49 protein-coding genes and 1 pseudogene (1 of these 50 only partly in view) are annotated in these 56,922 nt (G+C 62.7%); 20 read left to right on the top strand and 30 right to left on the bottom strand.

The features are described 5' to 3' along the window. Positions 1–2,109, top strand: partial view of an NADP-dependent malic enzyme gene (locus tag NKJ40_RS13195; RefSeq protein ID WP_352466394.1) — the 3' portion only. The gene continues 216 nt to the left of window position 1, outside the view; only the last 2,109 of its 2,325 coding nucleotides appear in the window; the start codon falls outside the window, past its left edge; the stop codon is at positions 2,107–2,109. A gap of 12 nt (positions 2,110–2,121) precedes the next feature. On the opposite strand, the gene NKJ40_RS13190 is transcribed toward NKJ40_RS13195, so the two are convergent. After that, positions 2,122–2,742, bottom strand: a complete 621-nt coding sequence (locus NKJ40_RS13190) for a DUF1287 domain-containing protein (RefSeq protein WP_352466393.1) — start codon at positions 2,740–2,742, stop codon at positions 2,122–2,124. Between NKJ40_RS13190 and NKJ40_RS13185 the strand changes: the two genes are divergently transcribed. Both NKJ40_RS13185 and NKJ40_RS13180 read left to right on the top strand, forming a co-directional pair. Beyond that, positions 2,741–2,923 (top strand): hypothetical protein, encoded by a 183-nt coding sequence (locus NKJ40_RS13185; RefSeq protein ID WP_352466392.1) that lies wholly within the window; start codon positions 2,741–2,743, stop codon positions 2,921–2,923. The genes NKJ40_RS13190 and NKJ40_RS13185 overlap by 2 nt on opposite strands. Positions 2,924–3,008: 85 nt before the next feature. Continuing rightward, positions 3,009–4,214 (top strand): DUF2865 domain-containing protein, encoded by a 1,206-nt coding sequence (locus NKJ40_RS13180; protein ID WP_352466391.1) that lies wholly within the window; start codon positions 3,009–3,011, stop codon positions 4,212–4,214. Here the strand turns inward: NKJ40_RS13180 and gltX are convergent. From gltX to NKJ40_RS13155, 5 genes are all read right to left on the bottom strand, one after another. Then, the gene (gltX, locus tag NKJ40_RS13175; RefSeq protein ID WP_352466390.1) at positions 4,132–5,505 is read right to left on the bottom strand and encodes a glutamate--tRNA ligase; all 1,374 of its coding nucleotides are present in this window, start codon (positions 5,503–5,505) and stop codon (positions 4,132–4,134) included. The genes NKJ40_RS13180 and gltX overlap by 83 nt on opposite strands. 133 nt (positions 5,506–5,638) lie before the next feature. Beyond that, the gene (locus NKJ40_RS13170) at positions 5,639–7,444 is read right to left on the bottom strand and encodes an ABC transporter ATP-binding protein (RefSeq protein WP_352466389.1); all 1,806 of its coding nucleotides are present in this window, start codon (positions 7,442–7,444) and stop codon (positions 5,639–5,641) included. Positions 7,445–7,835: 391 nt separating this feature from the next. Beyond that, positions 7,836–8,249 (bottom strand): GNAT family N-acetyltransferase, encoded by a 414-nt coding sequence (locus NKJ40_RS13165; RefSeq protein ID WP_352466388.1) that lies wholly within the window; start codon positions 8,247–8,249, stop codon positions 7,836–7,838. A gap of 26 nt (positions 8,250–8,275) precedes the next feature. After that, a complete protein-coding gene (locus NKJ40_RS13160; protein ID WP_352466387.1) occupies positions 8,276–9,991 on the bottom strand; it encodes an NAD+ synthase in 1,716 nt (571 codons plus the stop codon). A gap of 65 nt (positions 9,992–10,056) precedes the next feature. After that, positions 10,057–10,770, bottom strand: a complete 714-nt coding sequence (locus tag NKJ40_RS13155; protein ID WP_352466386.1) for a DNA-3-methyladenine glycosylase I — start codon at positions 10,768–10,770, stop codon at positions 10,057–10,059. A gap of 83 nt (positions 10,771–10,853) precedes the next feature. Between NKJ40_RS13155 and NKJ40_RS13150 the strand changes: the two genes are divergently transcribed. After that, positions 10,854–11,417, top strand: a complete 564-nt coding sequence (locus NKJ40_RS13150) for a DUF1003 domain-containing protein (protein ID WP_352466385.1) — start codon at positions 10,854–10,856, stop codon at positions 11,415–11,417. Continuing rightward, the gene (locus NKJ40_RS13145) at positions 11,414–12,001 is read left to right on the top strand and encodes a DedA family protein (protein ID WP_352466384.1); all 588 of its coding nucleotides are present in this window, start codon (positions 11,414–11,416) and stop codon (positions 11,999–12,001) included. Before NKJ40_RS13150 ends, NKJ40_RS13145 begins: the two co-directional genes overlap by 4 nt. A 3-nt stretch (positions 12,002–12,004) precedes the next feature. On the opposite strand, the gene NKJ40_RS13140 is transcribed toward NKJ40_RS13145, so the two are convergent. The 6 genes from NKJ40_RS13140 to NKJ40_RS13115 form a co-directional block, all read right to left on the bottom strand. After that, positions 12,005–12,592: a hemerythrin domain-containing protein gene (locus NKJ40_RS13140; RefSeq protein ID WP_352466383.1), complete on the bottom strand. Its 588-nt coding sequence runs from the start codon at positions 12,590–12,592 to the stop codon at positions 12,005–12,007. Positions 12,593–12,632: 40 nt separating this feature from the next. After that, entirely contained in the window at positions 12,633–12,992 is a 360-nt protein-coding gene (locus tag NKJ40_RS13135) for a diacylglycerol kinase (protein WP_352466382.1), read from the bottom strand. 77 nt (positions 12,993–13,069) lie between these two features. Continuing rightward, entirely contained in the window at positions 13,070–13,489 is a 420-nt protein-coding gene (locus tag NKJ40_RS13130; RefSeq protein ID WP_352466381.1) for a GFA family protein, read from the bottom strand. 125 nt (positions 13,490–13,614) lie between these two features. Continuing rightward, a complete protein-coding gene (locus tag NKJ40_RS13125; RefSeq protein ID WP_352466380.1) occupies positions 13,615–14,988 on the bottom strand; it encodes a class II 3-deoxy-7-phosphoheptulonate synthase in 1,374 nt (457 codons plus the stop codon). A gap of 179 nt (positions 14,989–15,167) precedes the next feature. Then, entirely contained in the window at positions 15,168–18,665 is a 3,498-nt protein-coding gene (mfd, locus tag NKJ40_RS13120) for a transcription-repair coupling factor (RefSeq protein ID WP_352466379.1), read from the bottom strand. A gap of 13 nt (positions 18,666–18,678) precedes the next feature. Further along, on the bottom strand, positions 18,679–18,966 hold the full coding sequence (locus tag NKJ40_RS13115) for an FAD assembly factor SdhE (RefSeq protein ID WP_352466378.1): 288 nt from the start codon (positions 18,964–18,966) through the stop codon (positions 18,679–18,681). 91 nt (positions 18,967–19,057) lie between these two features. On the opposite strand from NKJ40_RS13115, the gene recG reads away from it, so the two are divergent. Further along, positions 19,058–21,166 carry an ATP-dependent DNA helicase RecG gene (gene recG / locus NKJ40_RS13110; RefSeq protein ID WP_352466377.1) on the top strand — a complete coding sequence of 703 codons (2,109 nt, stop codon included), beginning with the start codon at positions 19,058–19,060 and terminating at the stop codon, positions 21,164–21,166. Here recG and NKJ40_RS13105 read toward each other — a convergent pair. Together NKJ40_RS13105 and glmS are read right to left on the bottom strand one after the other, a co-directional pair. After that, positions 21,118–21,870, bottom strand: a complete 753-nt coding sequence (locus tag NKJ40_RS13105; protein WP_292657831.1) for a DUF502 domain-containing protein — start codon at positions 21,868–21,870, stop codon at positions 21,118–21,120. The genes recG and NKJ40_RS13105 overlap by 49 nt on opposite strands. An 80-nt stretch (positions 21,871–21,950) precedes the next feature. Further along, positions 21,951–23,774: a glutamine--fructose-6-phosphate transaminase (isomerizing) gene (glmS, locus tag NKJ40_RS13100; RefSeq protein ID WP_352466376.1), complete on the bottom strand. Its 1,824-nt coding sequence runs from the start codon at positions 23,772–23,774 to the stop codon at positions 21,951–21,953. 228 nt (positions 23,775–24,002) lie between these two features. Between glmS and NKJ40_RS13095 the strand changes: the two genes are divergently transcribed. After that, positions 24,003–24,356, top strand: coding sequence for an ADP-ribosylation/crystallin J1 (locus NKJ40_RS13095; RefSeq protein WP_352466375.1), 354 nt, complete (start codon positions 24,003–24,005; stop codon positions 24,354–24,356). A gap of 1 nt (position 24,357) precedes the next feature. Here NKJ40_RS13095 and glmU read toward each other — a convergent pair whose 3' ends face one another. Both glmU and NKJ40_RS13085 read right to left on the bottom strand, forming a co-directional pair. Next, positions 24,358–25,719 carry a bifunctional UDP-N-acetylglucosamine diphosphorylase/glucosamine-1-phosphate N-acetyltransferase GlmU gene (gene glmU, locus NKJ40_RS13090; RefSeq protein WP_352466374.1) on the bottom strand — a complete coding sequence of 454 codons (1,362 nt, stop codon included), beginning with the start codon at positions 25,717–25,719 and terminating at the stop codon, positions 24,358–24,360. Positions 25,720–25,849: 130 nt separating this feature from the next. After that, positions 25,850–26,797, bottom strand: a complete 948-nt coding sequence (locus NKJ40_RS13085) for an AraC family transcriptional regulator (RefSeq protein ID WP_352466373.1) — start codon at positions 26,795–26,797, stop codon at positions 25,850–25,852. A gap of 129 nt (positions 26,798–26,926) precedes the next feature. Between NKJ40_RS13085 and NKJ40_RS13080 the strand changes: the two genes are divergently transcribed. Continuing rightward, the gene (locus NKJ40_RS13080; protein WP_352466372.1) at positions 26,927–27,820 is read left to right on the top strand and encodes an SDR family oxidoreductase; all 894 of its coding nucleotides are present in this window, start codon (positions 26,927–26,929) and stop codon (positions 27,818–27,820) included. Positions 27,821–27,886: 66 nt separating this feature from the next. On the opposite strand, the gene NKJ40_RS13075 is transcribed toward NKJ40_RS13080, so the two are convergent. Then, a complete protein-coding gene (locus NKJ40_RS13075; RefSeq protein ID WP_352466371.1) occupies positions 27,887–28,633 on the bottom strand; it encodes a cytochrome c biogenesis CcdA family protein in 747 nt (248 codons plus the stop codon). Between the two features lie 210 nt (positions 28,634–28,843). On the opposite strand from NKJ40_RS13075, the gene NKJ40_RS13070 reads away from it, so the two are divergent. Continuing rightward, positions 28,844–29,221: a COG4315 family predicted lipoprotein gene (locus tag NKJ40_RS13070; protein WP_352466370.1), complete on the top strand. Its 378-nt coding sequence runs from the start codon at positions 28,844–28,846 to the stop codon at positions 29,219–29,221. 143 nt (positions 29,222–29,364) lie between these two features. Here NKJ40_RS13070 and NKJ40_RS13065 read toward each other — a convergent pair whose 3' ends face one another. Further along, complete coding sequence (locus tag NKJ40_RS13065; protein WP_292657815.1) at positions 29,365–29,592, bottom strand: hypothetical protein; 228 nt, start codon at positions 29,590–29,592, stop codon at positions 29,365–29,367. 76 nt (positions 29,593–29,668) lie between these two features. On the opposite strand from NKJ40_RS13065, the gene topA reads away from it, so the two are divergent. From topA to rpmG, 8 genes and pseudogenes are all read left to right on the top strand, one after another. Beyond that, on the top strand, positions 29,669–32,284 hold the full coding sequence (gene topA / locus NKJ40_RS13060; RefSeq protein ID WP_352466369.1) for a type I DNA topoisomerase: 2,616 nt from the start codon (positions 29,669–29,671) through the stop codon (positions 32,282–32,284). Positions 32,285–32,290: 6 nt separating this feature from the next. Next, positions 32,291–34,597: a ribonuclease R gene (rnr, locus tag NKJ40_RS13055; RefSeq protein WP_502903706.1), complete on the top strand. Its 2,307-nt coding sequence runs from the start codon at positions 32,291–32,293 to the stop codon at positions 34,595–34,597. Next, positions 34,597–35,049: a DUF983 domain-containing protein gene (locus NKJ40_RS13050; RefSeq protein ID WP_352466368.1), complete on the top strand. Its 453-nt coding sequence runs from the start codon at positions 34,597–34,599 to the stop codon at positions 35,047–35,049. Before rnr ends, NKJ40_RS13050 begins: the two co-directional genes overlap by 1 nt. A gap of 73 nt (positions 35,050–35,122) precedes the next feature. Then, positions 35,123–35,855, top strand: a pseudogene (locus tag NKJ40_RS13045) (NUDIX hydrolase). Between the two features lie 16 nt (positions 35,856–35,871). Continuing rightward, positions 35,872–37,047 carry an MFS transporter gene (locus NKJ40_RS13040; RefSeq protein WP_352466367.1) on the top strand — a complete coding sequence of 392 codons (1,176 nt, stop codon included), beginning with the start codon at positions 35,872–35,874 and terminating at the stop codon, positions 37,045–37,047. A 110-nt stretch (positions 37,048–37,157) separates the two neighbouring features. Further along, positions 37,158–37,619: a YqfO family protein gene (locus NKJ40_RS13035; RefSeq protein WP_352466366.1), complete on the top strand. Its 462-nt coding sequence runs from the start codon at positions 37,158–37,160 to the stop codon at positions 37,617–37,619. A gap of 51 nt (positions 37,620–37,670) precedes the next feature. Beyond that, the gene (locus NKJ40_RS13030; protein ID WP_352466365.1) at positions 37,671–38,039 is read left to right on the top strand and encodes a YybH family protein; all 369 of its coding nucleotides are present in this window, start codon (positions 37,671–37,673) and stop codon (positions 38,037–38,039) included. Between the two features lie 330 nt (positions 38,040–38,369). Continuing rightward, a complete protein-coding gene (gene rpmG / locus NKJ40_RS13025) occupies positions 38,370–38,537 on the top strand; it encodes a 50S ribosomal protein L33 (protein ID WP_006201775.1) in 168 nt (55 codons plus the stop codon). A 68-nt stretch (positions 38,538–38,605) separates the two neighbouring features. Here rpmG and NKJ40_RS13020 read toward each other — a convergent pair whose 3' ends face one another. The 8 genes from NKJ40_RS13020 to NKJ40_RS12985 form a co-directional block, all read right to left on the bottom strand. After that, a complete protein-coding gene (locus tag NKJ40_RS13020; protein ID WP_352466364.1) occupies positions 38,606–39,673 on the bottom strand; it encodes an ABC transporter ATP-binding protein in 1,068 nt (355 codons plus the stop codon). Between the two features lie 4 nt (positions 39,674–39,677). After that, the gene (locus NKJ40_RS13015; protein WP_352466363.1) at positions 39,678–40,526 is read right to left on the bottom strand and encodes a carbohydrate ABC transporter permease; all 849 of its coding nucleotides are present in this window, start codon (positions 40,524–40,526) and stop codon (positions 39,678–39,680) included. Further along, positions 40,526–41,449: a carbohydrate ABC transporter permease gene (locus NKJ40_RS13010; RefSeq protein WP_352466362.1), complete on the bottom strand. Its 924-nt coding sequence runs from the start codon at positions 41,447–41,449 to the stop codon at positions 40,526–40,528. The genes NKJ40_RS13015 and NKJ40_RS13010 overlap by 1 nt, the downstream gene beginning before the upstream one ends. A gap of 172 nt (positions 41,450–41,621) precedes the next feature. After that, positions 41,622–42,899, bottom strand: coding sequence for an ABC transporter substrate-binding protein (locus NKJ40_RS13005; RefSeq protein ID WP_352466361.1), 1,278 nt, complete (start codon positions 42,897–42,899; stop codon positions 41,622–41,624). A 29-nt stretch (positions 42,900–42,928) separates the two neighbouring features. After that, positions 42,929–44,116 carry a PLP-dependent transferase gene (locus NKJ40_RS13000; protein ID WP_352466360.1) on the bottom strand — a complete coding sequence of 396 codons (1,188 nt, stop codon included), beginning with the start codon at positions 44,114–44,116 and terminating at the stop codon, positions 42,929–42,931. Next, positions 44,113–44,847 (bottom strand): FadR/GntR family transcriptional regulator, encoded by a 735-nt coding sequence (locus NKJ40_RS12995; protein WP_352466359.1) that lies wholly within the window; start codon positions 44,845–44,847, stop codon positions 44,113–44,115. Before NKJ40_RS12995 ends, NKJ40_RS13000 begins: the two co-directional genes overlap by 4 nt. A 465-nt stretch (positions 44,848–45,312) precedes the next feature. Then, entirely contained in the window at positions 45,313–46,686 is a 1,374-nt protein-coding gene (locus NKJ40_RS12990) for a PleD family two-component system response regulator (protein WP_352466358.1), read from the bottom strand. Between the two features lie 33 nt (positions 46,687–46,719). Beyond that, positions 46,720–47,091, bottom strand: coding sequence for a response regulator (locus NKJ40_RS12985; RefSeq protein ID WP_006334976.1), 372 nt, complete (start codon positions 47,089–47,091; stop codon positions 46,720–46,722). Positions 47,092–47,307: 216 nt separating this feature from the next. Between NKJ40_RS12985 and NKJ40_RS12980 the strand changes: the two genes are divergently transcribed. Beyond that, positions 47,308–47,607 carry a DUF3572 domain-containing protein gene (locus NKJ40_RS12980; protein ID WP_352466357.1) on the top strand — a complete coding sequence of 100 codons (300 nt, stop codon included), beginning with the start codon at positions 47,308–47,310 and terminating at the stop codon, positions 47,605–47,607. 66 nt (positions 47,608–47,673) lie between these two features. On the opposite strand, the gene NKJ40_RS12975 is transcribed toward NKJ40_RS12980, so the two are convergent. Then, complete coding sequence (locus tag NKJ40_RS12975; RefSeq protein ID WP_352466356.1) at positions 47,674–49,158, bottom strand: hypothetical protein; 1,485 nt, start codon at positions 49,156–49,158, stop codon at positions 47,674–47,676. A 97-nt stretch (positions 49,159–49,255) separates the two neighbouring features. Then, positions 49,256–49,831: a GNAT family N-acetyltransferase gene (locus tag NKJ40_RS12970; protein WP_352466355.1), complete on the bottom strand. Its 576-nt coding sequence runs from the start codon at positions 49,829–49,831 to the stop codon at positions 49,256–49,258. Between the two features lie 68 nt (positions 49,832–49,899). On the opposite strand from NKJ40_RS12970, the gene NKJ40_RS12965 reads away from it, so the two are divergent. Next, positions 49,900–51,228: a DNA polymerase IV gene (locus NKJ40_RS12965; protein ID WP_352466354.1), complete on the top strand. Its 1,329-nt coding sequence runs from the start codon at positions 49,900–49,902 to the stop codon at positions 51,226–51,228. Between the two features lie 3 nt (positions 51,229–51,231). On the opposite strand, the gene NKJ40_RS12960 is transcribed toward NKJ40_RS12965, so the two are convergent. Then, positions 51,232–51,738: a hypothetical protein gene (locus NKJ40_RS12960; protein WP_352466353.1), complete on the bottom strand. Its 507-nt coding sequence runs from the start codon at positions 51,736–51,738 to the stop codon at positions 51,232–51,234. Between the two features lie 173 nt (positions 51,739–51,911). On the opposite strand from NKJ40_RS12960, the gene NKJ40_RS12955 reads away from it, so the two are divergent. Beyond that, the gene (locus tag NKJ40_RS12955) at positions 51,912–52,793 is read left to right on the top strand and encodes a DMT family transporter (protein WP_352466352.1); all 882 of its coding nucleotides are present in this window, start codon (positions 51,912–51,914) and stop codon (positions 52,791–52,793) included. A 14-nt stretch (positions 52,794–52,807) separates the two neighbouring features. On the opposite strand, the gene dnaE is transcribed toward NKJ40_RS12955, so the two are convergent. Continuing rightward, a complete protein-coding gene (gene dnaE, locus NKJ40_RS12950; RefSeq protein WP_352466351.1) occupies positions 52,808–56,332 on the bottom strand; it encodes a DNA polymerase III subunit alpha in 3,525 nt (1,174 codons plus the stop codon). Positions 56,333–56,922: the final 590 nt, after the last annotated feature.

Genomic DNA, 56,922 nt, shown 5'->3' with positions numbered 1-56,922 from the left:
AATCTTGTTGGCGTCGTCACCAACGGTTCGGCGGTGCTGGGCCTTGGCAATATCGGACCGCTCGCCTCCAAGCCGGTGATGGAAGGCAAGGCGGTGCTGTTCAAGAAGTTCGCCGGCATCGACGTCTTCGACATCGAGATCGATGCACCGGGCATCGAGCGCATGGTCGAGACGATCTCGGCGCTGGAACCAACCTTCGGCGGCATCAACCTGGAAGACATCAAGGCGCCCGAATGCTTCGAAGTCGAGGAGCAGTTGAAAGCGCGCATGGGCATACCGGTCTTCCATGACGACCAGCATGGCACCGCCATCATCGTCGCCGCCGCCGTGCTCAACGGGCTGGAATTCGCCGGCAAGTCCATATCCGACATCAAGATCGTCACGTCGGGCGCAGGTGCTGCGGCGCTTGCGTGCCTCAACCTTCTGGTCTCGCTCGGCGCGCGGGTCGAAAACATCTGGGTCACCGACCGGTTCGGCGTCGCCCATAAGGGTCGCGTCGAGGAGATGGACCGCTGGAAAGACCCCTATGTGAAGGAGACCGATGCGCGCACGCTGGCCGACGTTCTGCCCGGCGCCGACGTGTTTCTCGGCCTGTCTGCCGCCGGCGTGCTGAAGCCGGAATTGCTTCACCACATGGCGCCCAAGCCGCTGATCCTGGCGCTGGCCAACCCCAATCCCGAGATCATGCCGGAAGCGGCACGGGCAGCACGGCCCGACGCGATGATCTGCACGGGCCGCTCCGATTTCCCCAATCAAGTCAATAACGTACTCTGTTTTCCTTACATCTTCCGTGGCGCGCTGGATTGCGGCGCAAGCGCCATCAACGAAGAGATGAAGATGGCGGCGGTGCGAGCGATTGCAGCGCTTGCCCGCGAAGAGCCGTCCGACGTCGCCGCCCGTGCCTATTCCGGCGAGACGCCGATCTTCGGCCCGGAGTTCCTGATCCCCTCGCCTTTCGATCCGCGGCTGATCCTGCGCATTGCCCCTGCCGTCGCCAAGGCAGCCTGCGAGAGCGGCGTCGCGACCCGGCCGATCACCGATTTCGCCGCCTATATCGACAAGCTGAACCGCTTCGTCTTCCGCTCCGGCCTAGTCATGAAGCCGGTGTTCTCGATGGCTAAGACGTCGAGCGCCAAGCGCGTCATCTATGCCGACGGCGAGGACGAGCGCGTGCTTCGCGCCGCGCAAGTCGTGCTCGAGGAAGGCATTGCCGAACCGATCCTGATCGGCCGCCCGCATGTCATCGAGGTGCGGCTGAAGCGCTACGGGCTGCGCATCAAGCCGGGCGTCGATTTCGGCTTGATCAACCCGGAAGACGATCCGCGTTACCGCCACTATGTCGACCTTTTGATCGAGCTTGCCGGCCGGCGTGGGGTGACGACGGAAGCGGCGCGCACCATGGTGCGCACCGACAATACGGTGATCGCGGCCCTTGCCCTGAAGCGCGGCGACGCCGACGCCATGGTCTGCGGCCTCGAAGGCCGTTTCGAGCGCCATTTGCGCAACGTGACGCTGATCATCGGACCGCGCGCCGGTATTAGGGATCGCGACCTGTCGACGCTTTCCATGCTGATCTCGCAGCGCGGCATCATTTTCCTCACCGACACCCATGTCTCCGTCGACCCGACCGCCGAAGAAATTGCGGAAATGACCGTTTTGGCGGCCGAGGAAATTCAGCGTTTCGGCATCGAGCCCAAGGCAGCGCTGCTGTCGCATTCTGATTTCGGCTCCCGCGATTCGCCAAGCGCCATGAAGATGCGGCAGGCGGCGGCGATCCTGGCGCGCATCGCGCCCGACCTGCAATGCGACGGCGAGATGCATGCCGACTCGGCGCTATCGGAGCAGCTGCGCCAGCGCGTCTATCCGCATTCGCGGCTGAAAGGCGAAGCCAATCTGCTGGTGTTCCCCAATCTCGATTCGGCGAACATCACGCTGACCGCGCTACGCACGATGATGGACGCGCTGCATGTCGGCCCGATCCTGCTCGGCACCGACAGCCCGGCGCACATATTGACGCCGTCGGTGACGTCGCGCGGTGTCGTCAATATGACGGCACTGGCCGTGGTCGAAGCCGCGCATAAGGCGCAAGCCATCGTCGATCTGGGGTAGCCGCGGGCTTTCTCAGACTGGCTTGAACCGGAAATGCCCTGTCTGCCTGAAGGCAAACAAAGTGTCCTCTTCCCTTGCTCCGCTGCCGATATTGTGAATGACCAACGTTCTTGTCGGCACCACAGTGGAGCGATTGGACGACACGATGGCAATATGCGACAGATTGCCGGGCAGCATCTGGGCGACGAGATCCCCAGGCCGATAGTCGGCGGGGTCTTGGCTGACGGGCAAGGCAGCACCGCGCCGCTCGAAATAGACCGCAAGATTGGGCACACGGCGGTGGTCGATGTTGCGGTCCGGCGCATTCAGGCCCCAAGCCTTCGGATAGGCGGCAAAATTGGCCTGCATATCCTCATGCACCAATTCTTGCAGATCGAGATCGAAGGCGCGGCGATAGGCGCGGATCACGACATCCGTGCACACACCTCGCTCGGGCTCAACGTCCCCGCCCGGATAGGCCAGCCGTGTATAGGTCGGATCGTAGAGCGTGGTGACGCCGATCTGCTCACGGGCGGCTTCGACCAATTTGGTGCCCCAATCCGGCGTGATGGGCTTTTCCTGCGCCATGGCAACCGGCATCGCCAGGCACAAAAGACCAAATTGCAGTGCGGCTCGACGGGTAATCGCGGTCATGCCAAGCCTCCGGGCATTGCTGGATCCAGGCATTCTTCTGGGCGAATACGCCTTTTTCGTGCAACGCCAGGATGTCGCGGTCCTGACAATGTCCGAGTATGCCGTGCGGCGTGATCGACATGACGCGCTGGTCGTGGTCGAAGCCGCGCACAAGGCGCAAGCCATCGCCGATTTGGGCTGAAGCCGGAATCAGCGGTATGCTAAACAAACGCTTAACCGCAAGCGCGGTAGCTTTCAGAACGGCAGACAGGCGGAGTTCCGGAGGGATGACGGGCGCACGTTGGAAGCTGACGCGGGCGGCCGCGCTGGTCGGTGCCCTGCTACTGTGCGACATTGCCGTCACTCAGGCGCAGGCCGCTTCCCGCCTCTGCCGCCAGCTTGAAGCCGATCTTGCCGCCGCTGCTCGCGGTGGCGGCGGCAAGCCGGCCTTGCTCAGGAAATATGACTACGCGATCGCCCGGCAGCGCCAGCAGATTTCAAAGGCCGTCAGCCAATCCAGCAGCGCCGGCTGCGGCTTTTCGCTATCTCGCCGCAACGCCAACGTATGCGCAGCACTCGACGCCACCATCGATCGCATGGCTGCCAATCTCGACGCCTTGCAGGCCAAGCGCGCTGAGCTTGACAGCGGTGGTTCGCGACGCGATCGCGCGCGCATATTGGCCTCGCTCGACGCCAATGGCTGCCGCGATGATGCGGCGCCGCCGACGCTCGCACCGGTTCGCGAAGCCAGCGGTGAAAACGGCAGCGGAAACCTGCTCGACCAGCTTTTGGGCAGTGAACCCGGTGCGCCCGACCAGCCTGACGAGCCCGACCAGGCTGAAGAACTAAGTCAGCCGCGCAACATCCGCAGCATGCTCAACAACGCCGACGAGTTGGGCCAGCCCCGAGGCGAATTCCGCACCATGTGCGTGCGGACCTGCGACGGTTATTTCTTCCCAATGTCGAATGCGGCCTCGCTGGGCGATTTCGAGCGCGATCGGAAGAATTGCGAATCGAGCTGCCCCGGCACCGAGATGCAGGTTTTCTACACGCGCGGCATGAACGGCGATTCGGCGTCGATGACGTCTTCGGTGACCGGCAGGCCTTATATCGAACTGCCGACGGCCTACCTCTACAAGCAGTCCGACATGCCGCGGCCGCCGGCCTGCGGCTGCAACGCCGCGCAGAATTTCGAAATCATCGCCGGCAACCCGCCCAGCCCGGAACGATCCGAAGCGAATCTGGAGACCACCCCGTTCATTCCGCTGCCGGTTGCCAGGCCTGATCCGGGCGCCGACCCGGAGACCCTGGCCAATGCGCAAGGCGGCCTCGACCGTGAGGCGATCAGACGCCTTGCCGTCAAACCCGTGCCCTCGCCGACGTCCCTGCCGCCGCCGGAACAGCGCAAGGTCAGGGTCGTCGGGCCAACGTTCCTTCCCGACCCAGCAGCGGCAACAGCTCTGCAAGCTCCGGACCCGAAGGCTGTCCCGTAAGCGCCAGCCTCAGCGGCATGAACAGTGCCTTGCCCTTACGGCCGCTCGCCGCTCGGATTTTGCCGGTCCAGTCTTTCCAGACGGTGCCGTTCCAAGGCTCCTCCGGCAGCAGTTCGAACGCTTGGCGAAGAAAGTCGCGGTCATCGTCGGAAAACTCCGCCGGCTCCTCTGGACCGTCGCGAAGTGTGCGCCACCAGATTGCTGCATCGGCCAGCCTGTCGAGATTGCCGCGCACCGCCAGCCAGAAAGGCTCGGCCTGTTCGCCAGAGATGCCGAGCACGATCAGCCGGTCGCGCGCCTCGGAAAAGGGCATGTGGTGCAGCAGCGTGCGGTTGAGCACGAAGAGCTCGTCCGGGTCGAATTTGGCGGCGGATTTCGATGTTGCCGCCGGATCGAAGCGCTCGGCAAGTTCAGCCATCGTCGGCACCGCCACGATGTTTTCCGAGGTACCGACGAGCACCGCCAGCGAAGCGACCGCCATTGGCTCTATGCCGCTCTCACGCAAGCTCTGTATGGACAGCGCGCCGGTACGCTTCGAAAGTCCCTCGCCTGATGCCGTTGTCAGGAGATTGTGGTGGCCGAACGCTGGCGGCTCCGCGCCAAGTGCTCGGAACAGGGCTATCTGGACGCCGGTATTGGTGACGTGGTCGTCGCCACGAATGACATGGCTGACGCCCATCTCGATGTCGTCGACAACCGAAGGCAATGTATAGAGGTAGGTGCCATCCTCGCGCCGCAGAACCGGATCTGAAAGCGAGGCGAGGTCGACGGTCTCCTCGCCGCGCACCAGGTCGTTCCAGTGGATTTCGGTGCGCTCCGGCTGCAGCGGATCGCTGCTGAAGTTGGGCAGCAGAAAGCGCCAGTGCGGCCGCCGACCATCGGCCTCATATTCCGCGACCTGCTCGGGTGCCAGCGTCAGCGCCTCGCGGCCATAGACTGGCGGCAGGCCACGCGTGCGGCGCACCTTGCGCCTCAGGTCGAGCTCTTCAGGCGTCTCATAGCACGCATAGACGAGGCGGGCCTCCTTCAGCCTCTCCAGTGCGGCATCGTAGATTTCGACCCGCCGCGACTGATACTCCGTGGCATCGGGGAAGATGCCCAACCAATGCAGGTCGTAAAGGATGGCGTCGGAAAATTCCTGCGTCGAACGGGCGACGTCGGTGTCGTCGAAGCGCTGGATAAAGCGGCCTTTGTTCTTGATGGCGAACAGCCAATTGAACAAAGCGGTGCGCGCATTGCCGATATGGATGCGGCCGGTCGGTGACGGGGCGAAACGGACGGTAACTGTCATGAGCGGGGCGTACCGGATGGTTTTGCTGTTGACAAGACGCGCCCCCGCGCTCGGCGGCAGACATAGAACATGACAAAGGCGAAGAAAAGACTGCAGCGCCGCACGCCTATCAAGACGCGCGGCACCGCAACCGTCAGATCACCATGCCTTTGGTCAGTTCAAGCGCCTGGCGTTCGAACAGCCGGCGGTAGATGCCGCCTTGCAGCCGGATTAGCTGGTCATGCGAGCCCTCTTCCACGATGCGGCCGCGATCGAACACCAAAAGCCTGTCCAGCGCTCGCACCGTCGACAGCCGGTGGGCAATGACCAGCGTCGTGCGGCCGACCATCAAGCGCTCCATCGCCTGCTGGATCAGCACCTCCGATTCCGAATCGAGGCTCGACGTTGCCTCGTCGAGGATGAGAATGCGCGCATCGGCAAGGAAGGCGCGTGCGATTGCGACCCGCTGACGCTCACCACCCGACAGCTTTACGCCACGCTCGCCGACCAGCGTGCCATAGCCTTTCGGCAAATTGGCGATGAAGTCGTGCGCGCTGGCCAACCGCGCCGCGTGCTCGATCTCGGCCTGCTTGGCGCTCGGCCGGGCATAGGCGATGTTTTCGGCCAGCGACCGGTGGAAAAGGATCGGCTCCTGCTGGACGATCGCGATCTGTGCGCGCAGCGACGCCTGCGCCACATCGGCAATTTCCTGGCCGTCGATCAGGATATTTCCCGCAGTCACGTCATAGAGGCGCTGGATCAGCTTGACGAACGTCGTCTTGCCGGAGCCCGAATGGCCAACCAGCCCGACCCGCTCGCCCGGCGCGATATCCACCGAAAAGTCGCGATAGAGCGGCAAACGGTGGCTACCGTAGTGGAACGTGACATTGTCGAAGGTGATACGGCCATCGGTGATCCGGATCGGTTTGGCGCCGGGCCGATCCTCGATGCCGAGTGGTTCGGACTGGAAGTCGACTAGTTCCTCCATGTCGTTGATCGAGCGCTGCAGATTGCGAATATGCGTGCCGATGTCGCGCAGATAGCCTTGCAGCACGAAGAATGAGGTCAGCACGAAGGCGACGTCGCCGGCACTTGCCTGCCCCCACGACCACAAAAGCAGGGAGAACCCGATGACCGCTGCCCGCAAAAGCAGCAGCATCGTGCCTTGCGTGGTGCCGTTGACAGTGCCGCGCACCCAGGTGCGCCGCGTGCGGCCGCGCCATTTGGCGACGACCTCGGCAAGCCGTGTCTCCTCGCGTTCCTCGGCGCCAAAACCCTTGACCACGGCGTTGCAGCTCACCGCATCGGCCAGCGAGCCGCCAAGCCGTGTATCCCACGCATTGGCAAGCCTTGCCGCAGGCGCGACATAGCCAAGCGACAGCATCGTCGTGACCGCGATGAACAGAACCGAACCGGTGGCGACGATCGCGCCCATCAGCGGCCAGAACCAGCCAAGCAGCAGCGTCGAGCCGACGAGCATGACGACCGACGGCAGCAGTGCGATCAGGATCGTGTCGTTGAGCAGGTCGAGCGCCCACATGCCGCGCGTTATCTTGCGCACCGTCGATCCGGCGAAGCTGTTGGCATGCCAATCGGTGGAGAAGCGCTGGACGCGGTGGAAGGCGTCGGCGGCGATATGCGCCATCATCTTCAGGGTCAGTTCGACGATGGCCATGAAGGCGAGATTGCGCAGCACGACACCGGTGAGCGCCAGGGCCACCAGCATCGAAAAGGCCGCCATCGCCGCGTTCCACGCAACATCGTCGGCCGCAGCACTGCTGGCGACGGCATCCACCAGCCGACCGGAATAGAGCGGCGTCAGCACGTCGGCCAAGGTCGACAGCAGGAACGCGCCCATAATGCCGGCAAGCCGCCACGGCTGACGCCGCCAATGGCTGAGCGTGAAGCCAAGAACGCTGCGAAAGGCGCCCGCGCGCAAATCTATTCGAAAACGAGCCATGATGTCATTCGGGCGCAAACGAGCCCGATCCCGGAAAAGGTCGAAAATTGAAAAAACCGCGTCGGGCGAATTAACCCCCAAGGAATGCGGAGGTTCGGCACATTTGGCGGCTCGCCCGAATACGGGCGGCGACCGGCATCGACGAACGCCTGTTCTCAGCTCGGCTTCGCCGCAAAGGTAAGAACCTTCTGGCTTGCCGATTGAGACCTAGGCTTCGCGGCCTCGCATAACGATGTCAAATCCTGGCATTTCGGTCCTCCCCAAGGGGATCGCGGAAAGGCGTTTATAGAGACGCCTCAACGCCGCGCCAAGTCAGTAGATAGCCCAAAGCGCATCTGGTCTAAGCAGTGAGACGATTTTGCAACAATCGCGGGTTGTGCGCTGCCTCTGTTTAGGTTGCCGTGATACGGTCGAGGCGCATATAGCGGCCGTCGGTGGAAGGTCTGAAGCCGAGCTTCTCGTAAACCGCATGGGCGTCGTTGGTCGACAGGCTCCAATGCGTGACAGTCTTGCAATCCGGATGATCGATAAGCGCCTGGACAAGCCGGATTCCGATGCCTTGCCCGCGATACCCGGGCCAGACAATGATGTCGGCGAGATAGGCAAATACCGTACGGTCGGTGATCGCCCGGCCGAAGCCGACCTGATTGCCGCCGACATAGGCGCCGACGCACAAAGAGTTGGCAAAGGCGCGGCGGTGCAGTTCATCGCTGCGGCCGCTGCCCCAATAGCTCTCCTTCAAAATGTCGGACGTCGCCCGGAAGTCGATCTGCGACAGGTCGAAGCTGATCTCAAAGTTGGCCATGGCTAAACCGTTATGCAGCCAATCGCCTACCCGCCATCCCTGAACCGGTTGGTAATGGGATAGCGGCGGTCTCGGCCAAAATTCTTCCTGGTGATCTTCACGCCGGGCGCCGCCTGCCGGCGCTTGTATTCGGCGACGTAAAGCAGGTGCTCGACGCGCGTCACCGTCGCCCGGTCATGGCCACGCGCAAGGATCTCGTCGACGCCCATCTCGTTTTCGACCAGACACTCCAATATGTCGTCGAGCACTGGATAGGGCGGCAGCGAATCCTGGTCGGTCTGGTTCTCACGGAGCTCCGCCGAGGGCGCCTTGTCGATGATGTTGTTCGGGATCACCTCGCCGGACGGGCCGAGCGCGCCCGGCGGCACGTGCGCGTTGCGCCAGCGCGACAACGCATAGACCTGCATCTTGTAGAGGTCCTTTATCGGGTTGAAGCCGCCATTCATGTCGCCATAGAGCGTGGCGTAGCCTACCGACATCTCGCTCTTGTTGCCGGTAGTGACCACCATCGAGCCGAACTTGTTGGAAATCGCCATCAGGATGGTGCCACGGGCCCGGCTCTGCAGGTTTTCCTCGGTGATGCCTTCCTTGGTGCCCTCGAAAAGCTGCGTCAGTGTGTGCAGGAAGCCCTCGACCGGCTCGAAGATCGGCACGATATCGTAGCGGCAGCCGAGCGCGCGGGCGCAGTCCTCGGCGTCCTTGAGCGAGTCCTTCGAAGTGTAGCGGTAAGGCATCATCACGGCGCGCAGCCGTTCCTCGCCGAGCGCATCGACAGCAAGTGCCGCGCAGATCGCCGAATCGATGCCGCCGGAAAGGCCGAGCACGACATTCTTGAAGCCGTTCTTGTTGACGTAGTCGCGCAGGCCCAACATGCAGGCGCGATAGTCGGCCTCCTCCTTCTCCGGGATTTTCGACATCGGTCCGTCAGTGCAGACCCAACCATCGGAATTATTTCCATTTTGCGCCCCTGCGGCGGCGCGGCTTCTCTTCCAGGTGGTGACGTTGACCGCCTCCTCGAACTGGCTCATCTGGAAGGCCAGCGTCTTGTCAGAACCTATGGCAAACGACGCGCCGTCGAAGACCAGCTCGTCCTGGCCGCCAAGCTGGTTGGCATAGATGATCGGCAGGCCGCATTCGATGACCTGGCGGATGACGATCTGGTGGCGGACATCGACCTTGCCGCGATAATAGGGCGAGCCGTTCGGCACCAGCAGGATTTCCGCGCCGCTTTCGGCCAGCGCCTCGCAGACGGCAACCTCGCCCCAGATGTCTTCGCAGATCGGCACTCCCACACGCACGCCGCGGAAATTGACCGGCCCCTGGATCTCGGGGCCGGCCTGGAAGACGCGCTTCTCGTCGAACTCACCGTAATTCGGCAGATCGAGCTTGTAGCGTTCGGCAAGGATTTTGCCGCCATCAGCAAAGATGATCGAATTGTGCGTGCCGGTCTTGCGCTTCAGCGGCGTGCCGATGATGAAACCCGGGCCGCCGTCGGCCGTATCGCGGGCGAAATCCTCCGCCGCCCGTTCGCAGGCTTTCAGGAAGGCGGGCTTCAGAACCAGATCCTCGGGCGGATAGCCGGCAAGGAAAAGCTCGGTGAACAGCACGAGGTCGGCGCCTTGGCGGGCGGCATCCGCCCTCGCCTCGCGTGCCTTGGCAAGATTGCCGGCGACGTCGCCGACCGTCGGATTGAGCTGGGCGACGGCGATGCGCAATATGTCTGGAGCGGTTTTATCTGTCATGCCCGTGGGTTTAGCGCGGCAAAATTCGTCGGGCAATGGCGTTCGTTTGGACCAAACAATCGGTCCTATTCGCCCATATATTCGCGCAAGGCTTCCGGTGGATGGTTCTCGCCGATCGACATTGCCAGAATGCGCGAAATGTGTCGGCGCGGCAGCCCGGTTTCCGCCGCCCAGGCGTTGATCTGCACCTGGATCCTGCCCAGGTCCTTCTTCGATGTCGGGCTCTCCGCAATGTCGAGCCCAGCGTCGCGTAGCGCTGCCGCCATGTCGGCCGAGACGACGAAGGCGTCCCACTCCAGCCAGCGCAGAAAATACTGGCCGGTATTGCCGCCGAGCCGGCTGCCGTGCTTGCCGAGATAGGCCATCAACCCGACCTGGTCATCCGCCGGCCAATTGGCCAGGAACTTGCCGAAGCTGCCATGCTCCTTCGACACGCGCTCGACGAAGGCTGCGTTGTCGCGTACGGACTTGATCTTCTGCGGATTGCGGACGATGCGCTTGTCAGCGGTGAGATCGTGCCAGAAATCGTCAGGCTGGAACAGCAGCCGCTTCGGCTCGAAGCCAAGAAACGCTTCCTCGAAACCCGGCCATTTCTGCTCGATAACACGCCAGACGAAGCCGGCGGCAAAGACCCGCTCGGCCATGGTCGACAGGATCCGGTCGTCCGCAATCTTTGCCACCGCGCCATTGTCGGGCATAGGGCCCAGCAGCGACCTAAGCGCTGCCTCACCGCCTTTGCGTTTCGCTGCACGGGCGCGAATTTTCCGAAAATCCACCATTGTTTCCTGACCCATCGCATCAATCTACCACTTCCCGTTTGAACCGGCAGCTTCTACCTCTATCGCTGACGACGGAGGCGACGATGAATAAAACGATCGAGGACATGGCAAACCGCTGGCTGAAGCGAAAGCCGGACGGCCTCAGCGCGCTCGAAAGCCGGGTGCTGCAATCAACGCTCGAGCGCACCACGATCTCCAAGGACACCAACAAGGCCGTCGCCTTTCACCAGACGTTTGGCGATCGCCTGGCCGATACCATCGCCCGGATCGGCGGCTCGTGGTCCTTCATCCTGACATTCATTGGCTTCCTGATCCTGTGGACGGCAGGCAATGTCTGGCTCTTGTCGCGCGCCGCCTTCGATCCCTATCCCTTCATCTTCCTCAATCTCGTGCTTTCCATGGTTGCTGCGCTGCAGGCGCCAGTGATCATGATGGCGCAGAACCGCCAGACCGAGCGCGATCGTATCGACGCCGCCCACGACTATGAGGTTAATCTCAAGGCCGAGATCGAGATCATGGCATTGCACGAAAAGCTCGACGAACTGCGCCACAGCCAAATCATCGGCATGCGCGACGAAATCGCTCGGCTGGCCGAGCAGGTGAAGCGCATCGACGACATTCTGTCGAAGCAGCGGACGTCTTCATGACGGAAGCCATCCATCGCCTCATTGAGCAATATGGTTTGGTCGCGGTTTTTCTGGGCTGCGTCGCCGAGGGCGAAAGCGCCGCCATCCTTGGCGGTTTCTTTGCGCATCAGCATGTTTTCGTCCCGTGGCAGGCCTTCCTCGCGGCGGCGCTCGGCGCCTTCGGTGGCGACACGTTCTTTTTCATCCTGGGACGGAGCTTCGCCGACCATAAATTCGTAATCAGGCTCCGAGCCCGGCCGGGCTTCAGTCACGCCTATCGCCTCGTCACCTCTCATCCTAACATCTTCGTGTTGTCGAACCGCTACATCTATGGCCTGCGCCTGGTCGGTGGTATCGCGGCCGGGCTGTCGGGCATCGCCGCGGCGCGTTTCGTCATCCTCAACGCCATCTCATCGGTAGTCTGGGCGGCGCTGTTCTGCACTGTCGGTTATGTGTTCGGGCTGGGAGCGGAGCGCATCGTTGGCCAGGCGCTGGCCCGCCACGAGCGGTTGCTGATCGCTCCGGCAATCGGCCTCGTTGTGGCCATCCTCGGCTGGTTGGCGTCGCACTTCCTCGCCAAGAGGGAGCTTCGCAAGGGAAGCTGATCGTCAATCAATGCCGAGCGCGCGGTCGCCCTTCTCGAGGATCAGCGGAATGATCAGGTCTTCCTCGTCGGCAAGATGCCGGGTCAACATGGCGATCAGCCGGCTGTTCTCGTCGGCATAGGCATCGGCGGCGAAACGCTGTTTGTCTTCGCTCTCCTGAAGCGTGCGGATGAAGTCATTTGCCGCCTTGGCATTGCGCTCCAGTCCCTCATGGATTGTGTGGTGGTCGGCATCGAGAATCTCGAAGCCGCGCTTCAGACGGGTCTCGGCCCTTGCGAAGACCGGGAAATAATGATGGTCCTCGACATTGTGGTGGCCGTCGAGATTGCCGAGGAAATGGTTGAGGCGCGGCGCGAACCAGCGCGCGAACTCCGGCGCGTTCAGCCTACCTTCTCGATAATCGCCAATACCATTGGTGAGCATGCCGCCAAGCTCGCGGAACATGTCGTGCCGCTGCAGCCACATATTGGCCGTGCCGTGGATGTTGGCGTGCGCCTGCCAGTCCTCGCGCGGATATTTCTCGATCAGCCAGCGCAGATCGTCCGGCAGGCCCTCCCGTTCAAGCAGCAGAAATCCGGCGGTATCGGCCATGTCGGTTTCCTCAATCAACCGGCATGTAGTGTCTGAGACGTCAGATCGGTACCCCGAGGATCCGCTCGATGACGGCGATGCCCCAGACGCCGGCGACGATCACCACCGAAATAAGCACCGCCAGCGAGCCGCAATCCTTAGCGAGCTGGATATCGACGTTGAACTCCCGGCTGAACGCATCGCACGCCGCCTCGATGCCGGTGTTCAGCACTTCGACCATGATCAGGAGCAGCACCGCGCCGATCAGCAGCGCATAGCCGCGCCACGATATCGAAACAAACCAGCCGAGCGGCAAGGCAAGCACGAGCAGCATCAGTTCCTGCTGGAAGGCCTTTTCGCTGGCGGCCAGTTTGCGAAATGCCCGCACCGAATTGTAAAAAGCGTCGATCAGCCGCTGCATGCCAAAACCCTTCGGAATCACCGGCAGGGGATTAGCGCAATGGCTGGACCAAGGGAATAAGGCGACCTCTTCAAAAATCAGTCGCCTGCCACCTTGATCGACGGCGTCGACTTCTCGAACTGCGGCAGCCCGTCGTCGATGGCGTAATAGTCGCCCTTGTCGCCGACGAAGATATGGCATTCTCCTTGAAGCCCGGTTGGCGCGTCGAACAGGCCTGCCATGACCGAAACATAGCCATCGTCGCTCGGCCTCCAGAACAGCAGAGAGCCGCATGTCTTGCAGAAGCCGCGCCTGGCGAACGAAGAAGCCTCGTACCAGGTGATGCTCTCCGTGCCAGTGATTGTGATGTCTCGGGCGGCAACGTTGGTCGCCGCATAAAAATGCCCGCTCTGCTTCCGGCACTGCGAGCAATGACAGTAGATGACACCGCGTAGCGGTCCTAGTGTCTGGAACCGCACTGCCCCGCACAAGCATGATCCGGTGTGAGTGTCAGCCATGTCGGCCTCCCGATGCTATTGCCATCGCTTCGCAGGATTCCAGTTTTGCTCGCATTAGGCACGAGCAAATGCGACACCGGCCGGACGCGTTTCGCTGACCAGCTCGATGATCGAATACGTTCTAATCAGCCGTTGACGGCCTGCTTGTGCTGAACCGGATGGCTCTTCTTGAGCAGATCGGACACCAGGAACGCCAACTCGATCGCCTGGTCGGCGTTGAGGCGCGGATCGCAATGGGTGTGGTAGCGATCCTGCAATTCTTCGGCGGTGATGGCGCGGGCACCCCCGGTGCATTCGGTGACGTTCTTGCCGGTCATCTCGATGTGGATGCCGCCGGGATGCGTGCCTTCGGCGCGATGCACCTCGAAGAAGGTCTGCACCTCCTTCAGGATGCGATCGAACGGCCGTGTCTTGTATCCAGCGGCTTCGATGGTGTTGCCATGCATAGGGTCCGACGACCACACAACGCTGCGGCCTTCCTTCTGCACCGCGCGCACCAGCTTCGGCAGGTGGTCAGCAACCTTGTCGGAGCCGAAACGCGCGATCAGCGTCAGCCGGCCGGGCTCGTTCTCCGGATTGAGCAGGTCGATGAGTTGCAGCAGGCCGTCCGGCGTCAGCGACGGCCCGCATTTCAGACCGAGCGGGTTCTTGATGCCGCGGCAATATTCGACATGCGCATGATCGGCTTGGCGCGTGCGATCGCCGATCCAGATCATGTGGCCGGAGGTGGCGTACCAGTCGCCCGAAGTCGAATCGACGCGGGTCAGCGCCTCTTCATAACCGAGCAGCAGCGCCTCATGGCTGGTGTAGAAATCGGTCTCGCGCAGCGCGTAATTGGTCTCCGAGGTGATGCCGACGGCCTTCATGAAGTCCATCGTCTCGGTAATGCGGTTGGCGAGCGATTCGTATTTCTCCCCCTGCGGGCTGTCGGAGACGAAGCCGAGCATCCATTGATGCACGTTCTCCAGGCTGGCGTAGCCACCTTGGGCGAAGGCACGCAAAAGGTTGAGCGTCGCCGCCGACTGGCGGTACGCCATCTCCTGCCTTGCAGGATCGGGAATGCGCGACTTGGCATCGAATTCGATGCCGTTGATGATGTCGCCGCGATAGCTGGGCAGCGTCACACCGCCCTTGGTCTCATTGTCGGACGAGCGCGGCTTGGCGAACTGGCCGGCGACACGACCGACCTTCACCACCGGCTGGGCGCCGGCGAAGGTCAGCACCACTGACATCTGCAAGAAGACGCGGAAGAAGTCGCGGATGTTATCCGCGCCATGCTCGGCGAAGCTCTCGGCGCAATCGCCGCCCTGCAGAAGAAATGCGTCACCGGCAGCGACGGCTGCAAGCTGCTTCTTCAGCTTGCGTGCCTCACCTGCAAAAACCAACGGCGGAAAGGTAGCGAGCTGGGTTTCCGTGTTCCTCAACGCGACAAGGTCCGGATAGGCAGGAACCTGCTGGATCGGCTTAGCTCTCCACGAATTCGGCGACCATTTCGTCATCGAAGCACCCAACGCTCTTTCAGGCGGACGCCATCGCCCGCCAATCCGCCCCATATGGGGTCGCGGCTCCATACACGAAGCCGATTTCCTATTCTAGACCGGAATCTCAGCGCTGGCGAATGACGGCCGGCGGCGAAAGTGCCGGCGCGGTTGTTGTCCAAAGCACCAGCGACACCCGGCTACGCCGCCTTCTCCACCAGCCGCGCCAGCTGCGTCATGACAACCGCTGAGCCTGCCAGCCGCTTTTCGGGCGTCGCCCAGTCACGGCTGAAGACGACGCTCTGGTCGGGTCGGATTTTGGCCAGCGAGCCCTGTTCGCCGATGAGCTTGACCAGCCCGACCGGATTGGGGAATTCCCGCTTGCGGAAATGGACGACGACGCCTTTCGGCCCGGCGTCGAGCTTCTCCACGTTGGCCTTGCGGCAAAGCGCCTTGATGAAGACGATCTTCAACAGATGTTTTACCTCTTCCGGCAGCGGCCCGAACCGGTCGATCAGCTCAGCGCCGAAAGCATCGATCTCTTCCGTATTTTCGAGATCGCCAAGACGGCGATAGAGCGCCAGCCGGAGCTGCAGATCCGGGACGTAGCTTTCCGGGATCATCACCGCTGTGCCGACGGCGATCTGCGGCGACCAGCCGCCGTCCTGCACCTCGCCGGAATCCTTCACCTCGGCCACCGCCTCCTCCAGCATCTGCTGGTAGAGTTCGAAGCCGACCTCCTTGATGTGGCCCGACTGCTCTTCGCCAAGCAGATTGCCGGCACCGCGGATATCGAGGTCGTGGCTGGCCAGTTGGAAACCGGCACCGAGCGTATCGAGCGACTGCAACACTTTCAGTCGACGCTCGGCCGTATCGGTGAGCTTGCGGTTGGCGGGCAGCGTGAACAGCGCGTAGGCGCGCACCTTCGAACGGCCGACACGGCCGCGCAGCTGATAGAGCTGCGACAGTCCGAACATATCGGCGCGGTGCACGATCAGCGTATTGGCGGTCGGTATATCGAGGCCGGATTCGACGATTGTGGTCGACAAAAGGACATCGTACTGGCCGTCATAGAAGGCGTTCATGATGTCGTCGAGTTCGCCGGGCGGCATCTGGCCGTGGGCCACGGCCACTTTCAGCTCAGGCACGGATTCGCGCAGGAAATCATGGATTTCCGCAAGATCGCTGATGCGCGGTACGACATAGAAGGAATGGCCGCCACGGTAGCGCTCGCGCAGCAGCGTCTCGCGGATGACCAGCGGATCGAAGGGGGAGATGAAGGTACGCACGGCCATGCGATCGACCGGCGGCGTGGCGATCAGCGACAGCTCACGCACGCCGGTCAAGGCAAGCTGCAGCGTTCGCGGGATCGGCGTCGCCGACAGCGTCAGAACGTGGACGTCGGTCTTGAGATCCTTCAGCCGCTCCTTGTGCTTGACGCCGAAATGCTGCTCCTCGTCGATGATCAGCAGGCCGAGATTCTTGAACGAGATCGAGGAGCCGAGCAGTGCGTGTGTGCCGATGACGATGTCGACCTGGCCTTCAGCGACCCCCTTCTTGGTCTCGGCCAGTTCCCTGGCGCCGACCAGCCGCGAGGCCTGGGCGACGCGGATCGGCAGGCCGGAGAAGCGCTGCGAGAAGGTCTTGAAATGCTGGCGCGACAACAATGTCGTCGGCACCACCACCGCGACCTGAAAGCCTTCCATCGCCGCGATGAAGGCGGCGCGAAGCGCGACTTCGGTCTTGCCGAAGCCGACATCGCCGCAGATCAGCCGGTCCATCGGCTTTCCAGCGCCCAGATCATCCATGACCGAATCGATCGCCGTTTGCTGGTCGTCGGTTTCCTCATAGGGGAAACGCGCCGCAAACTCGCCATAAAGGCCGTCCGCCGGCACCAGCGCCGGCGCGGCCCGCATCTGCCGCTCCGCGGCGATACGGATCAGCTGTCCGGCCATGTCGAGCAGGCGCTTCTTCAGCCGCGCCTTGCGCGATTGCCAGGCGCCGCCGCCAAGCTTGTCGAGCGTCGCCTCGGCCGAATCCGAGCCATAGCGCGACAGCAGCTCGATGTTTTCCACCGGCAAGAACAGCCGATCGTCGCCGGCATAGTGGATTTCGAGGCAATCGTGCGGCGCACCGACCGCCTCGATGGTGCGGAGCCCGATGAAGCGGCCAATGCCATGATCGGCATGGACGACGATATCGCCTGAGGCCAATGCCGAAGCCTCGGCGATGAAGTCGGACGCGCGCTTCTTGCGCTTCGAGCGCCGGATCAGCCGGTCGCCGAGAATGTCCTGCTCGGCGACGACGACCAGTTTCTCCGTCTCGAAGCCGGATTCGAGCGGCAGCACGGCCAGTCCCGCCTGCCCTGGCTCAAGCTTTCCGGTTTCGGCAAGCGTCGCCACCGGCTTCAGATTGCCAAGGTGATGCTCGGCCAGGATCTGGCCGAGCCGGTCGAGCGAACCTTCAGTCCAGCCGGCGACGATGACACGGCGGCCTGCAGCGCGCTCGTCGGAAATGTGTTTTACGACGACGTCGAAGACGTTGGCGTTAGGGTCGGCGCGCTCCTCGACGAAGCTGCGACCATGGCGCGAGCCGGCATGGAACACCTTTTTCGCACCGGCATCGGGCGCGTCGAAGGAGGTGAAGTCGATCGCTTCGCGCGGGCCAAGCGAGGCAATCAGGTTCTCGGGCGACAGATAAAGCAAATCCGGCGGCACCGGCTTGTAGGGCACGGCATCCTTCAAGGCGCCGTCGGCCTGTTTTTTGCGCGCCTCGTAATGATCGAGGATCAGAGTGTGGCGCTCGGCCAGTGCCTCATGCGCCAGATGATCAAACACCACGGGCGCATCCGGCAGGTAATCGAACACGGTTTCCAGCCGCTCGTAGAAGAACGGCAGCCAGTGCTCCATGCCGGCAAACCGCCTGCCCTCGCTGACCGCCGCATAGAGCCCATCGTCGCGCGAGGGCGCGCCAAAGGCTTCGATGTAGGCGCGGCGGAAGCGGCTGATCGTCTCTGGCGTCAGCGCCACCTCGCTCATCGCCTGTAGCGCCATCGACTTGCGCTGGCCGGTGGTGCGCTGTGTTGCGGTATCGAAGACGCGGATCGATTCCAGCGTATCGCCGAAGAAATCGAGGCGCAGCGCCTCCGCCCATCCGGGCGCGTAGAGATCGAGAATACCGCCGCGCACCGCAAATTCGCCGATGCCGCGCACCGTCGGCACCCGCTCGAAGCCGGAAGTCTCAAGCCGCGACACCAGCGTGTTCATGTCGATCTGGTTACCGGGCTTGGCGTGAAAGGTCTGCGCCTCGACGAGTTCCGCCGGCGGAATGCGCTGAAGCAAGGCATTCGCGGTGGTGAGAATAACGGCGCGGTGCGGCTTCTTCGTCAGCGCGATCATCGCGGCCAGTGAATCGAGCCGCCTTGCGGCGGCGTCAGCGCCGGGCGAGACGCGGTCGTAAGGCAGGCAGTCCCAGGCCGGCAGTTCCAGCACCGGCAGGCCCGGCGCGGCAAAGGCAAGCGCCTCGACAATCGCCGGCAGACGCTGGCCGTCGCGCGCCACGAACAGCACCGGCTTGTCAGGGGCGATCTCGTGCGTAGCCTGCACCAGCGCAAAGGCTTCGTAGCCGTCAGCGACGCCATCGACAATGAACTGGCCGGCGCGGCCTTTCGGCAGACCGATCGTAGGGATAAGGCTCATGGCTACACGTTATTCAGAAGGTCATCGCCCGGCGGGAAGCCAGGATTTTTTGCAGGACGGCACAGTCGACATCCGCCGGAACCGGGCGTTCGCCAGTGACGAGAGGCAGGAATTCGGTGTCGGGAATGTCGAGGAGCCTCTCATATTGGTCGATTTCGTCGCCGGTCAAGGCGCCGATCTCGGCGTCGGCGAAGCTGCCGAGTATAAGGTCCATCTCGCGCATGCCGCGGTGCCACGAACGAAACAGAAGCTTGCGGCGGCGGGCATCGAGGCCCTCGCTTGATCGTTTCGTTCCGGTCATCTTGCAACATCCTTGCCCAGGCGGCGCATATAGCGTGGATAGAAGGCGGTGTCAGCCTTGCGCTACAGTCGCCGCAACATAAGCTGATATCATGCGTCCCTCCCTCCTCGATCCGCTGTTTGTCCCGATCACCTCGCTTGTCGGCGTCGGGCCAAAAGTTGGCGCCCTGATCGAAAAAGTCGTAGCAGCCGACCTCGGCGACCGGGACGCGCGCGCCGGGGACCTCTTGTTCGTGCTGCCGCATACTGTCATCGACCGCCGCAACCGGCCGGGCATCGCCGGTTCGGCCGAGGGCGCTATCGTTACGCTCGACGTACGCATCGACCGCCACCAGCCGCCGCCACGCGGCAACAGGTCGGTCCCGTACCGGGTCTACGCCCATGACGACACCGGCGAGATCGCGCTGACCTTCTTCCATGCCCATGCTGCCTATCTCGAAAAAGCGATGCCCGTCGGCGAGCATGTCGTCGTTTCGGGCCGCATGGAATGGTTCAACGGCCGCCCGACCATGGTTCATCCCGACCATATCGCACTTGCCGGCGACGCGGAAAACCTGCCGTTGGTTGAGCCGGTCTATCCGCTGACCGCCGGGCTCTCGGGCAAGGTGCTGCGCCGGGCCATTGGCCAGGCGCTGGCCCGCCTGCCGGTGCTGCCCGAATGGCAGGACGGCGAGTTCCGGCGCCGCCACACCTTTCCTGCTTTCGGCGATGCGCTCAACCGCATCCACAATCCTGCCGACCCGATCGACGTCTCTGTCGACGGCGCAGCGTGGCGGCGCCTCGCCTATGACGAGTTCCTGGCTGGCCAGGTATCGCTGGCGCTGGTGCGCGCCAAGGTCCGCCGATTATCGGGCCGGCCACTCGTCGGCGACGGCCGCATAGTCGAACAACTGCGCTTGGCACTCCCCTATTCGCTGACCATGTCGCAGGAAATGGCGCTTGCCGAAATCAGCGCCGATCTCGGCGACCCCGAACGCATGCTGCGCCTTTTGCAGGGCGATGTCGGCTCCGGCAAGACGGTGGTCGCGCTGCTTGCCATGGCGCGTGCCGTCGAGGCCGGCGGCCAGGCGGCATTGATGGCACCGACCGAAATCCTTGCGCGCCAGCATCTCGCAACGATGGCGCCGTTGGCGGAACGGGCCGGCCTGCGTGTCGCCGTCCTCACAGGTCGCGAAAAGGGCCGCGAGCGCGCCGACACGCTGACCGGGCTGGCCAATGGTGACATCGATATCGTCGTCGGCACCCATGCGTTGTTCCAGGAAACGGTGACGTTCCGTGACCTCGTGTTCGCCGTCGTCGACGAGCAGCACCGTTTCGGCGTCCACCAGCGCCTTGCCATCACCGCCAAGGGCGATGCGCCCGACATGCTGGTAATGACGGCAACACCGATACCGCGGACGCTGGTGCTGACTGCATTCGGCGACATGGACGTGTCGAAGCTGACGGAAAAGCCGGCCGGCCGCCAGCCGATCCGCACCGTCACCTTGCCGCTTGAACGGCTCGACGAACTGATCGGACGCATGCTCGACGCCGTCGCCGATGGCCAGAAAATCTACTGGATCTGTCCGCTGGTCGAAGAATCCGAGGAGACCAAGCTGATGTCGGCCGAGGACCGTTTTTCCTCGCTGAAGCCGCTGTTCGGCGACCGCATCGGCCTGGTGCACGGCCGCATGAAAGGCACCGACAAAGACGAGGCGATGCGCGCCTTCAAGCAGGGCGACACCCGTATCCTGATCGCCACCACGGTGATCGAGGTCGGCGTCGATGTGCCTGATGCGACAATCATGGTCATCGAGCATGCCGAGCGTTTTGGCCTTGCCCAGTTGCACCAATTGCGCGGCCGGGTCGGGCGTGGAGACAAGCCTTCATCCTGCGTGCTGCTCTACAAGGACCCGCTTGGCGAGACGGCAAAACGCCGTTTGTCGGTGATGCGCGAGACCGAGGACGGCTTCCGCATCGCCGAAGAGGATCTGAAGCTGCGCGGCGAAGGCGAGTTGCTCGGCACCCGCCAGTCCGGCACGCCGGGCTTCCAGGTGGCGCGCATCGAGGCGCATGCCGACCTGCTCGAGGCCGCTCGCGACGATGCGCGGCTGATCCTGTCGCGCGATCCCGAACTGCAGTCCGAACGCGGCGCCGCGCTGCGCCTGCTGCTCTATCTGTTCGGCCGTGATGAGGCCGTGCGGCTCCTGCGTGCCGGCTGAGGCATCGTGTCGAGCGGAGGATTGGCAAGCGCGGCGTGGATCTGCTCGCCGTTCACCGTCACCATTTTGACAGCTGGCGCCACCAGGCCGGCCGACACGATCAGCTTGGCTCCGTCCTCGATCGTCATGTCGAGCAGCACAATGTCGGATTTCGGCACATACATCAGAAAGCCCGTCGTCGGGTTGGGCGTACATGGCATGAATACGGCAATCAGCGGATCGCCTTCCCGGTCGAGCTTCTGGTTGATCTCGGTTTCCTTCTCGCTGGCGACGAAAACCAGCGACCAGACCCCCTTGCGCGGATATTCGACCAACCCGACCTGGCGGAACATGTCGCCCTTGTTCGACAGCACGGTCTCGAAAATCTGCTTCAGCGAACGGTAGATGCCGCGCACCAGCGGCATGCGGCCAAGCAGGCGCTCGCCGAAATTGACGATGGCGCGGCCAACGATATTGGCGGTCATAAACCCGATGAAGGTGATGAGGATCAGGGCAACGATCAGCCCAAAACCCGGCACTGGAAACGGCAGGTAAGTGTCCGGATTGTAGCGTACCGGAATGTAGGGTTTCACCCAGGAATCGACCCAGCCGATCAGCGACCAGGCAATGTAGGCAGTAATCGCCAGCGGCGCGCAAACGACGAAGCCGGTCAGGAAATAGTTTCTCAGCCGGGTCATGCCTGAGGTCTTGAGAGCATCCGACATGGTTCACCGCAGCGTGTGTTTGCAGCGCGACACTACTGAACCCGAAGGCGCTTTGGAATTGCGAAGTTTTTAAACGAGACCTATTCCACCGTTACCGATTTCGCCAGGTTGCGAGGCTGGTCGACATCCGTGCCCATGAACACGGCGGTGAAGTAGGCGAGCATCTGGATCGGCAGCGCGTAGATGATCGGCGAGATGATTTCCGGCACGTCCGGCAAAACGATCGTCTCCATCGTCTTCACCGTGGCGTGTGCGGCGCCCTTGCTGTCGGTGATCAGGATGATCTTGCCGCCGCGTGCCGCGACCTCCTGCATGTTCGACACGGTCTTTTCGAAGATGCGGTCATGCGGCGCGATGACGATGACGGGCATGTTCTCGTCGATCAGCGCGATCGGGCCGTGCTTCAACTCGCCGGCGGCATAGCCTTCGGCGTGGATATAGGAAATTTCCTTGAGCTTCAGTGCGCCTTCCATGGCCAGCGGAAAATTGGTGTCACGGCCGAGATAAAGCACGTTCTTGTAGTGCGAGAGGTCGCGCGCGATCTTTTCGATCTGGCCGTCGAGCTTCAGCACCTGGTTGGCATAACGCGGCGCTTCCGACAGCTCGCGTATCAACGTTTTCTCCTGCTCATGCGAAATCGTTCCGCGCGCCACGCCCGCCCGCACCGCCAGCGAGGCCAGCACGGAAAGCTGACAGGTGAACGCCTTGGTCGAAGCGACGCCGATCTCCGGGCCGGCCAATGTCGGCAGGATGACGTCGGATTCGCGCGCCATGGTCGATTCGCGCACATTGACGACCGCGCCGATCTTCATGCCGGCCTTGCGGCAGTAGCGCAGCGACGCCAGCGTGTCGGCGGTCTCACCCGATTGCGAGATGAAGAAAGCGGCATCGGTCTTCGACAGCGGCATCTCGCGGTAACGGAACTCCGAGGCGACATCGATGTCGACCGGCAGCCGCGCATAGCGCTCGAACCAATATTTGCTGATCAGCCCGGCGAGATAGGCGGTGCCGCAAGCCGAAATCGCCAGCCGGTCGATCTTGGCGAAATCGAACGGCAGGTCGAGCGGCTTCGAGACGCCGCCGACGAAATCAACATAATGCGCCAGCGTGTGCGAGATCACTTCCGGCTGCTCATGGATTTCCTTTTCCATGAAATGGCGGCGGTTGCCTTTGTCGACCATGAAGCTCGTGCTGAGCGACTGTTGGCGTTTGCGGTCGACCTTGTTGCCGCCCATATCGAAGATATCGACCTCGTTGCGGCGCACCACCGCCCAGTCGCCGTCTTCCAGATAGGTGATCGAATTGGTGAAAGGGGCAAGCGCAATGGCGTCGGAGCCAAGGAACATCTGGCCGTCGCCATGACCGACGGCGAGCGGCGGGCCGTTGCGGGCGCCGACGATCAGATCCTCGTCGCCCTTGAACATGATGGCGAGCGCAAAGGCGCCTTCCAGCCGCTTCAGCGCCTGGTGCGCCGCCTCAACCGGCTTCAGCCCCTTGGCCAGTTCGCGCGCCACCAGATGTGCGACGACTTCGGTATCGGTCTGCGAGGCGAAGCTGTAGCCGTCGCGCATCAGCTCGTCGCGCAATTCGGCGAAATTCTCGATGATGCCGTTATGGACGATGGCGACGCCGTCGGAAAAATGCGGATGCGCATTGCTCTCGTTCGGAACGCCATGCGTGGCCCAGCGTGTGTGGCCGATGCCGATCATGCCGTCGAGCGGTTCGTCCCTCAGCCGGCGCTCGAGATTGACCAGCTTGCCCTCGGCACGGCGACGCTCAAGCCTGCCGTGCTCGATCGTGGCGACGCCGGCCGAGTCATAGCCGCGATATTCGAGCCTTTTCAGCGCATCGACGATAAGCGGCGCGACCGGCGAGTTACCGACAATTCCAACGATACCGCACATGGCGCTTGCCCCCGATTCCGACCTCAAACCCGGCGCTATTTAGAGACTGCCGGGCTGTCGCGAAAAATCACATTGCATTTCGTCCGGTATCAGCCGGACTATCCTGCACAGATGCACCATGACAGGGCCCACTTGCAATCAGGTTACTGCAATTGCTCAGTTTCTCCGCTCATATATCCTATCTCGGCTCAACGGCACCTGAAATCAGTCAAAGACACGATGTGGCCTATGAACGAACGAATTGAGACCGTGACGCTTTGGCGTCCGGTTGGGCCACGCGAACTGGAGTTGATCCAGAAGTCGGGGATGCGCGCCTTTCCGCCTCGACTTGCCGATCAGCCGATCTTCTATCCGGTTACAAGCGAGGCCTATGCCACCCAGATCGCCCGGGACTGGAACGTGCCCGCGAGCGGATCAGGTTTCGTGATGCGTTTCGAGGTGCGTCGCAGCTTTCTTAACCGCTACAGCGTCCAGCATGCCGGCAGCCGGGCGCATCTGGAATACTGGATCCCGGCCGAAGACCTGTCCGCCTTCAACGATGCAATCATCGGCCAAATCGAGCTTGTCGCCGAGTTCCGTTAGTCTACCCTTTTTTCCGAGCAGCCGAGATCGAAGCGAACCGCTCGCGCAACTCCTTGCCCTTGCCGGGTAGAGTCCGCTGGCGGGCTCGGCCGAAGGCCAGCGCATCGTCGGGTACGCTTTCGGTGATGACGCTGCCCGAGGCGATGTAGCCGCCCTTGCCGATCGACACCGGTGCCACCAGCGAGGAGTTCGAGCCGATGAAGGCACCCTCGCCGATATCGGTGAAAAATTTCGAATAACCGTCATAATTGCATGTGATGGTGCCGGCGCCAATATTGGCGCCCGCGCCGATGCGGGCATCGCCGATATAGGTCAGGTGGTTGACCTTGGCGCCCTCCTCGACGATCGCCTGCTTTACCTCGCAGAAATTGCCGACCTTGGCCTTGGTTCTCAGATCGGCCCCGGGCCGCAGCCGCGCGAACGGCCCGACATCGCAATTTGACGCGATGGTGGCGCCTTCGATATGGCTGAAGGCATGGATCTTGGCGCCCGTGGCGATTTTTACGCCCGGCCCGAACCAGACATTGGGTTCGATGATCGTATCGGCGCCGATCTCGGTGTCGTGTGAGAAGAACACGGTTTCAGGCGCAATCAGCGTCACCCCGGAAAGCATCGCTTCCTGCCGTCGACGCGCCTGCCAGATACCTTCCGCCTGGGCAAGCTCGGCACGGTTGTTGATGCCGAGCGCGTTCTCGAAACTGGCTTCGGTGGCGACCACATCAAGTCGCTGCGCAGCGGCGATCTCGACGATATCGGTGAGATAATACTCGCCCTTGGCGTTCTTGCTGCCGACTTGATCGAGCAGCTTCAGCGCATGCCTGCCAGCGACCGCCATCAGCCCGCCATTGCAGAAGGTGATTTTCTTCTCCTCGTCCGAGCAGTCCTTCTCCTCGCGTATGGCGACGAGCTTGCCGGCCTTTTCGATAAGCCGGCCGTAGCCCGAAGGACTTTCCGTACGGAAGCCGACCACGACGACGGCCGCACCTTCCGCCAGCTTCAGCCGCGCCGCCGCGAGCGCTTCCGGATCGATCAACGGCGTGTCGCCAAACATCACCAAGATGTCGTCATAACCCTTTGATATTGCTTCGCGTGCGGCAAGCACGGCGTGCGCGGTGCCGAGACGTTTTTCCTGGACGAAAGCCTCGGCCTTCGGCGCAAACTTGAGTGCGGCCTTGCGCATCTCATCGGCGCCATGGCCGATCACCAGCGCCAGATCGCCGCTGCCGGCGGCTTCAGCCGCCTTGACGACATGGGCAACCATCGGCAGGCCGGCGATTGTGTGCAGCACTTTCGGCACTGCACTCTTCATGCGCGTGCCTTCACCGGCGGCGAGGATGATGGACAGGCAGGATCTCTGGTTCATGGGGACAGCAACCGTTGAAAGGGGTCTGGAATCGAAGCGTTAGTAGCACTGGCGCCATGCTGCACCAATGCGGTTAAATTCCGGTGAGACGGTGGAACCTCCAACTGGCGAGACGCCCAAGCCGATCGGCTCAGGCGGCTTCCGGCTCGTTAGGCGATGCGAAGGCGGGAGTTCGGCCACGGCTATATTGCCGCGGCGAACAGTTCATGACCCGCTTGAAGGCTGTGCTGAACGCGCTTTCGGATTCGTAGCCGAGCGACAGCGCGATGACGGCGACGGGATCGCTGGAATTCGTCAGCCGATCCCCGGCCAGCAGCATTCGCCAGCGCGTCAAATAGTCCATCGGCGACGCGCCGACCGTCTCCTTGAATCTGAGCGCAAAGGTCGATCGCGACATGCCGGCCCGTTCCGCCAGCTCCTGTAACGTCCAGCCATGTGCCGGATCGTCATGCATGGCGCTGATCGCCACACCGATCTGTTTGTCCGCCAGGGCAAAGAGCCAGCCGATGCCACCTTTCAATCCTTCTGAAAGATGCAGCCGCAACGCCTGAACCAGCATCATGTGGGCGAGGTGCTGGATCACCAGAAAGCCGCCCGGCTGCGGCTCGCGCAGCTCCTGCATCATCCGCTCCACTGACCAACGCAGCGCCGACTGGTCCGACTCTTTGCGGATATGCACAATGGCTGGCAGCATCCGCAACAGGATGCCGGCATGGTTGCCGGCAAGCGCGAAGCGGCTGCTGACCAGAAAGAAATCACCGCCGCCATTGTGGGTCACGACACCGCCGGCTCGCGCAGGCGGAAAAATCTTGACGGCTTCAACAGGCGTCAAGCTCATGTCGCTTGCAAGGCGGAAAGGCCGTCCACTCGGCAGCAGGAAGCAGTCCCCCGTCTCAAGGCGCACAGCGCCGGCAACGCCCTCCACCGACAGCCAGCACCGGCCGGAGACCACAGCTCCGGTCTTGATGCTTTGCTGCTGGTCGGGGAACTGGATCGACCATTCACCACCAGCATCGAAACCAGCCGACATATAGTTTCGCGGCTTCAGCAGCGAGAGCACATCTGAAAGAGGATCCACGGGTCATTCCGGACGATTACGAAGATAATACGGACTTTACCGCATAGATCGTATTTTCTCAGGCGCCTATCACGACACAACTGAGCCGCGGACATGGTCGTGGTCAGAAATGAACAAGGAGAAGTCGTGATGCGTGTTTTCGTTACCGGAGCGACCGGATTCGTCGGTTCTGCCGTCGTTCAAGAACTCATCGGCGCCGGCCATCGGGTGCTCGGCCTCGCCCGCTCCGAGGCATCGGCCAAGTCGCTTGCCGCCGCGGGAGCCGAGGTGCATCGAGGCGACCTCGAAGACCTCGAGAGCCTGCGCAGGGGCGCGGCAGCCGCCGATGCGGTGATCCACACCGGGTTCAACCATGGCTTCTCGAAATTCGCGCAAAATTGCGAGATGGACCGGCGTGCCATCGAGGCGATGGGCGGAGCACTCGAAGGCTCCGAGCGCCCCCTGCTCGTCACCTCCGGAACCGCGCTCCAGGCGCGGGGCCGTATCGCGACAGAGGAAGATGCGCCTGTTCCCGCTTCCGCCTCGTATCCCCGCGCCTCCGAAGCGACAGCCGCCGCGCTGGCGGCACGCGGGGTGCGCGCGTCGGTTGTCCGCCTTCCGCCGTCGGTCCATGGCCAGGGCGACCACGCCTTTGTTCCGATTCTCATCGACCTTGCTCGCAAGAAGGGCGTGTCGGCATATGCCGGCGAAGGGCTCAATCGCTGGCCCGCCGTGCATCGGTTCGATGCCGCTCGCGTCTACCGGCTTGCGCTCGAGCATGGAGCCGGTGGCGGGCGATATCACGCGATCGCAGAACAAGGCGTGCCGTTCAAGGACATCGCCGGCGTGATCGGCCGGCGCCTGAACGTGCCGGTCGTCGCCAAGTCCGCGGAAGAAGCCGCCGATCATTTTGGCTGGTTCGCGATGTTCGCGGCGATGGATGTCCCGACCTCGAGCGAACGGACTCGCGCGCTGCTGGGGTGGGCGCCGAGTGGACCCGGGCTCATCGCCGATATCGACCAGCCGGGCTATTTCGAAGGTTGAACGGACCACGTAGCTGCGGTGCCTTGCGCCGCAGCTACGGCCTCGCGCTTCGGCCGGGCGGCAAACCTAGCCCAATTGCCCCAGCACCGGGAAATTCTCGAGCAGCCAATAGGACACCGCCTGCACGCCGCCGGTCAGGAAAAACACGCCGGCGACCACCAGCAGCGCGCCGATGGCTTTTTCGACGCGGCCGAGATGGACGCGGAATTTTCCGAGAAAGCGCATGAAGGCGCCGGAAAACAGCGCAGCGATCAGGAACGGTATGCCGAGGCCGAGCGAATAGGCGGCAAGCAACAGCGCGCCCTCGCCCACCGTCTCGCGGCCGCCGGCAAGCGTCAGGATCGGCCCCAACACCGGGCCGATACAGGGCGTCCAGCCGAAGGCGAAGGCCAAGCCCATGACATAGGCGGCGACCAGGCTGGCCGGCTTGCCTTGTGAATGGAAGCGCGCCTCGCGTGAAAGCAAAGGGATGCGCAGTACGCCGAGGAAATTCAGCCCCATCAGGATGATCAGCACGCCGGCCGCCATTGCCAGCGGCTCCTGCCAGACCCGCAGCAGATGGCCGATGGTCGAGGCGCCGGCGCCGAGCGCGACGAACACGGTCGAGAAGCCGAGCACGAAGGCGATGGAGGAATTAACCAGCGCGCCGCGCGCACCGGCCTTTGCCGTAATGCCGGCCTCGCCGCGGAAATCGTCGACCGACACGCCGGCCATGTAGCACAGGTAAGGCGGCACCAGCGGCAGCACGCAGGGTGACAGGAACGAAATTGCTCCCGCCCCGATCGCGCTGACATAGCCGACGTCCAATGCCATTTCCGTCTCCCGATGACTGCGCAGCCATATAGCCGCGACAACGGCCGTCCGCCAATCACCATCGCGTGGCCCCATCACTATGGGTGGCAAGTCGTCGCCCTCGCCTGATCGACGGGAAAGCAGCCCGGGAAGAAAGGGCGGCCAGGCAGCGTTGATTACAACGAAGCCGCGGTTCCGCGCGCTTTTTCGAACGATCCAGGGGAGAAGTCCATGAAAACGATCGCAATTGGCATGGCCGCGCTTTTGCTCGGCACTGCCGCATCCTTCGCCGCCGAGGCGTGGAAGGAAGCGGAGGTCGGCGGCACCAAGATCTACACCGACGCCAGCGGCATGACACTCTACGCCTACGACAAGGACGAGGCCGGCAAGTCGAACTGCTACGACAAATGCGCCGCCAATTGGCCGCCGCTGAAGGCTGACGCCAACGCCAAGGCCGAGGGCGAATGGACGATCGTCGACCGCACCGACGGCACCAGGATGTGGGCCTACGAAGGCAAGCCGCTCTACACGTTCATCAAGGACAAGAAGGCCGGCGACGTCACCGGCGAGGGTGTCGGCGGCGTCTGGCATATCGCCAAGGCCGACTAAGCGTTGAGCTTCCGATCCGCTGTAACAGGCGGTAACACGGCTGGTCGCTGGGAACTCGACCCAACCGCCCCGGCGGCCAGCTTTTCAGCACGCCAATTCCTTGCGACTGTCCGAGCAAAATGCCGGGCTACCGATTGCGCGCTTCACAGCATCTGTTCAAGCAGGGCTGGCGCGTGCTCGATGTTTCTCTTATATCCGCGGGAGAGTTTGTCCCGTTCTCCAGGATCAATTGCCGGGCTTGTCCAGCGATAGGCTGCCCATTTCCCTTGTCCAGGATTGCGGAAATCGCATGGCGCGCCGTTGGGTTGCGCATTCGGTACAGGGCCGCATTTTGACTGCTTGGCCTTGACCGGATGCAAAAGCGCGGCCATGTGAGCGACACATTGAACGAGATTTCGTCGCGCGCAGCGGAATTCTTCTGCCGCATCACAACTGATATGAGACCGTATGGACGTCGTCGTCGTCGAATCGCCGGCCAAGGCGAAGACAATCAACAAGTACCTCGGCAAGAACTACAAGGTTCTGGCGTCGTTCGGCCATGTCCGCGATCTGCCGGCCAAGGATGGCTCGGTGCGCCCGGATGAGGACTTTGCCATGTCCTGGGCCGTCGACACCGCGTCTGGAAAGCGTCTCGCCGATATCGCCAAGGCGGTCAAGGACGCCGACGGGCTGATCCTCGCCACCGATCCGGACCGCGAGGGCGAAGCGATCTCCTGGCATGTCCTGGAAGTGCTGAAGCAAAAGCGCGCGCTGAAGGACAAGCCGGTCAGCCGCGTCGTCTTCAACGCCATCACCAAGGCGTCGGTGCTGGAGGCGATGGCCAATCCGCGCCAGATCGATGCGCCGCTGGTCGATGCCTATCTCGCCCGCCGCGCGCTCGACTATCTGGTCGGCTTCACGCTGTCGCCCGTGCTGTGGCGCAAGCTGCCCGGCGCCCGCTCCGCCGGCCGCGTCCAGTCGGTGGCGCTGCGTCTGGTCTGCGACCGCGAATCCGAGATCGAGCGCTTCATCCGCGAGGAATACTGGCAGGTCGCCGCCATTCTCGGTACGCCGCGCAAGGAAAATTTCGAGGCGCGGCTGACCGCCTTCGAGCGCAAGAAGCTGCAAAAGCTCGACATTTCCAACAAGGCGCAGGCCGACGACATCAAGGCGATGCTCGAAGGCGCCAGCTTCAAGGCGGTGTCGGTCGAAGCCAAGCCGACCAGGCGCAATCCCGGGCCGCCCTTCACCACCTCGACGCTGCAGCAGGCAGCCTCATCGGGTCTCGGCTTTTCGGCCAACCGCACCATGCAGGTGGCGCAGCGGCTCTATGAGGGCATGGAGATCGGCGGCGAGACCACCGGCCTGATCACCTATATGCGGACCGACGGCGTGCAGATAGCACCGGAGGCGATCTCTGCCGCACGCGATGCGATTGCCAAGGAATTCGGCCCTAAATACCTGCCTGAAAAGCCGCGCGTCTATTCCGCCAAGGCCAAGAATGCCCAGGAAGCGCACGAAGCGATCCGTCCGACCGATTTCATGCGCACGCCGGCTTCCGTCAGGCAGTATCTCGACGCCGACCAGGCGCGGCTTTACGAGATGATCTGGAAACGCGCCATCGCCAGCCAGATGCAGCCGGCCGAGATAGAGCGCACCACGGTCGAGATCGAGGCAGTCAACGGCCCGCGCACCGCCGAGCTTCGCGCTGTAGGCTCGGTTGTTCGCTTCGACGGCTTCCTTGCCGCTTACATCGAGCAGAAGGAAGAAGATTCGGAAGACGAAGAGAGCCGCCACCTGCCCGAGATCCGTGCCCGCGAGCAGCTCACACGCGAGGCGATCAACGCCACCCAGCACACCACCGAGCCGCCGCCGCGTTATTCGGAAGCTTCGCTGATCAAGAAGCTGGAAGAGTTGGGCATCGGCCGGCCGTCAACTTATACGGCGATCCTGAAGACGCTCGAGGATCGTGACTATGTCACCATCGACAAGCGCAAGCTTGTGCCGCAGGCCAAGGGCCGGCTATTGTCGGCCTTCCTCGAAAGCTTCTTCGAGCGTTATGTCGAGTACGACTTCACCGCTTCGCTGGAGGAAAAGCTCGACGAGATTTCCGACGGCAAGCTCGCATGGAAGGACGTGCTGCGCGATTTCTGGAAGGATTTTTCCGGCGCCGTCGCCGACATCAAGGAGTTGCGCGTAACCGACGTCCTCGATGCATTGAACGAGGAACTGGCGCCGCTGGTCTTTCCCGCGCGGGAAGACGGTTCGAACCCGCGCATCTGTCCGAAATGCGGCACCGGCAACCTGTCGCTGAAGCTCGGCAAGTTCGGCGCCTTCGTTGGCTGTTCGAACTATCCCGAATGCTCCTTCACCCGCCAGCTCGGCGACGCCGCCAATCCCAATGGCGAGAACGGCGGTGGCGAAGACGGCACCAAGGTGCTCGGCAAGGACCCCTATACCGCCGAGGAGATCACGCTGCGCAATGGCCGGTTCGGCCCCTATATCCAGCGCGGCGACGGCAAGGATGCCAAGCGCTCCAGCCTGCCCAAGGGCTGGACTGTCGATTCGATCGATCATGAAAAGGCGCTCGCCTTGTTGTCGCTGCCGCGCGACGTCGGCAAGCATCCGGAATCCGGCAAGATGATTTCGGCCGGGCTGGGGCGCTACGGGCCGTTCGTGCTGCATGACGGCACCTACGCCAATCTCGACAGCATCGACGACGTGTTCTCAATCGGCCTCAATCGCGCCGTCTCGGTGATCGCCGAGAAGCAATTGAAGGGTAAAGGCGGCCGCAATGGCGGCACAGCCGCTGCGCTCAAGGAACTTGGCGAGCATCCTGCCGGCGGCGGCCAGATCGTCGTGCGCGACGGCAAATACGGGCCTTATGTGAATTTCGGCAAGGTCAATGCGACGCTGCCGAAGGGCAAGGATCCGCAATCGGTGACGATCGAGGATGCGGTTGCGCTCATTGCGGAAAAGGAAGCCAAGGGCGGCAATGGCGCCAGGAAGCCCTTCCGCAAAGCGGCTGCGCCTGCCAAGAAACCGGCTGCGGCCAAAAAACCGGCGGCCAGGAAAAAGGGATAGGACGGGTTGGCGCGCAAAGTCTCCGGAAGAAGCCACGGCGATCTGCGCACCGCCGATACCCGCGCCAAGGTCAGGGACAATTACCGGCCTTCACGCGACGAGATACTGCGTTACATCGCCGAAAATTCGGACCGCGCCGGAAAACGCGACATCGCCAAGGCGTTTGCGCTGCGCGGCGAAGACCGTATCTGGCTGAAGGACGTCTTGCGCGACCTGCAGGATGAAGGCCTGCTGACCAAGGAGCGCAAGCGGCTTGCCCGTGTCGGCGCCCTGCCCCACGTCGCGGTGCTCGACATCTTCGGCCGTGACGCCGATGGTGTGCTGCTGGCGCACCCGACCGAAGCCGTGGGCAATGGCGAACCTCCGGTCATAGCGATCCGCATGTCGCGCGGCGGCAATGGCCCGACGCCGGGCATCGGCGACCGCGTGCTGGCCAAGACCTTTCCGACCGACGATCCGGCAGGCCCGGCCTATACCGGCCGGGTGATGAAGATATTCGAGAAGCGCACCGATGCGGTTCTCGGCGTTTTCCGGGTGCTGAAGGACGGCACGTTCCGCATCGAGCCGGTGGAAAGGCGCCAGCCGGAGCTGGTCGTCGACAAGGAATTCCAGAACGGCGCCAAGAACGGCGACCTGGTCGAGGTCGAGCCGGCGCGGGCCTCCCGCTACGGCCTGCCGAGAGCCAAGGTTCTGACGGTGTTAGGGTCGCTGACCAGCGAAAAGGCGGTCTCGATGATCGCCATCCACGCACACGACATTCCGCATATTTTTCCCGCCGACGTCATCGCCGAGGCGGAGGCGGTCAAGCCAGCGACGCTTGCCGGCCGCGAGGATTGGCGCGAGCTGCCACTGCTCACCATCGATCCGGCCGACGCCAAGGATCATGACGACGCGGTGTTCGCCATGCCCGACACCGACGAGAAGAACGCCGGCGGCGTGGTTGTCACCGTCGCCATTGCCGATGTCGCTGCATACGTGCGCTATGGCACGGCGCTTGATCGCGAAGCGCTGAAGCGCGGCAATTCGGTCTATTTCCCCGACCGAGTCGTACCAATGCTGCCGGAACGCATCTCGAACGACCTCTGTTCGCTGCGCGAGGGCCAGGATCGTCCGGCAATTGCGGTGCGTATGACTTTCTCGGCCGATGGTCACAAACTCAGACACTCATTCCATCGCATCATGATGAAGTCGGCGGCGAAACTCGCCTATCAGCAGGCGCAAGCGGCGATCGACGGCGCACCGGACGACACGACTGGCCCGATCCTCGATGCGGTGCTGAAGCCGCTATGGGACGCCTACGCGATCCTGAAGCGCGGCCGCGACACGCGCCAGCCGCTCGAACTCGATCTGCCCGAGCGCAAGATCCTTCTCAAGCAGGACGGCACCGTCGACAAGGTCGTCGTGCCGGAGCGGCTCGACGCGCACAAACTGATCGAAGAGTTCATGATCCAGGCCAATGTCGCCGCCGCCGAGACGCTGGAGGCGAAGCGGCAGGCGCTGGTTTACCGCATCCACGATGCGCCTTCGCTCGCCAAGCAGGAATCGCTGCGTGAATTCCTGCAGACGCTCGGCCTGTCGCTGGCGCGCGGTGCACAGATGCGGCCGAACCAGTTCAACGGCATCCTCGCTCGCGTGCGCGGCGCCGACAATGAGGGGCTGGTCAACGAAGTGGTGCTGCGCTCGCAGAGCCAGGCCGAATATTCGCCCGCCAATATCGGCCATTTCGGCCTCAATCTTAAGCGCTACGCGCATTTCACCTCGCCGATCCGCCGCTATGCCGACCTGATCGTGCATCGTGGGCTGATTGCCGCACTCGGCCTTGGTCCGGGCGGCCTGACGAAGGACGAGGCGGAACGGCTGGAAGAGGTCTCGGCGCTGATTTCGGCGACCGAGCGGCGCGCGATGGCCGCCGAGCGCGACACGGTCGACCGGCTGATCGCCGCCTATCTCGCCGAGCGCATCGACGACCGTTTCGACGCCCGCATCTCGGGCGTCACCAAATCGGGCCTGTTTGTCCAATTGCCGCAGTATGGCGCGGATGGCTTCATTCCGGTTTCAACCCTGGGCGGCGACTACTATATATACGACGAAACTGCTCGATCGCTTTTCGGAGAACGCACCGGCAAGGGCTATCAGCTTGCTGATCGCGTCGAGGTTCGCCTGATCGAGGTGGCGCCGATGGCCGGCGCGATGCGTTTCGAGATGCTGACCGAGCCAAAGCCGCTGCCCGGCTCCAAACGGTCGTTCCACAAGGCCAAAGGCCGCGCCCGAGCGTCGCAATCGCGTCCAGGCTCGCGCGGCAGGAGACGGTAATGCCAACAGAACTGCAGGTGGAAGAACGGGTTTTCGGCGGCGAACATCACTCGGGCCGGACCGCCCGGCCGCTATGGACGGCAATGAAGCGCGGCATGCTCGGCCGCTGCCCGCATTGCGGCGAGGGCAAGCTGTTTCGCGCCTTCGTGAAGACCGTCGACAAATGCGATCATTGCGGCGAGGAGCTCCACCACCATCGCGCCGACGACCTGCCGGCCTATCTTGTGGTGGTCATTGTCGGCCACATCGTGCTCGGTGCCTTCATGGGCGTCGAGGCGACCTCGACGCTGGCGACCTGGCAGCACATCGCCATCTGGGTGCCATTGACCATCATTCTCGCCGTCGTCCTGCTGCAGCCGGTCAAGGGCGCTGTCATCGGCCTGCAATGGGGGTTTTATATGCACGGCTTTGGCGGTGAAGAAGATCTGATCGAGTCGCATCCCGAGGCTTGAAACCGAGGCTGGCGCAAATCGGCATGGCTGGACGCCACTTCCGCATCGGCGAAGATTCCGCTAGGTCGAGCGCATGGACGTTATGACCAAGGCGGAAATCGACAAGGTTGAGCGGATCGCGCTCGATGCCAAGCTTATACCCCCGCGCGACGCCGCGACGCTGATCCTGCTCGACCGCAAGGGCGACGAGTTCCTGGTGCTGATGGGCCGGCGCCACGCCCGTCATGCCTTCATGCCGGGAAAATTCGTGTTTCCGGGCGGCCGCACCGATCCGGCCGACAGCCGCATCTCGATAGCCACTGCACTTCATCCCGAGGAAGAAGCGAGATTGACCGCTGGCATCGGTCGCACCAGCCCGGCCCGCGCCCGCGCCATTGCTCTGTCGGCAATCCGCGAAACCTATGAGGAGGCCGGCCTGCTGATCGGCCAAAAAGGCGCCTTCGCGAGCGCCAAGCGCGACTGGCAGGGCTTTGTCGAGCACGGCGTCATGCCGTCGCTGCAAGCGCTGCGCTTCATCGCCCGCGCCATCACACCGCCCAATCGAGTGCGCCGCTTCGATACGCGCTTTCTCGCCGCGTGGCGCGACGACGTCGCCGTGGCTGCCGGATGGCGGTCCGACCGACGAGTTGGAGGACGTCGTTTGGCTGCCGCTGGCCAAGGCCAGGCAAGCCGATATTCCAGACATCACGCGCACGGTCCTGGAGGAGCTGGAAACGCGGCTCGCCCGGGATCCGCTGCTGCGCCCCGGCGGTCCCGTGCCGTTCTACCGGCTTGTCCGCAATCGCTTCGTCCGCGAAATTCTCTAGAGCAGCCAGGCATTTCATGACAGTGGATACCCAGCGAGAGGTCGAGGAGCGCGTACACTGGCTGCCGATGGTCGCGGCGATCTCGTCGATCAGCGTCGTCGGCATTGCCATCGGCCTCGGCATGCCACTGCTCAGCGTGATCCTGGAAACGCGTGGCCACTCCGCGTCGATGATAGGTCTCAACACCGCGGTCGCCGGCCTCGCCTCGATCGCCGGCGCGCCGCTCGCCACCCCGCTCGCCATGCGGTTCGGGGTCGCCTGGACGATGCTTGCCATGATTGCGGCCGGGGCGCTGGCCTTTGTCGGTTTCCATTTCGCACCAGCCTTCTGGATGTGGTTTCCGTTGCGCGTGCTGCTGCATATCGCGCTGACGGTGCTGTTCATCCTGTCGGAATTCTGGATCAGCACCTCGGCGCCGCCACACCGTCGCGGGCTGGTGCTCGGCATCTATGCCACCGTGCTGTCACTCGGCTTTGCCGCCGGGCCTTGGCTGTTCGCCCATCTCGGCAGCAGTGGTTTTCTCCCCTTCGGCGTCACCATCGCGCTGGTTACGCTCGCTGCCATACCGGTCTTGGCGGCACGCAACGAGAGCCCGACGATCATCTCGGACGGCGAAACCAGCAATTTCCTGCGTTACATCTGGCTGGTGCCGACGGCGACTGCCGCCGTGCTGGTGTTCGGCGCGGTCGAGACCGGCGGCTTTGCCTTGTTCCCGGTCTACGGCAACCGCATCGGCTACTCCGAGGCGGACGCAGCCCTTTTGCTCACCATGATCGGACTCGGCAATGTGCTGTTGCAGATCCCCATCGGCATGATCAGCGACCGCGTCAGCGACCGCCGCTATCTGCTGATGGCCTGTGCCACCGTCGGGCTTGCCGGCACAATCTTCATGCCGTTCTTCGCGCAGAACTGGCACCTGATGGCAGCGCTTCTGTTTGTCTGGGGCGGTGTGGTCGCTGCCATGTACACAATCGGTCTGGCGCATCTCGGCTCGCAGCTTTCCGGCCACGAATTGGCCTCCGCCAATGCCGCCTTCGTGCTTTGCTACGGTGTTGGCATGGTGCTTGGCCCGCAGGCAATCGGCATCGGCATGGACGCTTTCGGGCCGTCGGGCTTCGGTTGGGCGCTCGGCCTGTTCTTCGCCTGCTATATCGTGCTGGTCGGCACCAGGCTGCTCCGCAAAATCCTCTGAGTCGGTTCCGCTGCCCACATCGCTCCCACTGCTGACCAACTACTGACACAACCATGTCAGGAGGGCTCGAGTATATGCTCCCTCAAAGTGCATAAGCAGGGAGACCTCGGATGATCGACAGTGGCTTTGAAACGAAATCGCTGCGGATGGAATTGCTGCTGCTGGTGACCTTTCAGGCACCGGCAGCCGATGTCGACCGCATTATGGAGGCGGTCGTCGCGATCGCACCGCTCAGAATGGGCAAATATGACAGCAATGCCTTTCAGTCGGCGGACGGCATCGAACGCTACCGGCCACTTGAAGGTGCCGCCGCCGGCGCCGAAACGGAATTACGCAGGCGGCCGGGCACTGTCGAGGTGTCGTTCGAACTGCCTGACGACCAGAAGCTCGCCGCTCGCGTCGTCGAAGCGATTTACCAGGTTCACAGCTATCAGGAGCCGGTGATCCGCATTCAGCCACTGCTTGCCAGCCGCTCCAAGGGCCTCGACGACCGCACCAACCCGAACCGCTGGTGGAACACGACGGGAGATTGGAAGAAGGCGATGCGGCCGGAAACCGTCGCGGCGGAGTGACCGGAACCTGGTCGTATCTCGGTTTGAATTCGGCTGTCAGGAAGCCTGCCAATGAATGATGAAGCAAACCGCAAACCGGCAAGCGATCCCCAGGACCTGGCGCGGCTATTGGTTTCTCGCGAGCAAGCGGGAGACGCGGAAGGAATGGCTGCTCTTTACGAACCCGGTGCCATCCTCGATACCGGCAACGGACAGTTGGCCTGCGGCAGAGACGCCATCAGCCGATTTTACGCCAAGTTGGTGGCAGCGGGACGAAAGTTTGATCTCGGAGATCAGCGTCCGGCTATCATCAACGGGGATTTGGCGCTTACGTCCACGCGCCTTGCCGATGGCACCGTGACTGCGGAAATCGCTCGCCGGCAAAGTGACGGGAACTGGCTTTGGGTGATCGATCAGCCGTCCATCGCTCGATACTCATAGCCAGCATTCAAACTCAGACGCCACCCGGAGCCTGCTTAGGACGGCCGGAGGCACACAGGAGCCTCCCGCGGCCGTCGGCAGCCAATCAAGTTGTCGGGTTTTGGTAGCACATCAATTGTCCGCTTCATCCCCAGCCTCCATCGGCTGGCAATAAACCCGGACAACTCATGTGCTACCTAATCCGGACAACTCATCTGCTTACGACATAGAACCTGGACAAGGGTTGACTTTCCGGGCGCGTTCTTTATGTGTCGCGGCAAGTTTCCCGCGTCCGGGTGTTTCCCCGTGCTCCAGCGGCCAAAACTCCACGAACATTAACGGACGAACATCATGGCCAAAGCCGCAAACATCAAGATCAAGCTTCTGTCGACCGCCGACACCGGTTTCTTCTACGTGACCAGCAAGAACAGCCGCACCAAGACGGACAAGCTGTCGTTCCGCAAATACGACCCGGTCGCCAAGAAGCACGTCGAATTCAAGGAAACCAAGATCAAGTAATCGGGTTTTCTCTCGCACAACTGAAACGCCGCCTTCCGGGCGGCGTTTTTCGTTTCGGGAATACAGGACTAGCCGATGCGACCGCCGCTTGCCGGATCGAACAGATGCAGCGACGCCGGGTCGGCCGACAGGCGCACGGCCTCACCCGGTTTCACACTGGCCCGACCCATGGCGAAGACGCAGACCTGCTGGCCGGCAAGCTTGGTGTAGAATTGGGTCGACAGGCCGAGCGGCTCCACCACGCCCACCTCTCCTTTCAGCGCGCCATTGTCGGCAAGCCGGATATGCTCCGGCCGTAAGCCGACGGTGATCGCATCGCCATCCCTGAGCGGCAAGCCGTCCGGCAGCCGCAGCTTCTGGCCGTCGGCCAGCACGGCATCCGGCTTGGCGCCTTTTTCAACGACGGCAGGCAGAAAATTCATGCCGGGCGAGCCGATGAAACCGGCGACGAACATGTTGACCGGCCGGTCATACAGATCGAGCGGCGCGCCAACCTGCTGGACGAGGCCGTCATGCATGACGACGATACGGTCGGCCATTGTCATCGCTTCGATCTGGTCATGGGTGACATAGACCGAAGTGGTCTTCAATTGCTGGTGCAGCGCCTTGATCTCGGCGCGCATGTGGACGCGCAGCTTGGCGTCGAGGTTGGAAAGCGGCTCGTCGAAGAGAAAGACCTTCGGGTCGCGCACGATGGCCCGTCCCATGGCGACGCGCTGACGCTGGCCGCCGGACAATTGCCGCGGCAGGCGCTGCAGAAGCGCATCGAGCCCGAGCCGCTTGGCGGCACCGTCCACCCTTGCATCGATCGCCGGCTTGCTGGCCTTCCTCAGCATCAGGCTGAAACCCATGTTCTTCGACACGTCCATGTGCGGATAGAGCGCGTAGGACTGGAATACCATGGCAATGTCGCGGTCCTTTGGCGCGATGTCGTTGACCAGGCGCTCGCCAATATGGATCTCCCCGTCGGAGACCTCCTCCAGCCCGGCGATCATGCGCAGCAGGGTCGATTTCCCACAGCCGGACGGGCCGACCAGGACGACGAACTCGCCGTCGGCGATTTCGAGATCGACCGCGTGCAGGACGCGCACGGCTCCATAGTCTTTGCGGACTTTGTCGAGTGTGACGGAGGCCATCGATCTATCCCTTGACGGCACCGGCGGTAAGGCCGGTGACGAGGTAGCGTTGCAGGAAGGCAAAGAAGACGCAGACCGGGATCAGCGCCAGGATGGAAGCCGCCATCATCTGTCCCCAGTCGACCGCGAATTTGCCAATATAGGTGAGCAAGCCGACCGCGAAAGTCTTCTGGTCGTCACTGGAAATCAGCATCAGCGCAAACAGCAACTCGCTCCACGCGGCGGTAAAGACGAAACCGAGCGTCGCCCCCATGCCGGGCAGCGTCAGCGGCACGATCACCTTGCGCATCGCCTGCAGGCGCGTGCAGCCGTCGATCATCGCCGCTTCTTCCAGGTCTCGCGGGATGCCGTCGAAGAAGGATTGCATCAGGAAGGTCGCGAAGGCCGTATTGAAGGCGGTGTAGATGATGACGAGGCCGGTCAGGCTGTTGATGAGGCCGATCTGCCCCATGATGCGGTAGATCGGCGGAATGACCATCACCAGCGGAAAAGTCTGGGTGAGCAAAAGCAGGATGGCCAAGGTCGCCTTGCCGCGGAAGGAAAAACGCGACATGGCGTAGCCGGCAAGCGTGGCAATGACCGTTACGAAGGCTGCCGTCGACACCGAAACGATAACGCTGTTCAGGAAGTAGCGCGGGAAATCGGTGGCTTCGAGCACGGTGATGAAGTTCTGCAGCGTCGTTTGTGACGGCCAGAAAGTGATGCCTTCGGAATAGAGCAGCCGCTCGGGTGTGACCGAGATCTTCAGCGTCCAGAAGATCGGGAACAGCGCGAAGGCCATATAGGCACCGATGGCGCCGTAAAGGCCGATGCCGCCGAGAATGCGCGAGGAGACGGAGCGTCCGGCAATCATCAGACGTGCCTTACCAGCGAACGGCGGATGCCGATCAGCGCAACCGCATAGACGATGAGCAGCACGAGTAACAGCACCGCCACAGCGGAGGCATAGCCCTTGTCCAGCGACTTGAACGCGCTGACATAGATATAGACCGGCACCGTGGCCGTCGACCCGGCAGGCCCGCCTTCGGTCATGACGAAGATCAGGTCGGCGAAGGTGGCGATCCATATCGTGCGCAGCATGACGGTAATGACGATGGTCGGCGCCAGGAACGGCAGCGTCACCTTGGTGAAGCGCTGCCACGGCGAGGCGCCGTCGATCGCCGCCGCCTCATGCAATTCCGACGGGATCGACTTCAGCGCCGCCAAAAGCGTGATGGCAAAAAAGGGAATGCCGAACCAGACATTGGCGACGATCGGCCCCCACATGGCGGTCGACGGATCGGAGAGCACGTTGGTAGGCTCGGCTTTCAGCCCCAATGCGTTGAGCCAATGCGGCAGCGGCCCGATGATCGGATTGAACAGCCAGGCCCAGGTCAGGCCGGAGAGGAAGGACGGCACCGCCCAGGGCAGGAAGACTACGGCCTGTACGATCTTTCTGCCCCGGAACGGTGTGTCGAGCAGCAGCGCCAGGCCAAGTCCCAGGAAGAATTGGAAGAACAGGCTGGCTGCCGTCCACCACAGCGTGTTGACAAGCGCCTGCCCGAGCACGGGATCCGACAGCATCGCCTGATACTGCCCAAGCCCAACATATTCGGATTTGAAAGCGGAGAATTTGCGGAACGAGTAACCGATACCGATAACCAGCGGCACCAGCAGCACGACGACCAGCAGCACGATCGCCGGGCTGAGATAGAGCCAGGGCTCGATCGCGGCATGGGATAGCCGCTTCTTTCGCGGCCTGCCGGCGGATCGTATTTCGGACACGGCATAGGTCATTGGTGCTGGATTGTCTCCTGGAGCAAGCATGGGCTGGCGACAGCGCCTTCCCCGTTTACGGGGAGATGCCGGCAGGCAGATGAGAGGCAGCACGAGCCACAACGGGTTGGCGCCGCCCCTCATCCGTCACTTCGTGACGCCTTCTCCCCGTGAACGGGAGAAGGAAGAAACGCTATTTCTTGTTCTTGGCCAGCCAGTCCTGCTGTTCCTTGGTCAGGAACTTGGCCCATTCGTCAGCCACGTCCTTGGCCGCTTTCTGGCCAAGCAGCACTTCCTGAAAATTCTTGATCGCCACCTGGTCGACGAAATTGCCGAGATTTTCCAGATGTGTCGGCGGCGTCACCATTTCGTATTTGTCGCCGTTGTTCAGTTCCTCGAACCAGCCTTTGAACTGCTCCGTCCTGAAGTGAGCGTCCTGGTCGGCGCCGTTGTGGATCGGAATGACGCCGACTTCCTTTGCCCATTCCAGATTGTCCTTGGGCGACAACAGCGTCGCCATCAGCTTCCATGCATCGTCCTTGTGCTGGGAATTGGCGAACATCGCCCAGCCGGCATAACCGAGCGTCGGATAGGATTTGCCGCTCGGCCCGACCGGCATCGGCGCCACGGCGAAATCGTCGGCGCTCATCTTGTCGGCGATGCCGAGCAGCGCGTCGGGATCCTGGTTCAGCATGGCGCAGGTGCCGCTGTAGAAGCCGGTGACGGTCTCGTTAAAACCCCAGCTCACCGCATCTTTCGGCGCCAGGCCGTTCTTGTACATGTCGGCGAGCATCTGCAGGCCCTTGACCGAGCCTTCCTCGTTGATGGTCGAGGTACCGTCCTCGTTGAAATAGCCGCCCTTGCCGGCGGCGATGTTCATGAACATATGCATGCCGTTGAAGGCGCCCGGGCCGCCGCGCAGGCAGTAGCCATATTTGCCCGGTATCGCCGAGATCTTCTTGGAGTCTTCGACGAATTCATCGAGCGTCGCCGGCGGACCGTCCAGGCCGGCCTCTTTGAACAGCTTCTTGTTCCAGAACAGCGCGTTCAGGTAATAGCCGTAAGGGATCATGTACTGCTTGTTGTCGACCGTCGAGCCGAACTGCTTGGCACGTTCGCCCAGCGTTTTGGCATCGTCCCATTTGGACATGTATGGCCCGAGATCCTCGAGCTGGCCGTTGGTCGCATAGAGACCCATCCAGCGTTCCGGCATCTCGACGATGTCGGGCGTGTCGCCGGCCTGCACCATGGTGAGGAATTTCTCGAATGCCTGGCCCCAGGGCAGCGATACGAGTTCGACCTTGACACCCGGATTGGCCGCCTCGAATTCGGCGATCTGCTTCTTGAGGAATTCGGTACGCGGCGGACTGGTAATGACCTCGACCATCTTGACCGTGGAATCGGCCAGCACGCTGCCGGCGGAAATCGCCAGCCCCGCGACGGCACCAAGAAGGATGCTCAGTTTCTTCATGTTCAGCACTCCCATTTTGAACGGCTCCTTTATCTTTTTGCTCTGTCGAAGGCCTGGGCGACATCGGCCCACAGGTCTTCGACACTCTCCAATCCGACACTGAAGCGGATGGTTCGCGGGCTGACGCCGAAGCGCGCCATCGAATTCAGGCCCGGCGTCTGCTCGAGCGAGGCCTTTGCCGGAACGACCAGGCTCTCATGGCCGCCCCAGCTGACGCCGATGCGAAAGAGTTTCAGCGCATCGACGAAAGCCGGGATGTCAACGTCTTCCGTCACCTCGAATGAGAACAGCCCGGCATAGCCGGCAAGCGTCGCCTTGCCTGGATGGTTGGAATAGGCCGGGTGGTTGACCCGCTCGACATTGCCATGCGCCTTCAGCCGTTCGGCGATGGTCAGCCCGCTCTTCATGTGATGCGGCAACCTCAGCGGCAATGTGCGCAGGCCACGCAGCAACAGCCAGGCCTCGAAAGGCGAAAGTTTGCCGCCGAGGTAGGAATAGGTCTGCTCGTTGATGTGTCGAATATGGGCCGCCGAACCGGCCACCACACCGGCGACGGTATCGCTGTGGCCGCCGAGATATTTCGAAGCCGAATGCAGCACCAGGTCGACACCGTGCGAAATCGGCTTCTGGAACACCGGGGTCGCCCAGGAATTGTCGATCGTGGTGACGATGCCCTGCTCTTTGGCCAGCCGTGCCAGATGGGTTATGTCCTGAAGCTCGAACATCATCGACGTCGGGCTTTCCAGGTAAAGCAGCTTGGCGCCGGGAAGTGCCGCCGCGACCGCGTCCGGATCGGAACCGTCGACATAGTCCACCTTGATGTTGAGCCGCGGCAACAGCCGTTCGAACAGCCTGTAGGCATCGCCGTAGCAATTGCGCACGACAACCATGCGCTCACCGGCACCGACGAAAGCAAGCACCGTGGCGCTGATCGCTGCCATGCCACTGGAAAAGCCGCGGGCGGCTTCCGCGCCTTCGAGAGCGGCGACACGCGCCTCGAACTCCATGACCGTCGGGTTGTCGCCGCGCGAATAGATCGGCTGGCGTCGCCTGCCGGCGAATGTGTCGGCCATCTCGGCATAATTGGCGAAGGTGAAGAGCGAAGTCTGGTAGATCGGCGGTACCACCGCACCGCCGGGGAAAGGCTCGTCATGGGCGAGAAGCGTCGCCGCCTCGGCGAGATAGTCGTTTTCGAAATCGGCGGAATGGTCGCTCATTTCTCGCCTGAAAGTTTGAGTTTGGCCGCACCGCGCTTCAGATCGTCCTCGACGGTGGCGATCAGCTTGAGCGCCTCGGCCCGGGCTCCCTCCGGATCGTGCGCGGCGATGCGTTCGTAGATGGTGCGGTGGTAAGGAAAGCTGGCGTGGCCGAAATCACGCACGCCAAGCGGATGCTCCCAGAAACGATGGAACAGTTCGTGCATGGCGGCGATGATCTGCTCGAACAGCGGATTGCCGGACGTGCGATAGATCGACTGGTGGAATTCCCAATCTTCCTCCGCCGACATGCCGGCGCGCGCGTGGAAGGCCTGCTCCATAATGTCGAGCTTACGCGCGATCTCAGCGATCTCGGCCTGGCCCGCGCGAACGGCGCACAGGGCGGCGGCTTCCGCTTCCAGTGCCCGGCGGATTTCCAGCGTCTGCATCAGGCTGGTGAAATCATTGCCGCCGGCCAGCGTCAGCGGCATGTGCAGCATGTCCAGCGAGACCACTCCCTTGAGATAGGTGCCGCTGCCTTGCCGCCGTTCGACCAGGCCGAGCCCTTCCCAGCGCGTCAGCGCCTCGCGCACGGTGTTGCGGCTCACCTTGAGGCGCTCGGCAAGGATGCGTTCGGTCGGCAGTCTCTGGCCGGGCCCGAGGGCTTCGCGCATCACAAAGCCGGCCAGCGCCTTGAGCACCGCGTCGTCGCGAGCAGTTGCCTGTATGGGGGAAAGGCCGAATTCGGTCATGCCAACGGGTCACAAATGGCTCAATGGTCCAACCAATTTCGGCATAGAAGACAGGCCCTGTCAATCGGCTGCAGGCACATTCGCACCCGCCCCCAGCGTGCGGATCAAGGGGCGGTCTATCTGCCACAACAAAAAAGCCAACGTTTTCCGGATATTGGCGCCAGAATCCTGATGTGTTTTGAAAATTGGGGGCCGGCCGGCGTTTGGCAGCGGTACGAGGAGGCCACTATGTGCCAGCGCCGGCCGGCCGACCCCACGGACCCAGGAGATGCGGCGGACCTGAGCATCATGGGGTATTCTTCGGGTCGAACCGGCGATCTAGCCTCGTGCCGGTTACGTCTAAGGGCTGCACATTTGCGCAACAACTTATGGAAATCAACCGTTTCTTAACCAAGCCTCGCAAATCGCTTGGATTAAGGTAAATTCGTAACCTTGTCGCTTTGACTGGGCAATTGGTGTTCGGTGCTAAGCCGCCTTGGCGACGACGCGATTGCGGCCGCCGCTCTTGGCTTCGTAGAGCGCGAGGTCGGCGCGTTTCATCAGCGCCGAGACCGTGTCTACGCCTTTCAGGACCGATGACACGCCGACGCTGACGGTGACTTCGACGGCCTTGCCTTCGGTGCCGACGGCAAACGGCAGTTGGGCGATTTCGGCGCGAATGCGCTCGGCGACCTTTTCGGCTACCGCGCCGTCGGTGTCCGGCATCACCACGACGAACTCCTCGCCGCCAAAGCGGCAGGCTAGATCGATGCCGCGCACATTCTTGCGCAGCCGCCGCGCGAATTCGCGCAGCACGTCGTCGCCGCCGTCATGGCCATGCGCGTCGTTGATGCTCTTGAAGCGGTCCAGATCGGTGATCATCACCGATAGCGGCCTGCGCCGTGCCACGGCGCGATCGAACAGCGTCTGCAGATGGCTGTCGAGATAGCGGCGGTTGTGCAGGCCGGTCAGGGCATCGGTCACCGCCATCTCGATGGTCTGGGTGACGCTGGCGCGAAGCTGGTCGTTGTAGCGCTTGCGGCGCACCTGCGTGCGCAGCCGCGCGGTCAGCTCCTGCTGGTCGATCGGCCGCATCAGATAGTCGTTGATGCCGAGTTCGAGGCCGCGGATGATACGCCCCTCCTCGCCCTCGTCCGCCAGAAGGATGATCGGTAGGAAACGGGTGCGATCGAGCGAGCGCAATTGCGAGCAGAGCCTCAGCGGGTCGAAATCGGCGAAGGCCGTCGAGATCATCACGCATTCATACGGCTGCTCGGCGGCCTGGAAGAAGCCGGCATGCGGATCGTTGGCGACGTCGAGATCGGCACGGCCGCGCAGCATCTTCTGGATGCGCTCGAAGGAGGATTTGCGCTCGTCGACCAGCAGCACCTTCGGCACCGCATCGTCGGTAGCGAAGTTGCGGCTCAAAAGCTCCTCGATGCCGATATTGCGTGTCGTCGAGGCGCGCAGCCGCAGCTCGTCGGTCAGCGATTTCAGCCTGACCAGGCTCTTGACGCGCGTCATCAGCTGCAGATCGTTGACCGGCTTGGTCAAAAAATCGTCGGCGCCGGCCTCGAGGCCGCGCACCCGGTCCGAAACCTGGTCGAGCGCGGTGATCATCACAACAGGGATGTGCGATGTCGCCGGGTCGCCCTTCAGCCGCCGGCAGACCTCGAACCCGTCCATGTCGGGCATCATCACGTCGAGCAGCACGACGTCGACCTTGCCGTTCTCGCAGATCTCGATCGCATCCGGCCCGTTGGTGGCGGTCAGAACCTCGAAATATTCGGCGAGCAGCCGAACCTCCAACAGCCTGACATTGGCTGGGATGTCGTCGACGACGAGGATCCGCGCGGTCATTTCACAAAGCTCCGGCTCGGCTGGAAAGATACATCAGGCATCGCCCAGGTAGGATTTGATAGTTTCGATGAAACGCGGCACCGAGATCGGCTTGGAAATATATGCCTCGCAGCCGCCCTGGCGAATGCGCTCCTCGTCGCCCTTCATCGCGAAGGCGGTGACGGCGATGACCGGGATGACGTGAAGATCATCGTCCTCCTTCAGCCATTTGGTGACCTCGAGGCCCGACACTTCCGGCAGCTGGATGTCCATCAGGATGAGGTCCGGCCTGTGCTGCCGCGCCAGATCCAGCGCTTCCAGGCCGTTGCGTGTACGCACCGTCTCGTAGCCGCTCGCTTCGATCAGGTCGCGAAAGAGCTTCATGTTGAGCTCGTTGTCCTCGACGATCATAACCTTCTTTGGCATCGATTTCCCGTCCCGGCTGACCTTCCACTCGAAGGGTGCCGTCATGCGCCCTTGTCGGCACGCACCAAACCTGTTCCCACTATACGGCAATATGATTGACGAAACGGAAACCGGCCGCCCGAAAAGCGTTCGGATTCCAGGTCGGCGAGCTTGCTGCCGGCGACACTTGCCACTACTGCGAAAACAGAACGATTCCGCCCATGAAGGAAGGTAGCAATGGCAAACGCAGCGTCAATGCGCGAGGAAGCGGAAACCATTGCCGTAAAGGCGTTGGGCTTCGTCGCCGCCGATCCGGAACTTCTGCCGCGCTTCCTGGCGATCACCGGCATCGAAGCCCATTCCATCCGCCAGGCGGCGGGCGAGCCGGGATTCCTGGCCGGCGTGCTGCAGTTCATCCTTGCCCACGAGCCGACCCTGATGCGTTTTTCCGAGGAGACCGGAACGCCGCCCGCCGCAGTCGGCAAGGCATTGCGGGCGCTGCCGCTCGGCGACGACAATCATGAGCATTCGGTATAAGCGGCGATCCCGCGACCGCGGACAGATCGAAGAACTTGCCGCCGACAACGGGCCAGTGCTGATGCTTTATGGCGTTGCCTCATCCCCACTGTCGTCCGTCCCAACGGGGTCGGCCGGCTTCAGCATGGCGCCGTTGACCGTGACCGAACCGTCTGCCTTAGCGTTGACGACCCATTCCAGTCGACCATCCGGCAGTGCCTTGCCGAACCCTTTGATCGCCAGCACGCCGGTAAAATACTGCGCGGCCTGCGGGTCCGTCTTCGCCGCCGTCTGCAAGGTCTCCACGATCTTATCGTAGCCGGTGATGTCGATTGTCACATCCGCACGCGGCTTCTTGCCGGGGAAGGTCATCTCGCCTTCCATCACAATCTCGATGTTGCCGTTCTTGATCGTGCTGTGTCCGAGAATGGCCTTTGGGCTCTTGGCCAGGAAATCAGCGGAAATCTGGTCGCCGAAATCTGCCGGCAGCGGTGGATCCTTGCTGAAATCAAGGGTTTCGATGGTTTTCTTCGCCATGCTGTCGAGATCGATGTTGGCACCGCCGAAATTGAGGTCGATATCCGTCGGCAACAACGCGACGCCCCAGCTGGGCAGCATCTGCTGCGGCAGCGTCAGGCCGGTGGCCTTGATCGCGTAGGCTATCTGACCGTTCTGCAAGATACCGTCCATCCCGACCGCCGTGCTCAACTGTGTCGCACCGAAATTGCCGAGCTGGGTCTCCACCACGAAATCCTTGAAGCTGTAGGTGCCGTCTATTCTTTCCCACAGCGGCAATGCGGCGAGCAGACGCGACTTGAACTCCGCTTGGTTCGCCTTGAGCTTGGCCTCATCCTCGTTGGCCACGGCGAAAGCAAGTAAATCGAGCAGCGGCTTTGTCCGCATGCCCTTGCCCGTCGCATCCACCGCCGCGTGCGGCGATTTGACATTGTATGAGAATTTCAGACCGCTCTTGGGATCGTCCAGTCTGACGGTTTCGGCAAAGCCGGTCATTGTCTGTGAATACGCAAAATCTATGCCGCCATTCGCTGATTTCGTCGCGCTCAAGCTGCCAGCGCCGCCATCCGCAGAGGCTTCCACATTCTGCAGCGGGCTTTTTACACCCATCGTCACGCCCGAAGTGGAACCCGAGGCGTTCACAAAGGCCGCCAGATCAGGGTCATAGATACCGGTGAACTTGTTGTTTGAAATGGAAAAGTCGATGTGCTGCGGCCCCTCCGGACCGACGAAATCAACAGATCCCTTCGGAGACACGTCCACCGAAACGTCCCACTGACCATCTTTGCGCGGCTTCGCCAGAACGAAGTAAGGCGTGGAGTCCAACTTGAAGGATTGCTGCTTTGCCAGCAAATCCGTGACCGGCTTGAAGTCGAAAGCGATCTTGTAGGCATCGCCCTCGACTGAAATTTTCACGAACCCAATGTCGAACGGCTTCTTGCCGATATAGTGCGCCAGATCGTCGGAAAGCTGCTTCGCGCCTTGCCTGTCGACCGCTTGGCCGAAGGCCGGTGCGCTGCAGGCAAGAAGTAAAACAAGTGGCAAAACGCGCTTCATGTCGATCCTCACTAATCGCGGCCCTCAAGCCGTTTCTATCACTGGTAGGCAAATACCATCACAGCCGCAAGAGAAGGCCTATTTGTTGCGGCGGCTGTTACAGCACCAGCCGCACCAGCGGCCGGCCTGGTTTACGCTCGACCAGCCGCTGGAACCCGGCCTTTTCGAAGACCCGCGACGAGCCGACGAACAGCCCGATCGAGCGCGAATCCTTCGACAGGTCGATCGGGCAGGCCTCGAGCAGCCGCGCGCCATTTTCCCGTGCAAAGTCGATGCCGCCTTCGACCAGGCGGTGCGACAGGCCCCTGCCGCGTGCCTTGGCGCGGATGAAAAAGCAGGAGATCGCCCAGACGCCTGGATCGCTGGCATCGGCGGGGTCGAGCGGCGCCGACCCCCTGCCCTGGTTATTCCACTCAGGCACGTCGGCGCGCGGGCCGATCTGCATCCAGCCGACCGCCTGGCCGCCCTCGAAGGCCAGCAGGCCTGGCGACGGCCCGGCCTCGATCCGGGCCTTGATATGATCCTTGTTGCGCTCCCGGTTGCTCGCGCGGCGCGCTGCCGGTGACAGTCGGAAATGTGTGCACCAGCAGCCGTAGCAGGCGCCTTGCTTACCGAAAAGATCTTCGAAATCCGCCCAAAGCTCGGGCACTAGCGGCGCTATGGTCGTATTCATGAGCTCTCTCCCGGCCCGCCGCCTTGTCGTGGCGTCCGTCCTGACGTACCATTGCATTTGTTCTCTTTATGTTCGCAGCGATGGCGGCCCCTGTCAACAATCCCGAACACGGTTTTTGCCGCGACTGCCTGAGTTTTCAGCGCAGCGAGGCACGCCGTTGCGAGCGCTGCGGCAGTCCACGGCTCGGCCGCCATCCGGAGCTTTACCGGCTGCGCCTTGCCCATATCGATTGCGACGCGTTCTACGCGGCGGTCGAAAAGCGCGACAACCCGGCGTTGAAGGACCGGCCATTGATCATCGGCGGCGGCAAGCGTGGCGTCGTATCCACCGCCTGCTACATCGCCCGCATCCATGGCGTGCGCTCGGCAATGCCGATGTTCAAGGCGCTCGAAGCCTGTCCCGAAGCGGTGGTCCTCCCGCCGGACATGGAAAAATACGTCCGCGTCGGCCGCGAGGTGCGCGCCATGATGCAGGCGCTGACGCCGCTGGTCGAGCCGCTCTCGATCGACGAAGCCTTTCTCGACCTCGCCGGCACCGAGCGCCTGCATGGCCTGCCGCCTGCGGTCGTGCTGGCGCGCTTCGCACTCGGCGTGGAAAAGGAGATCGGCATCACCGTTTCGGCCGGCCTTTCCTACTGCAAGTTCCTGGCCAAGGTGGCGTCGGACTTCCGCAAGCCGCGCGGCTTTTCGGTGATCGGCGAGGCCGAGGCTATCGGCTTCCTGGCCGAGCAGCCGGTAACGCTGATCTGGGGGGTCGGCAAGGCCTTTGCCGTCACGCTCGAGCGCGACGGCATCCGCACCATCGGCCAGTTGCAGCGCATGGAACGCGGCGACCTGATGCGCCGCTATGGCGTGATGGGCGACCGGCTCTACCGGCTTTCGCGCGGCGAGGACGACCGTCGCGTCGTTCCCGACCAGGAAGCGAAAAGCGTCTCGGCGGAAACCACTTTCGACACCGACATCGCCTCCGTCGACGAACTGGTTTCGGTGCTGAGGGCGCTGTCGGAAAAAGTCTCCGTCCGGCTGAAAAAATCCGGCATTGCCGGACGCACCGTCGTCCTCAAGCTGAAGACCCAGGATTTCAAGATCCGCACGCGCAATCGCCAGCTCGGCGATCCGACCCGGCTGGCCGACCGCATTTTCTCGACCGGGCTCGAGCTGCTGCGCAAGGAAGCGGATGGCACGAAATACCGGCTGCTCGGCATTGGCGTCAGCGATCTCTCCGACGACGACCGGGCGGACCCGCCCGATCTGGTCGACGTCCAGTCACGCAAGCGCGCCATGGCCGAAGACGCCATCGACACGCTGCGCGGCAAGTTCGGCCGCAGGGCGGTGGAGACCGGCTATACCTTCGGCAAGGGCCGCGATGCCCATCCGCCCGAACCGGTCGAGGAGTGATAGTCAGGTGCGCCGCAGATCGATCCGGGTGGTAATCACGCGCTCGCCGGTTTTCGGGTCGACGTCGATAACGGTCAGCCGCATGCCGTCCTCGCCGTTCTTCTCGACCGTCATTTGCGCCGTGCGATCGCCATTGACCTCCTTGGCCCAACGGATGCCGAGATTGATCGCGTTGCCGGAGCGGCTGCCGCTCAATTGCGCTGGCCCGGTGCGCGATCCGACATAGGTGCCGCTGTATTTCGTCCCGCTGGACTTGAGATCCGCGCTGATGGCGCGCGTCACCACGATCAGACCACGGCAGCTGCCATCGAGCGACAATGAGCTCGACGTCGCGTCGGAATTGAAATGACAGGAGACATTCACCGTCGGGGCATCGGTGGTGACCTTGACGATGCCTTTGCCGGCGAAATTCCCCTGGAATGAGCGAAGAAAATCCGGATCGTCGGCATGCGCTGCGCCAGCCCCGGCCGTCAGGCAGCCGGCAAGTACAAATCGTGCGAGTGATTTCATCGGACCGCTCCTCGTTGGTATCCAAAACACAGCACGCAAACACTGAAGGACCAACGCTTCCCACAGCGGCGGGTTCCGGCTTCAACATCACTGCATGCAACGCTGCACGGCTGGCCCAGCCGAATGCGTCGGCTAGCGGTTGCGATGAGCGCTCCGGCTTGCGACATAGCCGCATGGCACCCGCACCCTCGATCCCCAAGGCCGCGTTCTGGATGGCGCTGTCGATCGCCTCGTTCCTGGCGATGTCGGTGGCCGGCCGCGCCACGACGGCCGAACTCAACGTCTTCCAGGTCCTCGAGCTGCGCTCGGTGATCGGCTTTTTCATCCTGCTGCCGCTGGTCATGATGTCAGGCGGTTTTGCGGCGATGCGCACCGGGCGTCCGCTGGCCCATATCGCCCGCAACGTCGTCCACTATACCGGCCAGGCTGCCTGGCTCTACGCCCTGACGCTCATCCCGCTTGCCGTGCTGATCTCGATCGAATTCACGACGCCGATCTGGACCGCCCTGCTGGCGGTCGCTTTCCTCGGCGAAAGGCTCTCCCGGCCACGGCTCGCGGCGATCGTGCTCGGGCTGATCGGCGTTGTGATCATCGTGCGTCCGGGCGTGGGCGCGGTCAATCCGGGACATGTCATCGTGCTGGGAGCCGCGGTCTGCTTCGGCGTCTCGGTGGTCCTCGTCAAGTCGCTGACGCGGACGGACAGCGTCGTGCGCATCATCTTCTGGATGCTGATCATCCAGTCGCTGCTTGGCCTCGTCCCGGCGCTTTACGAATGGCGCAACCCGCCGCTCGAGCTCTGGCCGTGGATCCTGCTCATCGCCATCACCGGCATGTCGTCGCATTTCTGCATGGCCCGTGCACTCGTCTATGCCGATGCAACCGTCATCTCGCCAATGGACTTTTTGCGCGTACCGCTGTCGGCGGTGATCGGATGGCTGCTCTATCACGAGCAGATCGACGCCTTCACCGCCGGTGGCGCCCTGCTGATCCTCATGGGTAATCTGCTCAACCTGCAGCGGAAGGCGCCTCAGCCGGTGGAGATCGCCGCTTCATAAGCGTGCGCTAACTCTTAGACCAGCTCCACTTCAACCACGCCCGGCACCGCGCGCATGGCCGACGCGATCTGCGGCGAGATACGATAACGACTGGGCAATTCGATCTCGACCTCACCCTGGCCGTCATCCTTGATCAGCACGAAGCTTACCTGTCCTTCGCCCTTCACGGCAAGCTGGCCGGCAAGCGTGCCGATCGGTGCTGCGTCGCGCACGAAGATGCGCAACGCTTTCTGGACGCGGCTTGCCTCGTCCTCCAGCGACTGCACGGTCTGGATGCGCAGATTGACGCCTTCCGGCCTGTCCTCGGCCGAAACGGTGATCACTACCGAGCGGCCGGGCTCGAGCAGGTCGCGGTATTGCGCCAGCCCCTCGGAAAACAGCACCGCTTCATACTGGCCTGACGTGTCGGAAAACTGCACGACGCCCATCTTGTTGCCGGTGCGCGTCTTGCGTTCCTGTTTGGTGGTGACGGTACCGGCGAGCCGGCCGGCTGCAGCACCGCGTTTGACGGCGGCCGAAAACTCGCCCCAGGTCTGCACCCGCATTTTCTGCAGCGCCGCCTTGTATTCGTCGAGCGGATGCGCCGAGAGATAGAATCCGACCACCTGGAATTCGCGGTGCAGGCGGTCGGCGGCGAGCCAGGGCTCGGTCGCCGGCAGGTTGAGCGCCTGCGACTGTGCGCCGAGCGAGGCGCCAAAGATGTCGTGCTGGCCGGTGACGGCATTCTGCTGCGCCAGCGAGGCCAGCCCCATCATCCGCTCGACGCCGGCCATCATCGCCGCGCGCTCATGACCGAAGCAGTCGAGCGCGCCGGCCATGATTAGGCTTTCGAAGACGCGTTTGCCGACGATCTTCGGATCGACCCTTTCACAGAAATCGGCGAGGCTCTTGAACGGTTTTTCGCCGCGCGCCACGATGTGCTCGACCGCCGCGTCGCCGACGCCCTTGAGCGCGGCCAGCGAATAGAAGATGCGGTTCTCGCCGACCTCGAAATCCCGGAACGACGTCATCACCGACGGCGCCACCACCTCGATGCCGAGGCGCAGCGCATCTTGGCGGAAATCGGCGAGCTTGTCCGTATTGCCCATGTCGAGCGTCATCGATGCGGCCAGGAATTCGACCGGGTAATGCGCCTTCAGATACGCGGTCTGGTAGGAAACGACGGCATAGGCGGCGGCATGCGATTTGTTGAAACCGTAGTCGGCGAACTTTGCCAGCAGGTCGAAGATGAAGTCGGCTTGCGGCTTGCCGACGCCGCGCTCGACCGCACCCGAAACAAAGCGCTCGCGCTGTTTGTCCATCTCGGCGCGGATCTTCTTGCCCATGGCGCGGCGCAGCAGATCGGCTTCGCCCAGCGAATAGCCGGAGAGCTCCTGCGCGATCTGCATCACCTGTTCCTGGTAGACGATGACGCCTTGCGTCTCCTTGACGAGATGGTCGATCTTCGGGTGGATCGACGCCATCTCCTCCTCGCCGTGCTTTCTGGCGTTGTAGGTCGGTATGTTCTCCATCGGCCCGGGCCGATAGAGCGCAACCAGCGCGATAATGTCCTCGATGCAGTCGGGCCGCATGCCGATCAGCGCCTTGCGCATGCCGGCACTTTCCACCTGGAACACGCCGACCACCTCGCCGCGCGACAGCATGGCGTAGGTTTCCGGGTCGTCGAGCGGAATGTGGGCGAGATCGATCTCGATGCCGCGGCGGCGGATCAGCTTGACCGCCCTGTCCAGCACCGTCAGCGTCTTCAGGCCAAGGAAGTCGAATTTCACCAGCCCGGCCTGCTCGACATATTTCATGTTGAACTGCGTGACCGGCATGTCCGAGCGCGGATCACGGTACATCGGCACCAGCTCCGACAGCGGCCGGTCGCCGATGACGATGCCGGCGGCATGCGTCGACGCGTGCCGATAAAGACCTTCCAGCTTCTGCGCCGTATCGAGCAGCGTCTGCACGATCGGCTCACGCTCCGCCTCTTCGGCAAAGCGCGGCTCGTTGGCGATGGCGTCGGCGAGCTTGACCGGATTGGCCGGGTTCGACGGCACCATCTTGCTCAGCTTGTCGACCTGGCCGTAAGGCATCTGCAGCACGCGCCCGACGTCGCGCAGCACCGCGCGCGCCTGCAGCGTGCCGAAGGTGATGATCTGGCCAACCTGGTCGCGGCCGTATTTCTGCTGGACGTAGCGGATGACCTCCTCGCGCCGGTCCTGGCAGAAATCGATGTCGAAGTCGGGCATCGACACGCGGTCGGGATTGAGGAAGCGCTCGAACAGCAGCGAAAAGCGCAGCGGATCAATGTCGGTGATGGTCGTGGCATAGGCGACCAGCGAGCCGGCGCCCGATCCGCGGCCCGGCCCGACCGGAATGCCTTGTGCCTTGGCCCATTTGATGAAGTCGGCAACGATCAGGAAATAGCCCGGATATTTCATCTTCTCGATGACGCCGAGCTCGAAATCCAGTCTTTCGCGATATTGCTCGACGGTATAGCCGGGCGTCGGCCCGTGCGCCGCAAGCCGCGCCTCCAGCCCTTCATGCGCCTGCCTGGCAAGCTCCTGCGCCTCCGCCTTGACCGCAGCATCGGCGTCGGCGACATCGCGGCCGGCAAAGCGCGGCAGGATCGGATTGCGGGTCTTCGGGTAATACGAGCAGCGCAGGGCGATCTCGACGGTGTTGTCGATTGCTTCCGGCAGGTCGGCGAACAGCCTCGCCATGTCGGCCTGGCTTCTCAGGAAGTGGTCGGGCGAAAGGCGGCGGCGATTATCGGCCGCAACCACGGAGCCTTCGGCGATGGCGATCAGGGCGTCATGCGCCTCATAGTCTTCACGCGAGAAGAAAAACGCCTCGTTGGTGGCAACCAGCGGCAGATCGTGGCGGTAGGCGAGGTCGACCGACGACTGCTCGATCGCGCGGTCGTAGCCGGACACCCGCTCAAGCTCGACATAGAGCCGGTCGCCGAACAGGCCCTTGAGCGCCAGGAGCCGGGTCTCGGCGAGTTCGCGGCGATCCTCTTTCAAGGCAGTGCCGATCGGACCGCGCGGCCCGCCGGTAAGGCAGATCAAACCGTCTGAATGGCCTTGCAGCATCTCGCTCGTCAGATGCACCGCTTCGCCGGGCGGTGTCTCGAGGTAGACGCGGCTGACCAGCCTGACCAGCTTGCCGTAGCCGGCCTCGGTTGCGGCGATCAGGACAACCGGCCGCATCTCCGGTCCTTGCCGCCTGCGGTCGCGCTGGCTGTCGCTCGCCTCGCCGGAAAAGGCGAGGTCGATCTGGCAGCCGATGATCGGCTGGATGCCGTCCTTTACCGCCTTCTGGGCGAATTCCAGTGCGCCGAACAGATTGTTGGTGTCGGTGACGGCGATTGCCGGGCATTCGTCCTGCACCGCATGGCCGACGATCTTGCCGAGCTGCAACGCACCTTCGAGCAGCGAATAGGCCGAATGCACGCGCAGATGAATGAACCGACGCGCCGCCGCCTCCGCCCGCGACGCCTTTGCATAGGCTTCGCGCAGCAAGGGATCGCGTGGAAGTCTCTCATCCGCCATGGTTTTTTCGCGCCGCCTCACAAGGACTCAGTCGATGAAGATGTATTGTCCGGCACCGGGTAACACGAGTCCAGCGGCAGCGATTGGAGCTTTGGACGTTTAGAGCAACCGCCGCAGTTGCCAATCTCCCCCCTCGTGGGGGAGATGTCCGGCAGGACAGAGAGGGGCGCTGTCCCGCCAACCTCGGGCCAGGAAACACAAAACCCGCCTCAAAGGCGGGTCGTTGGAGCCAATTAGCACCATACTTAGATTAGTAGCATAGCTGCCGGCACAAAGCAAGAACAAAATACGTTGCGGCGGCAAAAAAATGCGAATTCTGTCCCACCCGAGCCTCGTTGCCCAACGAATTGTCAGGTCGCGTTTCTTCGCGCCCCTCTCTGTCCTGCCGGACATCTCCCCCTCTAGTGGGGAGATTGGCTGTCATCTCGGCTTTCGCCAATCTCGTAGGGTGCAGAAGGGGCGCTGTCCCCGAAGCTACCGATCTCCCCCCAAGGTGCAGGGGAATCGCATATGGCGATTTTGGGGTTGAGTTTAGGCTGAGAAAGGATTCTTTGGAGAGGCAGTTGAGCGAAGGAGCGACTGCCATTTCC

Origin of the sequence: Mesorhizobium sp. M0119, from assembly GCF_040322615.1 — a bacterium.
Taxonomy (GTDB): Bacteria; Pseudomonadota; Alphaproteobacteria; order Rhizobiales; family Rhizobiaceae; genus Mesorhizobium.
Note: the sequence above shows the minus strand (reverse complement) of the source record. Positions and strands in the feature narration are given on the sequence as shown.

Excerpts from the sequence above, each read along its gene's own strand:
- NKJ40_RS13035 (WP_352466366.1), top strand. The coding sequence starts at position 37,158 with ATGATCGACAGTGGCTTTGAAACGAAATCGCTGCGGATGGAATTGCTG.
- gltX (WP_352466390.1), bottom strand. The coding sequence starts at position 5,505 with ATGACAGTTACCGTCCGTTTCGCCCCGTCACCGACCGGCCGCATCCAT.
- NKJ40_RS12965 (WP_352466354.1), top strand. The coding sequence starts at position 49,900 with ATGTTCGCAGCGATGGCGGCCCCTGTCAACAATCCCGAACACGGTTTT.
- NKJ40_RS13070 (WP_352466370.1), top strand. The coding sequence starts at position 28,844 with ATGAAAACGATCGCAATTGGCATGGCCGCGCTTTTGCTCGGCACTGCC.
- NKJ40_RS13145 (WP_352466384.1), top strand. The coding sequence starts at position 11,414 with ATGACGGAAGCCATCCATCGCCTCATTGAGCAATATGGTTTGGTCGCG.
- NKJ40_RS13165 (WP_352466388.1), bottom strand. The coding sequence starts at position 8,249 with ATGGCCAACTTTGAGATCAGCTTCGACCTGTCGCAGATCGACTTCCGG.
- NKJ40_RS13160 (WP_352466387.1), bottom strand. The coding sequence starts at position 9,991 with ATGACAGATAAAACCGCTCCAGACATATTGCGCATCGCCGTCGCCCAG.
- dnaE (WP_352466351.1), bottom strand. The coding sequence starts at position 56,332 with ATGGCGGATGAGAGACTTCCACGCGATCCCTTGCTGCGCGAAGCCTAT.
- NKJ40_RS13050 (WP_352466368.1), top strand. The coding sequence starts at position 34,597 with ATGCCAACAGAACTGCAGGTGGAAGAACGGGTTTTCGGCGGCGAACAT.
- NKJ40_RS13080 (WP_352466372.1), top strand. The coding sequence starts at position 26,927 with ATGCGTGTTTTCGTTACCGGAGCGACCGGATTCGTCGGTTCTGCCGTC.
- NKJ40_RS13010 (WP_352466362.1), bottom strand. The coding sequence starts at position 41,449 with ATGACCTATGCCGTGTCCGAAATACGATCCGCCGGCAGGCCGCGAAAG.
- NKJ40_RS13170 (WP_352466389.1), bottom strand. The coding sequence starts at position 7,444 with ATGGCTCGTTTTCGAATAGATTTGCGCGCGGGCGCCTTTCGCAGCGTT.
- NKJ40_RS12955 (WP_352466352.1), top strand. The coding sequence starts at position 51,912 with ATGGCACCCGCACCCTCGATCCCCAAGGCCGCGTTCTGGATGGCGCTG.
- NKJ40_RS13040 (WP_352466367.1), top strand. The coding sequence starts at position 35,872 with ATGACAGTGGATACCCAGCGAGAGGTCGAGGAGCGCGTACACTGGCTG.
- NKJ40_RS13095 (WP_352466375.1), top strand. The coding sequence starts at position 24,003 with ATGAACGAACGAATTGAGACCGTGACGCTTTGGCGTCCGGTTGGGCCA.
- NKJ40_RS13115 (WP_352466378.1), bottom strand. The coding sequence starts at position 18,966 with ATGACCGGAACGAAACGATCAAGCGAGGGCCTCGATGCCCGCCGCCGC.
- NKJ40_RS13065 (WP_292657815.1), bottom strand. The coding sequence starts at position 29,592 with ATGGCCGCGCTTTTGCATCCGGTCAAGGCCAAGCAGTCAAAATGCGGC.
- glmU (WP_352466374.1), bottom strand. The coding sequence starts at position 25,719 with ATGAACCAGAGATCCTGCCTGTCCATCATCCTCGCCGCCGGTGAAGGC.
- NKJ40_RS13155 (WP_352466386.1), bottom strand. The coding sequence starts at position 10,770 with ATGGTGGATTTTCGGAAAATTCGCGCCCGTGCAGCGAAACGCAAAGGC.
- NKJ40_RS13190 (WP_352466393.1), bottom strand. The coding sequence starts at position 2,742 with ATGACCGCGATTACCCGTCGAGCCGCACTGCAATTTGGTCTTTTGTGC.
- NKJ40_RS13105 (WP_292657831.1), bottom strand. The coding sequence starts at position 21,870 with ATGTCGGATGCTCTCAAGACCTCAGGCATGACCCGGCTGAGAAACTAT.
- NKJ40_RS13015 (WP_352466363.1), bottom strand. The coding sequence starts at position 40,526 with ATGATTGCCGGACGCTCCGTCTCCTCGCGCATTCTCGGCGGCATCGGC.
- mfd (WP_352466379.1), bottom strand. The coding sequence starts at position 18,665 with ATGAGCCTTATCCCTACGATCGGTCTGCCGAAAGGCCGCGCCGGCCAG.
- NKJ40_RS12990 (WP_352466358.1), bottom strand. The coding sequence starts at position 46,686 with ATGACCGCGCGGATCCTCGTCGTCGACGACATCCCAGCCAATGTCAGG.
- NKJ40_RS13130 (WP_352466381.1), bottom strand. The coding sequence starts at position 13,489 with ATGGCTGACACTCACACCGGATCATGCTTGTGCGGGGCAGTGCGGTTC.
- NKJ40_RS13000 (WP_352466360.1), bottom strand. The coding sequence starts at position 44,116 with ATGAGCGACCATTCCGCCGATTTCGAAAACGACTATCTCGCCGAGGCG.
- rpmG (WP_006201775.1), top strand. The coding sequence starts at position 38,370 with ATGGCCAAAGCCGCAAACATCAAGATCAAGCTTCTGTCGACCGCCGAC.
- NKJ40_RS13135 (WP_352466382.1), bottom strand. The coding sequence starts at position 12,992 with ATGCAGCGGCTGATCGACGCTTTTTACAATTCGGTGCGGGCATTTCGC.
- NKJ40_RS13020 (WP_352466364.1), bottom strand. The coding sequence starts at position 39,673 with ATGGCCTCCGTCACACTCGACAAAGTCCGCAAAGACTATGGAGCCGTG.
- glmS (WP_352466376.1), bottom strand. The coding sequence starts at position 23,774 with ATGTGCGGTATCGTTGGAATTGTCGGTAACTCGCCGGTCGCGCCGCTT.
- NKJ40_RS12985 (WP_006334976.1), bottom strand. The coding sequence starts at position 47,091 with ATGCCAAAGAAGGTTATGATCGTCGAGGACAACGAGCTCAACATGAAG.
- NKJ40_RS12975 (WP_352466356.1), bottom strand. The coding sequence starts at position 49,158 with ATGAAGCGCGTTTTGCCACTTGTTTTACTTCTTGCCTGCAGCGCACCG.
- NKJ40_RS12980 (WP_352466357.1), top strand. The coding sequence starts at position 47,308 with ATGGCAAACGCAGCGTCAATGCGCGAGGAAGCGGAAACCATTGCCGTA.
- NKJ40_RS13125 (WP_352466380.1), bottom strand. The coding sequence starts at position 14,988 with ATGACGAAATGGTCGCCGAATTCGTGGAGAGCTAAGCCGATCCAGCAG.
- NKJ40_RS13140 (WP_352466383.1), bottom strand. The coding sequence starts at position 12,592 with ATGGCCGATACCGCCGGATTTCTGCTGCTTGAACGGGAGGGCCTGCCG.
- NKJ40_RS13030 (WP_352466365.1), top strand. The coding sequence starts at position 37,671 with ATGAATGATGAAGCAAACCGCAAACCGGCAAGCGATCCCCAGGACCTG.
- NKJ40_RS12960 (WP_352466353.1), bottom strand. The coding sequence starts at position 51,738 with ATGAAATCACTCGCACGATTTGTACTTGCCGGCTGCCTGACGGCCGGG.
- NKJ40_RS13180 (WP_352466391.1), top strand. The coding sequence starts at position 3,009 with ATGACGGGCGCACGTTGGAAGCTGACGCGGGCGGCCGCGCTGGTCGGT.
- NKJ40_RS13150 (WP_352466385.1), top strand. The coding sequence starts at position 10,854 with ATGAATAAAACGATCGAGGACATGGCAAACCGCTGGCTGAAGCGAAAG.
- NKJ40_RS12995 (WP_352466359.1), bottom strand. The coding sequence starts at position 44,847 with ATGACCGAATTCGGCCTTTCCCCCATACAGGCAACTGCTCGCGACGAC.
- NKJ40_RS13075 (WP_352466371.1), bottom strand. The coding sequence starts at position 28,633 with ATGGCATTGGACGTCGGCTATGTCAGCGCGATCGGGGCGGGAGCAATT.
- topA (WP_352466369.1), top strand. The coding sequence starts at position 29,669 with ATGGACGTCGTCGTCGTCGAATCGCCGGCCAAGGCGAAGACAATCAAC.
- recG (WP_352466377.1), top strand. The coding sequence starts at position 19,058 with ATGCGTCCCTCCCTCCTCGATCCGCTGTTTGTCCCGATCACCTCGCTT.
- NKJ40_RS12970 (WP_352466355.1), bottom strand. The coding sequence starts at position 49,831 with ATGAATACGACCATAGCGCCGCTAGTGCCCGAGCTTTGGGCGGATTTC.
- NKJ40_RS13185 (WP_352466392.1), top strand. The coding sequence starts at position 2,741 with ATGCCAAGCCTCCGGGCATTGCTGGATCCAGGCATTCTTCTGGGCGAA.
- NKJ40_RS13005 (WP_352466361.1), bottom strand. The coding sequence starts at position 42,899 with ATGAAGAAACTGAGCATCCTTCTTGGTGCCGTCGCGGGGCTGGCGATT.